This window comes from Pseudomonas hunanensis, assembly GCF_013393325.1.
Classification (GTDB): domain Bacteria; phylum Pseudomonadota; class Gammaproteobacteria; order Pseudomonadales; family Pseudomonadaceae; genus Aquipseudomonas; species Aquipseudomonas putida_P.
In genome coordinates, this window is sequence record NZ_QJRC01000076.1 from 56444 (window position 1) to 114114 (window position 57671).

Sequence of the window (57671 nt, forward strand, 5' to 3'; positions counted from 1 at the left end):
GCCGGTGCTGGTGTCTGCGCCACGCTACGACGGCACATTGCAGGTGCGTTACTTCATGCCGCACAACTGTCACCGTGCGTTGGCCATCACCGGGGCGGTAGGGCTGGCGACTGCCTGCGTCAGCCTCGGTACGGTAATTGGCGACCTGCTTGGCGAGGGCGCCCGGCAGTTGACCGACGTGCGCCTGGAGCACCCGAGCGGCGGTATCGATGTGGCGCTGTCGCGCAGTGCTGCCGACGGCAAGACAACCCAGGTTTCGGTGGTACGAACCGCTCGGCGGCTCTTCTCAGGCTTTGTCTACGCCCCTACCTTGCGCAGGCTGGCAGGGTAGTCAAAGGCGGCATGCCGCCTGCTTCATACATGCACCAAGCGCATCCGCACAATTTCAACAATGGTGATGCCCCATGAAACTCGCCAAATCGCTGTATTTCCAGATCCTTTGCGCCGTCCTGCTGGGCGTATTGGTCGGCCACTTCTGGGCGCAACAGGCCGTTGCGCTCAAGCCCTTGGGCGACGCCTTCATCAAGCTGATCAAGATGATGATCGCCCCGGTGGTGTTCTGCACCATTGTCACCGGCATCGCCGGGATGACCGACAAGCGCTCGCTGGGGCGCCTGATGAGCAAGACGTTGCTGTTGTTCCTGGGCCTGACGGTGGTGAGCCTGGTGATTGGCCTGGCGGCGGTTTACCTGTTCAAGCCGGGTGTGGGCATGAACATCGACCCCGCCACCCTCAGCACCGAAGGCCTCAGCCAGTACACCGCGTCGGCAGCCAAGCTGGGCGTGGTCGACTTCTTCATGCACATCATTCCCGATACCTTCATTGGCGCCTTCAACAAGGGTGAAGTGTTGCCGGTGCTGTTCATTGCCGTGCTCAGCGGCTTCGCCCTGTCGTCGATGGGGGACAAGGGCAAGCCAGTGCTGGATGTGCTGGAGTCTGCCTCGACCATGGTGTTCCGCATTTTTGGCTACCTGATGCGCTTTGCGCCGGTGGGTGCCTTTGGTGCGCTGGCTTTTACCGTCGGGCAGTACGGCATCACCTCGCTCGGTGCCCTGGCCAAGCTGGTGGGTACGCTGTACATCGCCTGTGCGTTCTTCGTACTGGTCGTACTGGGTGGCATCTGCCGTGCCCATGGTTTCAGCCTGTGGAAACTGCTGCGCTATTTTCGCGAGGAGTTCCTGGTGGTGCTGGGTACTTCGTCCACCGAGCCGGTGCTGCCGCGCATGCTGGAAAAGCTCGAAAAGCTGGGCTGCAAGAAAGGTGTGGTAGGCCTGGTGTTGCCAACCGGTTACTCGTTCAACCTCGACGGCACAGCCATCTACCTGTCGCTGGCGGCCATCTTCATCGCCCAGGCCTGCAACATCGACATCACCCTGGGACAGACGCTGACCATGCTGGCGATCATGTTGCTGTCGTCCAAAGGCGCCGCCGGGGTGACAGGCAGTGGTTTCGTCGCCCTGGCCTCGACCCTGACTGTGATTCACGACATCCCTCTGGCCGGCCTGGCGCTGCTGATCGGCGTCGACCGCTTCATGTCTGAAGCCCGCGCCCTGACCAGCCTTGCCAGCAATGCAGTTGCCACCGTGGTGATCTCGCTGTCCGAGAATGCCTGTGAGCGGGATACGCTGCTGCGCACACTCAACGGTGAACAACCGGTACAGCCGGATTGCGCTACACCTGGCCAGGCCACTTGGCCCGCCGAGCCGCACCGCCAGGGCTGAACGCCCTTCGTACTACTGAACATTGACTTAAAATTCCACTCAGCGTCGCAGCGATGCCGAGTGGGGTTGGAGGCTGCCTGCCCGGCGGGCGGCCACGCACAATAAAAACAAGAGAGAAAGACCATGCTCGCACTCCTGGGCCTGATCATGGTGGTGACCTTCACCTACCTGATCATGAGCAAGCGCCTGTCGCCTATCGTTGCGCTGACCGTTGTCCCGATCGTGTTCGCCGTCATCGGCGGCTTTGCCCCCGAACTGGGCAAGATGATGCTCGAAGGCCTGAAAATGGTTGCGCCATCGGCAGCGCTGCTGCTGTTTGCCATCCTGTTCTTTGGCCTGATGATCGATGCCGGCCTGTTCGACCCGCTGATCCGCAAGATCCTCAAGCGGGTAAATGGCGACCCGGTCAAGATCGCCATCGGCACTGCACTGCTGTCACTTCTGGTGGCACTGGACGGCGATGGCACGACCACCTACATGATCACCTGTGCCGCCATGCTGCCGCTCTACAAGCGTATCGGCATGAACCCGATGATTCTGGCCACGGTGTCGATGCTGTCGCTAAGCATCATGAGCGGCCTGAGCCCGTGGGGCGGGCCGGCCACGCGGGCCATTGCCGCGCTTGGGCTGGACGCCAGCGAGTACTTCATCCCGATGCTGCCGACCATGATTGGCGGTGCGGCCTGGGTGGTGTTCACGGCCTTCCTGCTGGGGCGCACCGAACGCCGCCGCATCGGCAACATCGCCCTGGAGTCCGGTGGCGGCAACTGCTACATCAAGGAAATCCTCGGCGACAACCCGTACAAGCGCCCGCGCCTGGCCTATGTGAACCTGTTGCTGGTCATCGCCGTCATGACTGCGCTGGTAATGGGGCTGATGCATGCCGCCATCCTGTTCATGATCGGCTTCGTCGCCGCGTTGATGATCAACTACCCACAGCTGGAACTGCAGAAGGCGCGCATTCTGGCGCACTCGGGTAACGCCATGACGGTGGTGCTGCTGGTGTTCGCCGCGGGTATCTTTGCCGGGATCTTCTCGGGTACCAAGATGGTCGACGCCCTGGCGCAAACCCTGGTGGACTGGATTCCCGAAGAATGGAGCCACTGGTTCCCGTTGGTGGTGGCGCTGACCAGCATGCCACTGACCTTCGTGCTGTCCAACGACGCCTATTACTTTGGCGTGGTGCCGATCCTGGCCAACGCCGCAGCGGCTTACGGCATCGACCCGCTGGAAATTGCCCGCGCCTCGGTGCTCGGCCAGCCGGTGCACCTGATGAGCCCGCTGGTGGCGTCGACGTTGCTGCTGGTCGGCATGGTCGACCGCGACATCGGTGACTTCCAGAAGGCGACCTTCAAGTGGGCCGTGCTCACCTCGCTGGTGATCACTGCACTGGCTTTGCTCACAGGGGCCTTGTCCTTCTTCGTCTGAGCGTTACGGGCGCTGCCCGGCGCCCGGCACCTTGTGCATCCTGAAAACAACAACAAGAGTACCGATCATGTCCCGTGCTGTGTTCCGTGGGGCCACGTGTGGCCTGCTCTGCGGCTGGCTGCCTGTTGCCGGCGCTGCCGGTTTCGTCGATGACAGCAAGCTCAAGCTTCAACTACGCAACGTCTACTTCAACGAGAATTTCCGCGACGAACACGGCATGAGTGCACGTGCTGCCGCTAGCGCCAAAAGCGAACGGGTGGAGTGGGCACAGGGTTTTCTGCTGGACTACCAATCCGGATTCACGCCCGGCGCATTGGGCGTGGGGCTGGACGCCCTCGGGCTGGTGGGTGTCAGGCTGGACTCTGGTCGTGGGCGCAGCGGCACCGGGCTGCTGCCGGTTCATGACGACGGCCGTGCGGCGGACGAATTTGCCAGCGCCGGGGTAACGGCCAAGGCCCGCGTCGGGCAGACTGTGGTCAAGCACGGTACCTTGCTGCCGAAAACGCCGGTGCTGGTCTACAACGACGCGCGGCTGTTGCCGCAGACGTACGAGGGTACCCAGCTGACCAGTACGGATATCGACGGGCTGACACTGACAGCGGGCCACCTGGACCGCTTCAAACAGCGTGATTCATCGGACAGCACCGGCCTGTACCTGGATGGGTACGCGGGCGGCAGGTCCGGTGACTTCAACTTCGCCGGCGCCGATTATGCCGTCAGCAAACAACTGCGCCTGAGCTACTTCCATGGCCAGCTCGAGCACTTCTACCGGCAGGACTTCGCCGGCCTGGTACACGAACTGCCGCTGGCGGGTGGTGTGTTGAGCACTGACCTGCGCTATTTCAAGAGCCGCGACAGCGGTGCCGCCCAGGGCGGCGCAATCGACAACGACATGTTCAGCGGGCAGATGGCCTATGCCCATTCGGGCCATACCCTCGGTGCCGGCTACCAGGTGCTCGGCGGTGAGGCAGGGTTGCCTTACATCAGCGGTGCGACGGTGTATTCGTTCAGCAACGTCGGCATCGGCAAGTTCATCGAGGAAGAAGAAAAGACCTGGATGGCAAGCTACGCCTACAACTTTGCGGCAGCAGGCGTGCCGGGCCTGACCTTCATGGCGCGATACCTGAGTGGCGATAATGGCTGCTCGGGTGCCGAGGGCATCAAGGAGTGGGAACGTGACGCCGAGCTTGCCTACGTGGTGCAGGGCGGGCCGCTGAAAGGTTTGGGTGTGAAGCTGCGCAACTATATCTATCGTTCGGATTTTGCCCGCGGGCGCGACAGCAATCGCTTGTACCTTACCTACGATATCGCCATCTGGTGAGGGTGCAGGCCGGACCACATGTCCGGCCCTGAACCGGCTGCTGCGCCCTGGGTCAACGGCGCAGTAGGCGAGAAATCACCAGTGTGACAGCGGCGGTGATTGCCAGCGCGGCGATAGGTTTTTCCTTGACGAACGAAGACACCGTGTCCAGGGCATCCCCATAGGTCTTGGTCACCTGGCCTGCAGCCTGACGCGCATCGCCTTCGGCTTCCAGCGAGGGGTCTTCGACCAGCCGGCCGACAGCGCTCTGCGCCTTGCCTGCAAGGTTCTCTGCAACACCTTCGATCTGTTCGCGTTTCATGATGGCTTAGTTCCTTCCTGTGAGCGGCTAGGGTTAACAGCACAGGCTTAGGGCGTTGGCAGGCCGCAATGGTTCCAAGCGATTGCTTATTACCGTCAGGCCACGCGGTCCCTGTAGGAGCGGCCTTGTGTCGCGATCGGGCCGCAAAGCGGCCCCAGGATCTCAGCAACGACGCACACATTGCCGGGGCTGCCCTGCAGCCCGATCGCGACACAAGGCCGCTCCTACAAGGGATCGCACCTGGCTTGAGAGGGCGAGGCTAGCGGGCCTTCTTCTCAAGAATTCGCGCCCCGCTACCTTCCTTGGCCAGCACATCCTCGGGGTTACGCAGCGGGCAGTCCTCCAGTGACAGGCAACCGCAACCAATGCAGTTGTCCAGGCTGTCGCGCAACGCCTCCAGCGTGCGGATGCGGGCATTGAGGTCTTCGCGCCAGGCCGTGGACATCTCGCCCCACTGCGCCGCCGTAAGCTTGCTGTTGGGCGCATAACGGCTGAATGCCTGCTTGATGTCCTCCAGCGGAATACCGGTGCGCTGTGCCACTTTGATAATCGCCAGTGTACGCAGCACCAGTGAGGGGTAGCGGCGCTGGTTGCCCGCCGTACGGACGCTGGCGATCAGCCCCTTGGTTTCGTAGAAATGCAGCGCAGACACCGCCACGCCACTGCGTTTGGCCACTTCACCCACTGTGAGCATTCGCGTGTTGTCCACCGCCATGCGTGTTGACCTCAAGTTAAGTTGAGCTCTTATAGTCCTGCCCGATCTTCCCCGCAACCGCTTTCCTCATGATCGGAGCTCTGCATGAACAAACGGACGTTATTGGCCTGGGCCGGCGCTGTAGCCGGCGTGCTGGCCGCTGCCTATGCGTTGGTGGGTAGCGGCTCGGCGCCACCCGCTGCGGCGGCGTGGCCGGCGACCAAGGTGGCCTTGGCCACGGCCGAGCAGGTGCAGTTGGCGCGGCAGAACTTTGCTTCGGGGGAGCTGGAGGCGGTCAACCAGGTGCAGGTGGCGGCTGAGACGGCGGGGCGTATTACCCGCATCGCCTTCGAGTCGGGGCAGACGGTAACGGCCGGGCAGTTGCTGGTGCAGCTCAACGACGCGCCGGAGCAGGCCCAGCGGGTGCAGTTGCGGGCAAAATTGCGTAACGCTGAAGTGGTGCTGCAGCGCAGCCGCAAGCTGCGGGCGATGAATGCCGTGTCGCAAGAGCTGCTGGACAACGCCGCCACTGCCGTGGACGTGGCCAGTGGTGAGCTGCAGCATGTCGAGGCGTTGATCGCGCAGAAGGCCATTCGCGCACCGTTTGCCGGCAAGCTGGGCATTCGCCGGGTACATCAGGGCCAATACCTGGGCGCCGGCGAGGCGATTGTCAGCCTGGCTGACATCAACCAGTTGCATGTGAATTTTGCCTTGGGCGAGCAGGCTGCCCCCGAAGTGCACGTCGGGCAAGTGCTGGCACTGACGGTGGACGCAGTGCGCGGGCAAGGCTTCCAGGCCCGGGTGGTGGCGGTCGATCCGGTGGTCAGCAAGGCGCGCCTGGTGCAGGTGCAGGCAGCCTTGCCGAACCCGGACGGGCAGTTGCAGCCGGGCATGTACGCTGGCGTGCGCCTGGATGCCGCGCAGCCGTCGACCGTGCTGGCCGTGCCGGAAACCGCGATCACCTACACCGCTTATGGCCAGACGGTATTCGTTGCGACCCAGGACCCGGCGCATGGCACTCGGGTCAGCCGGGTGCGGGTAACCACCGGTGAGCGCTGGCAAGGGCGGGTGGAGGTCACGTCCGGCCTGGCGCCCGGTGACCGGGTGGTGGTTTCCGGCCAGTTGAAGCTCAGTGACGGCATGCCGGTCGAGCCCGTGGCGCAGGACAGCCTGCAGGCCAGCCAGGGAGGGCGGCAGTCGTGAAGTTTACCGATGTCTTCGTGCGCCGGCCGGTGCTGGCGCTGGTGGTCAGCAGCCTGATCATCCTGATGGGGCTGTTTGCCATGGGCAAATTGCCGATCCGCCAGTACCCCTTGCTGGAAAGCTCGACCATTACCATCAGTACCGAGTACCCCGGCGCCTCCGCCGAGCTGATGCAGGGTTTTGTGACCCAGCCGATTACCCAGGCGGTGTCGTCGGTCGAGGGCATCGACTACCTGTCGTCGTCCTCGCAGCAGGGGCGCAGCCTGATCACGTTGCGCATGGTGCTCAACCGCGACTCGACCCAGGCGCTGGCCGAGACCATGGCCAAGGTCAACCAGGTGCGCTATCGCCTGCCGGAAAAGGCCTACGACCCGGTGGTAGAGCTTTCGGCTGGCGACTCCACGGCGGTAGCCTACGTGGGCTTTGCCAGCGACAGCCTGTCGATACCGGAGCTGAGCGATTACCTGTCGCGGGTGGTGGAACCGCAGTTTTCTGGCATCGACGGCGTGGCCAAGGTGCAGTCGTTTGGCGGGCAGCGCCTGGCCATGCGCCTGTGGCTGGACAGTGAACAGATGGCTGGGCGCGGGGTGACAGCAGCGGACGTGGCGCAGGCGGTGCGGGCCAACAACTACCAGGCGACGCCGGGCCAGGTGCGCGGACAATACGTGCTGGCCGACATCCAGGTGGACACCGACCTGACCCGGGTCGAGGACTTCCGTGAGCTGATCATTCGCAACGATGGCACCGATTTGGTACGCCTGCGCGATGTCGGCACCGTCGAGCTGAATGCGGCGGCCACCCAGACCAGCGCCACCATGGATGGCAGGCCTGCCGTGCACCTGGGGCTGTTCCCCACGCCGACCGGCAACCCACTGGTGATCGTCGAGGGTATTCGCCAACTGTTGCCGCAGATTCAGCAGACCCTGCCACCCGGTGTGCATGTGGCGCTGGCCTACGAGACCGCACGTTTCATCGACGCTTCGATCCATGAAGTGCTGCGCACCTTGGTGGAGGCGATGCTGATCGTCGTGCTGGTGATCTGGCTGTGCCTGGGTTCGCTGCGCAGCGTGCTGATTGCGGTGGTTGCCATCCCGCTGTCGATGCTCGGTGCCGCGGGCCTGATGTTGCTGTTCGGCTTCAGCCTAAACCTGCTGACGTTGCTGGCGATGGTGTTGGCCATCGGCTTGGTGGTGGACGATGCCATCGTGGTGGTGGAGAACGTGCACCGGCATATCGAAGAGGGCAGGTCACCGGTCGCTGCGGCATTGATCGGGGCACGGGAAATCGCCGGGCCGGTGATCGCCATGACCCTGACCCTGGCGGCGGTGTATGCGCCGATCGGGCTGATGGGCGGGCTGACCGGCACGCTGTTCCGCGAATTTGCCCTGACCTTGGCGGGAGCGGTGATCGTTTCGGGCATCGTGGCGCTGACGTTGTCGCCGGTAATGAGCTCGTTGCTATTGCAACCCGGACAGCAGCATGGCGCGATGGCCAACATGGCCGATCGGTTGTTCGCTGGGTTGACTGGCGCCTATGGACGGGTGCTGGCCTACACCCTGACACATCGCTGGATCAGTGGCGGCGTGGCGCTGCTGGTGTGCCTGAGCCTGCCCTGGCTGTACCTGCTGCCCGAGCGTGAGCTGGCCCCGGCCGAGGACCAGGCGGCGGTGCTGACCGCCATCAAGTCGCCGCAGCATGCCAGCTTGGAATATGTGGAGCACTTTGCGCTGAAACTGGACGAGGTGATGAAGTCCATCGGCGAAACCACCGACACCTGGATCATCAACGGCACCGACGGCCCGGCCGCCAGTTTTGGTGGCATCAACCTCAGCGCCTGGCAGGTGCGCGAGCGTTCTGCCGCGCAGGTGCAGGCACAGTTGCAGCAGGCAGTGGCGGATATCGAAGGCAGCAGCATCTTCGCCTTCCAGGTCGCTTCGCTGCCGGGTTCCAGTGGCGGCCTGCCGGTGCAGATGGTGCTGCGCAGTGCCCAGGATTACCCCGAGCTGTACCAGACCATGGAGGTGCTCAAGCAGCGCGCCCGCGACAGCGGGCTGTTTGCCGTGGTGGACAGCGACCTCGACTACAACAACCCAGTGGTCAAGGTGCGCGTCGACCGCGCCAAGGCGGCTAGCCTGGGCATCAGCATGCAGGCCATTGGCGAGTCGCTGGGGGTGCTGGTGGGCGAGCAGTACCTCAACCGTTTCGCCCTGTTCGGGCGGTCCTATGACGTGATCCCGCAGAGTATTCAGGACCAGCGCCTGACGCCTGCGGCGCTCAACCGTCAATACGTGCGCGCCGAAAACGGCAGCCTGGTGCCGTTGGCTACGGTGGTGCACCTGGATATCGAGGTGGCGCCCAACCGCCTATTGCAGTTCGATCAGCAGAACGCCAGTACCCTGCAGGCGATCCCGGCGCCAGGAGTGTCGATGGGCAACGCCGTGGCATTTCTCGAACAGCTCACCACCGAACTGCCGCCGGGCTTCAGCCACGATTGGCAATCGGAGTCGCGCCAGTATGTGCAGGAGGGTTTTGCCTTGATGTGGGCGTTTCTCGCTGCCTTGGTGGTGATCTACCTGGTGCTGGCAGCGCAGTACGAAAGCCTGGTCGACCCGTTGATCATTCTGGTGACCGTGCCGCTGTCGATCTGCGGCGCACTGCTGCCGCTGGCGCTGGGCTGGGCCACGTTGAACATCTACACGCAGATTGGCCTGGTGACGCTGATCGGCCTGATCAGCAAGCACGGCATCCTGATGGTGGAGTTCGCCAACGAGATCCAGGTGCGCGACAACCTTGATCGTGCTGCCGCCATTGTCCGAGCTGCGCAGATACGCTTGCGGCCGGTGTTGATGACCACGGCGGCGATGACCTTTGGCGTGCTGCCACTGCTGTTCGCCAGTGGTGCCGGGGCCAATAGCCGCTTCGGGCTGGGGGTGGTGATTGTGTGCGGGATGCTGGTGGGGACGTTGTTTACCTTGTTCGTGTTGCCGACGATCTATGGGTGGTTGGCGCGAGATCATCGGGTGACCACGGGGCGGGCGCAGCAGTTGCTGGAGGCTGAACGCGTTCTGGGTATGTGAAGCGCAGCAGCCCCGATTGCGCGATCAGGATGGCGAACGGTCGCGACGCATCTGGGTGACCAGGGTAAAGCGGTCATCCGGGTGCACGGTCTCGGAAACCGCCATCAGGTCACCGTTTTCCTCGCGGTAATGGCGGGTGATCTTCAGCCCAGGCGAACCCGCCTCGGCCCTTAGCACCCGGGCCATTTCAGCGGTCAGCAACACCGCCCGCACCTGCTGGTCGACCACGGCGATCGGCCGGCCATAGTGCTGCTCGATCAGCCCGGCAATCAGCTGGTCGGGGTGTTCGCGCGCCAGCTCGATAACCTCGGCATGGTCGCGCTGTGCATACACATCGGTCCAGCACAGCGGTGCGGCATTGTGCAGGCGGTCGACGCGAATACTCGACACGCAGAAGTAATGCTCCCCCGGCACCAACCCCAGCCGCGTGGCCTCGCTCAGGTCGGCGACGAAGTGGCGCACGTTCTGGATTTCCCGCTGCTGGGTTTCGGCCAGGTGTGCAAGGTCGGCCACGCTGGCCAGCGATTGCGAATAGCCGCCGCGCGGGCTGCTGGCCTCGACCCGAGTGCCCACGCGCTTGCGCCGCGACACCAGCCCCTGGTTGAGCAGCTGGTCGATCGCTGCGCGCACCGTATGACGGCTCACCTCGTAAAGGTCGCACAGCTCGAACTCGGTCGGCAGCAGGCTGCCTACCGGGTAGCGGCCACTGGCAATGCCTTCCATCAAGTCCTTTGCCACGGTGGAATAGCGCGTCGGGTTCATACCTTTGCTCGGTCTCGCAAACTTCATCGCTTGATAGTGTATCAGCGACAGAATTTCGAACGCTTCACCGGCCCTCTGCAGGTTGGTCGCCCAGTGTCGGTCATGGATCGGCGGGCAAGCTCATGTGCAGCAAAGGAAACGGGCGGCCTTCACCGTCCAGCGGCGAGCGGCCGGTCTGGACAAAGCCATAGTGCTGGTAAAACCCTGTTGCCTGCGGGTTCTGCTCGTTGACATCGACACTCATCGTGCTGCGCGACTGGCGGCCGAAATCCAGCAGTGCGCGGCCAATGCCCTGGCCGTGGCGCGCGGGGTCGACGAAGAGCATTTCCACGTGGTTTTCATTGAAGCCGATGAAGCCCAGGGGCTGGTCATCGGTGTCTACTGCAACCCACAGCTCGACGGCCGGAAAATACAGGTCACGCAGCTGTGGCAACAGCGCGTCGATGTCGCAGGGTTGTAGAAAGTGGTGCGTCGCGCGTACGGCGCGCAGCCAGATGTCGAGCAACTGCGGGTAGTCTGCAGCGATGCCTTGGCGAATGATCATGCGGTCATCCTGAGTGAATTGATGGCGGATGGGCGCGCCAACAGGTGGCGGCCATGCGGGGTCGGCATCATGAATGACCGCTTCGCGAGTTAACGCCTGGGCGGTGCACGGCAGGGGAGGCCGGAAGGGAAGAGTGCGGAAGATTACCCGGATTGCGCAGTGTGGGGCAATGGCGGTGCGCTGCAGGTTTTGACTCGACTAGGCTGCTTGTCGATGCTGGAATTGAACCCGCACAACACGAACGGGCCGGGGGCGCCAATGAACCGCAACGAACTGCGCAAAGCCGATATCAACCTGATGGTGGTGTTCGAAGCCCTGATGCAGGAGCGCAACCTCACCCGTGCCGCGGAAAAGCTGTTCGTCGCCCAACCCACGGTCAGCGCCGCGCTGGCCAGGTTGCGTGCGATGTTCAACGACCCGTTGCTGGTCCGTGTGGGTAACCGCATGGAGCCCTCGGCCAGGGCCGAAGAGGTGATCAAGTACCTCACCCCGGCCCTGGATGCGATGTCCGTCGCCCTCAGCCTGACCCACGATTTCGACCCCTTGACCAGCAAGATGACCTTCCGCATCGGTTTGTCCGATGACGTCGAGTCCGGGCTGTTGCCGCCGCTGTTGCGGGCGTTGCGGGTCGAGGCGCCGAATGTGGTGGTGGTCGTGCAGCATGTGGATTACTGGCGCATCCCCGACTTGCTGGCAGCGGGCGATGTAACGGTCGGCATCAGCCAGACCAAGGGGCTGCCTGCCAATGCCAAGCGCAAGGTACTGCGCACGATGCAGGGCAGGGTAGTGCGCGCCGACAAGTCGGCCAAGCCACTGACACTGGATGAGTTCTGCGCCCGCCCGCACGTTCAGGTTTCGCCCACCGCCAACACCCAGGGTGTGGTAGACGATTGGCTTAAAGAGATTGGCCGCGAACGCAAGGTGGTGTTGTCGGTGCCGCAGTTCAGTTCGCTGCCGGCGATTCTGGCTGGCACCGACCTGCTGGCCTGTTGCCCGGACTATGCCGCACAGGGCATGGAGCGTTGGGGCAACCTGCAGGCTGAGCAGTTGCCGTTCGAAACCACGGCGCTGGAGCTGGCGATGGTCTGGTTGAGCACTACCGACAGCGACCCCGCCGAGCGCTGGCTGCGCAGCCGCCTGGAGCACTACATGGGCGGCGTGCGCTCGTTGGACGGTGGCCAGGTTTAGAACGCCCCCTGCAAGGTCACCATGAAGTTACGCGGCTCACCATAGAAGTTACCCCAGCCCGGCGCACCGATGGTGGCGTAGTACTTCTTGTCGAACAGGTTGTTGCCGTTGAGGGCGACGGTCCAGTTCTGGTCCAGGCGATACTGCACGCGGCCGTTCCACACGGTGTAGCCCGCCTGCTCGACGCGGGTGTTGCGGGTGGTGCGGAAGTTCTCGCTCTGGCTGTTCAGACCGGCACCGAGGGTCCAGCGTTCCAGGGCACCGCCCAGCTGGTAGTCACCCCACACTTTGAACATGTGCCGTGGAATGAAGCTGGAGGTGAACGTCAGCTCGGTGGGGTCGCTGTCTTCGATGGTCTTCAGGTATTTGGTCTGGGTGTAGGTGTAGCCCGCCAACAGTTGCAGGCGCTCGATCGGCGAGCCGCTGATCTCGGCTTCGAAACCCTGCGCGCGCACCTTGCCGCTGTCGGTGTAGCAATACCCGTCGCCTGACGGGCAGGTCTCGATGTAGTCGCTTTCCGCGCGGTGGTTCTCGACGGTGCGGAACAGGTTGAACGAGGTATTCAGCGCGCCGCCAAGCAGCTCGCCCTTGATGCCAATCTCGTAGTTGGCACCGGTCTTGGGCTGAAGTGGCTGCCGCTCGGCGTTCACCTTGTCGCTCTGCGGCTGGAAGATGTCGGCGTAGCTGGCGTAGGCGGTCCACTGGTCGTTCAGGTCGTAAAGCACGGCGGCGAACGGCGTGACCTGGCCGTTTTCCTCACTGCGGTTGTTCACCCAGTAATCGTAGAACTCGGTGTAGGAGTCGCTCTTGTTGCGGTACCAGCTGACCCGCGCGCCCAGTACCAGGGTAAGCGGCTCTGCCAGCTTCAAGCGCAGGTTGGCGTAGGTGCCGTATTGGGTGGTGGTGGAATCGGTTGGTACGCTGCCACCACGGGTCGGGTTGACCAGGTAATCGTCCTTGGACGGGCGAGGGAAGTTCGGGGAGGGGTTGAACGGGTTCTGCTTGCCGTCCAGTAGAATCAGCGCGAAGTAATCATGGGTTTTCTGCCGGCTGGCGTTGGCGCCGATGATCAGCTCGTGCTGCAGGCCGAACGCCTCGAACTTGCCATCGATATAGCTATCGAAGCCGTAGTCGTCCTGGTCGTAGTCGAAACGACCGGCGCGGACGGCCATGCTGGCAGTGTTGGCGCCGACCGGCACCGTGCCTTCGGAGTAGGCGTATTCGATGTCCTGGTCGTTGTGGGTGTAGACCGAGGCGAAGTTCAGTGTCCAGTCATCGTTGAAGCGGTGCTTGAAGTCGGCAAAGCCGGTAATACGCTGGCTTTGCAGGTCGTTCCAACTGGCCCCCAGGCAGGTGGAACGCGACAGCTTCAGGTCACTGCCATCGGCGTAGCGTGGCACGCCGGCATAGCACGGTGTGGCATCGACGTCCTCGTAGGCCAGGCCGAAGCCCAGGGTGGTGTCGGCGCTGACGTCCCAGTCGATGGCGCCATACAGTATCTGGTCCTGGCGCTTGGCCGTGTCATAGAAATACTGGCGGTCCTGCAGGGCTGCCACCGCGCGGCCCCGCACGCTGCCCGACTCGTTCAGCGGGCCGCCTACGTCGACTTGGCCGCGATAGTTGTCCCAGCTGCCGGCGGACAGGGTGACAGTGGTCGCGGCCTTGTCCTGGCCGCGCTTGCGCACGAAGTTGACGCCACCAGCGGAGGAGCCGGAGCCCTTCATCATCCCGGCCGCGCCTTTGAGGATTTCGACGCGGTCGTAGAACGCCATGTCGCTGGAAAAGCTGTTGGCCTGCACGTAGTTGCCACCCACGTCCAGCGGCACGCCGTCGTACTGGTACTGGCCGTCCAGGTTGAAACCACGGGAGTAGAAGTATTTGCCGCCCATGGGCGAGTCATACACGGTGATGCCAGGGGTCTTGTCCAGTACCTGTTCGAGGGTGTTCAGGTTCTGGTCGTCAAGCATCTTGCGGGTCATCACGGTGACCGCCTGCGGGGTTTCTTTCAGCGTATGGACGCCCTTGCCGATGGTCACTGCGCGGGCGGTGTATGACTGGGTGCCCTCGCTGGTCGCATCCAGCCGATTGGAGTCGATGTTCAGCGGCCCCAGCTCCATGGCCGTGCCGTAGTCTGCCGACACCAGCACATAACCGCCATTGCCCTGGCGCTGCGCCTGCAAGCCGCTATTGCTCAGTAACCGCACCAGCCCTTCCTCGACGCTGTAGCTGCCTTCCAGGCCTGCGCTGCTCAGGTTGCGGGTCTGCTCGGTGTCGAACGAAATGGTCACACCTGCCTGCACGCCAAACTGGGTGATGGCATTGCCCAAAGGGCCAGCGGGGACATGGTAGGCGGTCTGGCTTTGAGCCATGGCCTGGGCAGGCATCAGCAGCAGGCACGGCGCGCTGGCAAGGGACATGCCGAACAGCACCAGGCGCACGGCCTGGGTCAGTTTGGTTGCAGGGGTGGGGTACAGATGAGGCATTGCGTGATCCTTCCGAGTCATGGCAGAAAGTCGCTGTCGTCGCGGCTTGTGTCAGGGACGGACGAGAATCGAAATCAGCAAGGTTCGCGCGTAGGTTTTTCAGCGCCTGCTCAGGCAGGCTCCACGCTCACCCAATAGCGGCTGAGGTAGTGCACCCTCACAGGGAGGGTTTTCGGCAGGTTGGCCAAAGCGATATCGGTATCATCGATGCGAAAGGCTCCGGAGATACTCATGGCCCGGATTGCGGAGGCGCAGCGCAGCACGCCTGGCCGATAGCGCCCCAGTTCTTCGATGAAGTCGCCCAGGCGCCAGTCGTTAACGCTCAGCATGCCCTGCAGCCAGGCCGTGGAATCGGCGGGCAGAGCCTGGGCGGTGGCGAAGTCATCCTGGTCAAAACTCACTTGTTGGCCCGCTTGCAGTTGCAGCAGCCGATCAAGGTGGCGCTGTGGACGTACCTCGACGCTGCCCTGAAGCACGCCCACGCGGGTCTGGCGCGCAAGTTTGCGGATGCTGAACTCGGTACTGCGGGCAAGCACGCTGCCGTCATCGGTGTGCACGATGAATGGGCGCTGCTGAAGGTCGCTGACCGGGCGGACCAGAATTTCCCCTTGATACAGCTGAATCGCCCGCACTTTCGCGTCATAGCGCACGTCCAGCGCGGTGCCCACGTTCAGCTCCAACTGCGAGCCGTCCACCAATTGCAGGGTGCTTCGTTCGCGGCTGCCGGTACGTTGTTGGGCCAGCAGGGAGCGATAGGGCACCTGCTCGGCGGCCAGCCAGCCACCTGCGCCCATCGCCAGCAACAGGCTCAGCACCTTCAGCACTTCGCGCCGCTGCGCCTGTGCCGCGCCGAGGCTGGACAGCGCCGCCTGTGGTGGCAGCATGGCCCACTGTTGCTGCAGCTTTTCTACCCGAGCCCAGGCGGCAGCGTGTTGTGGGCTGGCCTGCAACCACTGCCGCCAGGCCTGGGTGCGGGCCTCGCTGTTGGCGCCGTCGTTGAGCTGTACATACCAGGTGGCAGCGGCTTCGAGTGTCTTGAGATCCATCGGCTCAGCCTTCGACTGCCAGCAGGCAGCGGGTCATGGCCTTGATCAGGTGATTCTTCACGGTGGTCACCGACACGCCGAAGCGCTCGGCCGCAGCACCGTAGGTCAGGCCTTCCAGTTGCACCGCCAGGAAGATGGCGCGGGTCTTGGTGCCGAGTTCGTCGAGCAGGCTGTCCACGGTTACCAGCATTTCGATGATGGACAAGCGCACCTCTGGCGAAACCTCCACCGGTTCCGGGCGCAAGGCCAGGGCCTGCAGATAGGCTTGTTCGATGGTGCGGCGGCGGACCTTGTCGATCAGCAGCGCACGGGCGATGGCGCTGAGGTAGCTGCGCGGCTCGCGGATCGGCAATTGATTGCGCGCGGTCATCACCCGCAAAAAGGTATCGTGCGCCAGGTCGGAGGCATCGGCGGCGTTGCCCAGGCGGGCGCGTAGCCAGCCCTTCAGCCAGCCGTTGTTTTCGCTGTAGAGCTGATGCAGGGCCTGATGATCGAGCGTCGACATGGCGTCAAATTCGCAATATGAATAGGAATTGATCGCATTGTCGCGATGAGCCAGGGCGATTGCAAGGGGGCATTTGGGGCCGCAGGGCGGCCCCCAATGATGCGGCGGTTAAAAGCCCGCTTCCAAGTCCAGGAGGTCCTGCACGGTCTGGCGCCGACGGATCATGCGCAGTGCCCCGTCCTCGATCAGAAACTCCGGCAGCAGCGGCCGGCTGTTGTAGTTCGACGACATCGACGCGCCATAGGCACCGGCGTCGTGGATCACCAGCAGGTCGCCCACCTGTGCCTGGGGCAGCTCCTGCGGGGTCAGTTCCTGGTCATCCTGGGTGAACACGTCACCCGACTCGCACAGCGGCCCGGCCACCACGGTCGGTTGCCGTGGACGGTCCACCGGCTGGCCGTTGGCATCGAGCAGGGTCATGCCGTGGTAGGCGCCGTACATCGCCGGGCGCATCAGGTCGTTGAAGCCGGCGTCGATCATGACGAAGGTATTGCGGCCCACTTGCTTGACGGCACGCACTTCGGCCACGAGGTAGCCCGACTCGGCCACCAGGAAGCGCCCCGGCTCGATTTCCATGCGCACCGGGTGGCCGAGCATCGCTTCGATTTCCTTGCGCGCCACTGCCCAGGTCTGGGCATAGCGTTGCAGGTCGACTGGCTTGTCGGTTTTGCGGTACGGGGTGGACAGCCCGCCACCAATGGAGAAGGCTTCGATGTCCACGCCCAGGCGGCCGATCAGCTCGATCATCGAGCGAGCCACCTGCTCCAGGTGCTGGTAGTCCACTCCCGAGCCAATGTGCATGTGCACGCCCACCAGGTGCAGGCCGTGCGCCTTGATGCACGCCAGCGCCTCGTCCAGCTCTTCGTGCCAGATGCCATGCTTGCTGTTTTCACCGCCGGTGTTGGTCTTGCGGCTGTGGCCATGGCCGAAGCCTGGGTTGATACGGATCCAGACGCGGTGGCCGGGCGAGCGTTCCCCGAGTTGGCGCAGCATGTCGATGGAGCCGGCGTTGACTTCGATTTTCGAGGCCACCACGCGTTCCAGGGTGGGGCGGTCCAGTGCGTCACAGGTCAGCACCACGCCGGCAGGGTCACCGCCCACGCTGGCACCTGCGGCGAAGGCCCGTTCCATTTCGCCCAGCGACACGGCGTCCAGCACCAGGCCATGGGCGCGCATCAGGCGCAGCACATGCAGGTTGGGGTTGGCTTTCTGGGCGAAGCGCACGGTGTCGAACACCTTCAACTGCTCGACACGTTCGGCGATGGTACCGGTGTCGTACGCCCACAGCGGCGAGCCGTGCTGGCGGACGGCTTCGGCCAGGAGGGTGAAGGGTGCGGTCATGGTGGCGCTACTCCTATAAGAAAGGCCACGAGCATGAGGCAAAGCAGGAATTCAGAAAAATAGCTATTTTTCTGATGGTCATTCATATTTGATATGCCCATTGTCGACCCACCGAGTGCTGCCGTGAAACTGTCCGTCCGCCATATCGAAGTGTTCCGCGCCATCATGGCCGCAGGCAGTGTCACCGGCGCGGCGCGGCTGCTGTTCACCTCGCAGCCCACTGTTAGTCGCGAGCTGGCGCGCCTGGAGCAGGTGACCGGGCTGAATCTGTTCGAGCGCGAAGGTGGGCGTTTGGTGGCAACGGCCCAGGCATTGCTGTTGATCGAAGAGGTCGAGCGTGCCTATGTCGGGCTGGAACGCATCGATCGCTTTGCCCAGGCCATCCGCAATTTCGAGCAGGGGCGGCTGGCCATCACCTGCCTGCCGCTGTTTTCACAGACCTTGTTGCCCAAGGCCTGTCAGCGCTTTCACCAGCAGCACCGGGGCGTGAGCGTGAGCATCCTGGCGCAGGAGTCGCCCTTGCTGGAGGAGTCGCTGGTTGCCCAGCAGCACGACCTTGGCCTGACCGAGGTCGAGCAGATACCGCGCGGCGCTTATGGTGAATTGCTGTTCAGCGCCAACATGGTGTGCGTGTTACCCGAGCATCACCCGTTACAGGCCAAGGCCGAGCTGGAACTGAGCGATTTTCACGAGGTCGATTTCATCAACCTGGCCAGCCTGGACACCTACCGCCAGCGCCTGGACCAGCACTTTCGTGCAGCGGGGGTTAACCGCCGCACCATCATCGAGACCACCAGCGCCGCGTCGGTGTGCGCCATGGTCAGGCAAGGCCTGGGGGTGGCGATCATCAATCCGCTGAGCGGGCTGGAGGCGGCCCAGGGCGGGCTGCCGATCCGCAGGTTACGGGTGTCGGTGCCGTACCAGGTGATGCTGATACGCCCGGACCACCGGCCGGCCTCGGCGGCGGTGGAGCCGTTTTGCGAGGCGTTGCGGGAGCAGGCGCAGGCGATGCAGGCGGCGTTGCGGTAGGTTCGGGCTCAGAGCTCGCAGACGAAGGTCCCGGTCCCGGCCAGGATGTTCTCCAGGGTTTGCTTCACTTCATCCATGTCGCTCAGTGCGCTGGTCAGGTTGATTTCCAGCACCTCGTCCCCCTTCAATGCATCCCGGTCGCCGGCCGCCACTTCGATCAGCAGGCGCTTGGCGCTCAGGGTGACTTTCAGCCCATCCAGCGTCGACGGCTCGTCATCCAGGGTCAGGTCGACGGTGTCTTCGTCCGGGTAGCGGGTAAGCAGAAACATCTGACCCTTGTCGCTGTGGCAGCACAGGGTCGCCATGTTGTCTTCCTCGTCATCGCAAGGGGTGGCGAACAGCAGCGCGGTGTTGATTTGCATGAGCAGGCTCGGATCAAAGGAAACGGAAGGGAATTCTGACAGTCTTGCGTACAGGCATAAACGTAAAGTTACCGCCCCTTGACCGAAATTGTCGCAGCGCTGCAAGCGTTGATGACCGATCAGTCGTTAAGCTTCGGCGAGCCCTGGGCGTGCCTGCGCACGTTCAACGCCTGGTTTTACCGTCCGCCTTGCCACGGGTTGGCTATCGTTGATCCGTACACGGCGCACGCAGCGACGCTTCAACTATTACAAAGCCCAAGCGGAGTACCACAGATGGCGTTCTTCACCGCAGCCAGCAAAGCCGACTTCCAGCATCAACTGCAAGCGGCCCTGGCGCAGCACATCAGCGAACAGTCCCTGCCACAAGTGACGCTGTTCGCCGAGCAGTTCTTCGGCATCATCTCTCTGGACGAACTCACCCAGCGCAGGCTTTCCGACCTGGCCGGCTGCACCCTGTCAGCCTGGCGCATCATCGAGCGTTTCGACCCCGAGTACCCGCAAGTGCGCGTGTACAACCCTGATTACGAACGCAACGGCTGGCAATCGACCCATACCGTGGTCGAGGTGCTGCACCACGACCTGCCGTTCCTGGTCGACTCGGTGCGCACCGAGCTCAACCGCCGCGGCTACAGTATCCACACCCTGCAGACCACCGTGCTCAGCGTGCGCCGTGGTGCCAAGGGCGAGCTGCTTGAACTGCTGCCCAAGGGCACCCAGGGCGAGGGCGTGCGCCACGAGTCGCTGATGTACCTGGAGATCGACCGCTGCGCCAACGCCGCCGAGCTGACGGTGCTGACCCGAGAAATCGAGCAGGTGCTGGCCGAAGTACGGGTGGCAGTGGCCGACTTCGAACCGATGAAGGCCAAGCTGCGTGAAGTGGTGGCGCAGGTGGAGCAGACTGCCTTTGGCCCAGCGCAACACGAAAAGGGCGAAGTCAAAGCCTTCCTCGAATGGCTGCTGGATAACCACTTCACCTTCCTGGGCTATGAAGAGTTCACCGTCAAGGGCGACGCCGATGGCGGCCAGATGGTGTACGACGAGCAGTCGTTCCTTGGCCTGCCGCGCCGCCTGCGTGTGGGCCTGACGACAGAAGAGCTGCGCATCGAAGACTACGCCGTGGCCTACCTCAACGAGCCGCTGCTGCTGTCGTTCGCCAAGGCTGCACTGCCCAGCCGCGTACACCGCCCGGCCTACCCTGACTACGTGTCGATCCGCCAGCTGGATGCCGATGGCAAGGTGGTCAAGGAACACCGCTTCATGGGCCTGTACACCTCGTCGGTGTATGGCGAAAGCGTGCATGCCATTCCGTACATCCGCGTGAAGGTGGCCGAAGTCGAGCGCCGCTCGGGCTTCGATCCCAAGGCCCATCTGGGCAAGGAACTGGCGCAGGTGCTGGAAGTGCTGCCGCGCGACGACCTGTTCCAGACACCAATCGATGAGCTGTTCAGCACGGTCATGGCGATCGTGCAGATCCAGGAGCGCAACAAGATCCGCGTGTTCCTGCGCAAGGACCCGTACGGCCGCTTCTGCTACTGCCTGGCTTACGTACCAAGGGAAATCTATTCCACCGAAGTGCGGCAGAAGATCCAGCAGGTGCTGATGGAGCGCCTGAAGGCCAGCGACTGTGAGTTCTGGACCTTCTTCTCCGAATCGGTACTGGCCCGTGTGCAACTGATTCTACGGGTCGACCCAAAGAACCGCATCGACATCGACCCGCAGCAGCTCGAGCGTGAAGTGGTCCAGGCGTGCCGCTCGTGGCATGACGACTACTCGGCGCTGGTGGTGGAGAACTTCGGCGAAGCCCAGGGCACCAACATCCTCGCCGACTTCCCCAAAGGCTTCCCGGCCGGTTACCGCGAGCGCTTCGCCGCGCACTCGGCCGTGGTCGACCTGCAGCATGTGCTGAACCTGTCTGAAAGCAAGCCACTGGCGATGAGCTTCTACCAGCCGCTGACCCAAGTGGGTGAGCGCATCCTGCACTGCAAGCTGTACCACGCCGACACCCCGCTGGCGCTGTCCGATGTGCTGCCGATCCTGGAAAACCTTGGCCTGCGCGTGCTTGGCGAGTTCCCCTACCGCCTGCGCCATGCCAATGGCCGCGAGTACTGGATCCACGACTTCGCCTTCACCTACAGCGAAGACCTGAGCCTGGATATCCAGCAGCTCAACGACACCCTGCAGGATGCCTTCATCCATATCGTGCGCGGTGACGCCGAAAACGACGCCTTCAACCGCCTGGTGCTGACTGCCGGCCTGCCGTGGCGCGACGTGGCGCTGCTGCGCGCGTACGCCCGTTACCTGAAGCAGATCCGCCTGGGCTTCGACCTGGGTTACATCGCCAGCACCCTGAACAACCACACCGACATCGCCCGCGAGCTGACCCGGTTGTTCAAGACCCGCTTCTACCTGGCGCGCAAGCTCACCCAGGACGACCTGGACGACAAGCAGCAGCGCCTGGAACAGGCCATCCTGACCGCGCTGGATGATGTCCAGGTGCTCAACGAAGACCGCATCCTGCGGCGCTACCTGGACCTGATCAAGGCCACCCTGCGCACCAACTTCTACCAGCCGGATGCCAACGGCCAGAACAAGTCGTACTTCAGCTTCAAGTTCAACCCCAAACTGATCCCCGAACTGCCCAAACCGGTGCCCAAGTTCGAGATTTTCGTCTATTCACCGCGCGTAGAGGGCGTGCACCTGCGCTTTGGCAACGTTGCCCGCGGGGGCCTGCGCTGGTCCGACCGCGAAGAGGACTTCCGCACCGAAGTGCTGGGCCTGGTCAAAGCCCAGCAGGTGAAGAACTCGGTGATCGTGCCGGTTGGCGCCAAGGGCGGCTTCCTGCCGCGTCGTCTGCCGCTGGGCGGCGGCCGTGACGAGATCGCCGCCGAAGGCGTGGCGTGCTACCGCATCTTCATTTCCGGCCTGCTCGACATCACCGACAACCTCAAGGACGGTGGCGTGGTGCCGCCGGCCAACGTGGTGCGTCACGACGATGACGACCCGTACCTGGTGGTGGCGGCCGACAAGGGCACCGCGACCTTCTCCGACATCGCCAACGGCATCGCCATCGACTACGGCTTCTGGCTGGGTGATGCCTTTGCCTCGGGCGGCTCGGCCGGTTACGACCACAAGAAGATGGGCATCACCGCACGTGGCGCCTGGGTGGGCGTGCAGCGCCACTTCCGCGAGCGCGGCATCAACGTGCAGGAAGACCCGATCACCGTCATCGGCGTGGGCGACATGGCCGGCGATGTGTTCGGCAACGGCCTGCTGATGTCCGACAAGTTGCAGCTGGTGGCGGCGTTCAACCACCTGCATATCTTCATCGACCCGAATCCTGAGCCGGCATCGAGCTTCGCTGAGCGCAAGCGCCTGTTCGACCTGCCGCGTTCGGCCTGGAGCGATTACGACACCAGCATCATGTCCGAAGGCGGCGGGATCTTCCCGCGCAGTGCCAAAAGCATCGCCATCAGCCCGCAGATGAAAGAGCGCTTCGCCATCGAAGCCGACCGCCTGACCCCGACCGAGCTGCTGAACGCGCTGCTGAAGGCGCCGGTGGACCTGCTGTGGAACGGCGGTATCGGTACCTATGTGAAGGCCAGCAGCGAAAGCCACGCCGATGTCGGTGACAAGGCCAACGATGCGCTGCGGGTCAATGGCAACGAATTGCGCTGCAAGGTGGTGGGCGAGGGCGGCAACCTGGGCATGACCCAGCTTGGCCGGGTCGAATTCGGCCTGAACGGCGGCGCCACCAATACCGACTTCATCGACAACGCCGGCGGCGTGGACTGCTCCGACCACGAGGTCAACATCAAGATCCTGCTCAACGAAGTGGTGCAGGGTGGCGACATGACCGAGAAGCAGCGCAACCAGCTGCTGGGTAGCATGACCGATGAAGTGGCCGGCCTGGTGCTGGGCAACAACTACAAGCAGACCCAGGCGCTGTCGCTGGCGGCCCGCCGTGCCCGCGAGCGGATTGCCGAATACAAGCGCCTGATGGCCGACCTGGAATCGCGTGGCAAGCTGGACCGCGCCATCGAGTTCCTGCCGTCCGAAGAACAGCTGGCCGAGCGCCTGGCCGCCGGCCAGGGCCTGACCCGCGCCGAGCTGTCGGTGCTGATCTCGTACAGCAAGATCGACCTCAAGGAGCAACTGCTCAAGTCGCTGGTGCCGGACGACGACTACCTGACCCGCGACATGGAAACCGCCTTCCCACCGTCGTTGGTCAGCAAGTTCGCCGAGGCCATGCGCCGCCATCGCCTGAAGCGCGAAATCGTCAGCACCCAGATCGCCAACGACCTGGTCAACAACATGGGCATCACCTTCGTCCAGCGCCTGAAGGAGTCGACCGGGATGAGCCCGGCCAACGTTGCAGGGGCCTATGTGATCGTGCGCGATATCTTCCACCTGCCGCACTGGTTCCGCCAGATCGAGGCACTGGACTACCAGGTGCCGGCAGAAATCCAGCTCACCCTGATGGACGAGCTGATGCGCCTGGGGCGTCGTGCCACGCGCTGGTTCTTGCGTAGTCGCCGCAACGAACAGGACGCCGGGCGCGACACCGCGCACTTCGGGCCGAAGATCGCGCAACTGGGGCTCAAGCTGGACGAGCTGCTCGAAGGCCCGACCCGCGAGCGCTGGATGGTGCGCTATCAGGGCTTCGTCGAGGCCGGTGTGCCGGAGTTGCTGGCGCGCATGGTGGCCGGTACCAGCCACCTGTACACCCTGCTGCCGATCATCGAAGCGGCCGACGTCACCGGCCATGATCCGGCGCAGGTGGCCAAGGCGTTCTTCGCCGTGGGCAGCTCGCTGGACCTGACCTGGTACCTGCAGGAAATCAGCAACCTGCCGGTGGAAAACAACTGGCAGGCGCTGGCCCGCGAGGCGTTCCGCGACGACATCGACCTTCAGCAGCGGGCGATCACCATCTCGGTACTGCAGATGGCCGATGCCCCGCAAGACATGGACGCCCGTGTGGCACTGTGGGCCGAGCAGCATCGGGTGATGGTGGAGCGCTGGCGCGCCATGCTCGACGACCTGCGCAATGCCACTGGCACCGACTATGCGATGTACGCGGTGGCCAACCGCGAGCTGGTCGACCTGGCCATGAGCGGGCAGGCGGCGGTGGTGCCGTCCTGAACACCAGGCTGAAATGAAAAAGCCCCGGCAGTGATGCCGGGGCTTTCTTGTTTTCCTGGGCTGGCCCTTTCGCGGGTAAACCCGCGAAGAGGCCGGTGCAGGCTTACTTGAACCTGCGCTCCACCCCTTTCTCGACCAGGATCTTCGCCGAAATCTCTTCCACCGAAAAATGCGTGGAATTGATGTTGGGAATGTTCTCCCTGCGGAACAGGCTCTCCACCTCGCGCACTTCGAATTCGCACTGGGCAAAGCTGGAATAGCGGCTGTTGGGCTTGCGCTCGTGGCGGATGGCGGTGAGGCGGTCGGGGTCGATGGTCAGGCCGAACAGCTTGTTGTGGTGCTTTTTCAGCACCGCCGGCAACTGCAGGCGTTCCATGTCGTCCTCGGTCAGCGGGTAGTTGGCGGCGCGGATGCCGAACTGCATGGCCATGTACAGGCAGGTAGGGGTTTTGCCGCAGCGCGACACGCCAACCAGGATAAGGTCGGCCTTGTCGTAGTAGTGGGTGCGCGCACCGTCGTCGTTATCCAAGGCGAAATTCACCGCCTCGATGCGTTCCATGTAGTTTGAGTTGCCGCCGATTGAGTGCGATTTGCCCACGGAATACGACGAATGGGCGGTCAATTCTTGCTCAAGTGGGGATAAAAACGAAGAAAAGATGTCGATCATGAAGCCATTCGACGTTGCCAGAATCTCGCGAATGTCCTGGTTGACGATGGTGTCGAAGATGATCGGGCGTACCCCGTCACGCTCGGCCGCCGCGTTGATTTGCTGGACCATGGTCCGCGCTTTGTCTGGCGAATCGATGTAGGGACGGGTGAATTTGTTGAACGGAATGCTCTCGAATTGCGCGAGCAGACTCTGGCCCAGGGTTTCGGCAGTGATACCGGTGCCGTCGGAGATGAAGAACGCGGTTCGTTTCATTTGCGATCTGGGCCTTAAGCTGATGAAGATTCTTGGATATGATAAATTCGGTTTGCCGAATGCGGCTGTCGACATTCTGCCACATTTGCAGAGCCTATTTTCCAGGTACAGGCCACAAACGCCCGGCCAAGTCACAGAAGACAGGCGGGCGCCTTTTGAGCTTTTCCAACACAGTTAGTGGAGAGATCACCTTGGTAGAGTACGTAGTTTCCCTCGATAAGCTCGGCGTCCATGATGTGGAGCATGTGGGGGGCAAGAACGCATCCCTGGGCGAGATGATCAGCAACCTTGCCGGTGCTGGTGTATCGGTGCCGGGCGGCTTTGCCACTACGGCGCAGGCGTACCGCGATTTTCTCGAACAGAGTGGTCTGAACGACAGGATTCACGCCGCGCTCGACGCACTGGACGTGGATGACATCAACGCCCTGACCAAAACCGGCGCGCAGATTCGCCAGTGGGTCATGGAAGCCGAATTCCCGGCACGCCTGGATTCGGAAATCCGTACGGCCTTCGCCGAAATGGCCGCCGGCAACGACAACATGGCCGTTGCCGTGCGCTCCTCGGCCACTGCCGAAGACCTGCCGGACGCCTCGTTTGCCGGCCAGCAGGAAACTTTCCTGAACATCCGCGGCGTCGATAACGTGATCCGCGCGGCCAAGGAAGTGTTCGCTTCGCTGTTCAATGACCGCGCCATCGCCTACCGCGTGCATCAGGGCTTCGACCACAAACTGGTCGCCCTGTCTGCCGGCGTGCAGCGCATGGTCCGCTCCGAAACCGGCACCGCTGGCGTCATGTTCACCCTCGACACCGAATCGGGCTTCCGCGACGTGGTGTTCATCACCGGCGCCTATGGCCTGGGCGAAACCGTGGTGCAGGGTGCAGTCAACCCTGACGAATTCTACGTACACAAGAACACCCTGCAGGCCGGCCGCCCGGCCATCCTGCGCCGCAACCTGGGCAGCAAGGCGATCAAGATGGTCTATGGCGAAGAAGCCAAGGCCGGCCGTTCGGTCAAGACCGTCGAAGTCGACCGTGCCGAACGCGCACGTTTCTGCCTGAGCGATGACGAGGTCAGCGAGCTGGCCAAGCAGGCCATGATCATCGAGCAGCACTACCAGCGCCCGATGGACATCGAGTGGGCCAAGGACGGTGACGACGGCAAGCTGTACATCGTCCAGGCCCGCCCTGAAACGGTGAAGAGCCGCTCCAGCGCCAACGTCATGGAACGCTACCTGCTGAAAGAAAAAGGCACCGTGCTGGTCGAAGGCCGTGCCATTGGTCAGCGTATCGGCGCCGGCAAGGTTCGTGTGATCAACGACGTATCGGAAATGGACAAGGTCCAGCCGGGCGACGTGCTGGTCTCCGACATGACCGACCCGGACTGGGAGCCGGTGATGAAGCGCGCCAGCGCCATCGTCACCAACCGCGGTGGCCGTACCTGCCACGCGGCGATCATCGCCCGTGAGCTGGGTATTCCGGCGGTAGTCGGTTGCGGCAACGCCACCCAGGTACTCAAAGACGGCCAGGGCGTGACGGTATCCTGCGCCGAAGGTGACACCGGCTTCATCTTCGAAGGTGAGCTGGGCTTCGACATCAAGCAGAACTCGGTCGATGCCATGCCCGAGCTGCCGTTCAAGATCATGATGAACGTCGGCAACCCGGACCGCGCATTCGACTTCGCCCAGCTGCCCAACGCCGGTGTCGGCCTGGCGCGCCTGGAATTCATCATCAACCGCATGATCGGTGTGCACCCCAAGGCGCTGCTGAACTATGCGGGCCTGCCTGCCGACCTGAAAGACAGCGTCGACAAGCGCATCGCCGGCTACAACGACCCGGTTGGCTTCTACGTCGAGAAGCTGGTCGAGGGCATCAGCACCCTGGCGGCGGCCTTCTACCCGAAAAAGGTCATCGTGCGCCTGTCGGACTTCAAGTCCAACGAGTACGCCAACCTGATCGGCGGCAAGCTGTACGAGCCGGAAGAAGAAAACCCGATGCTGGGCTTCCGCGGTGCTTCGCGCTACATCAGCGAATCGTTCCGTGACTGCTTCGAACTCGAGTGCCGTGCGCTGAAGCGTGTGCGCAACGAAATGGGCCTGACCAACGTCGAAATCATGGTGCCGTTCGTGCGCACCCTGGGCGAAGCCAGCCAGGTTGTCGACCTGCTCGCCGAGAACGGCCTGGCCCGCGGCGACAACGGCTTGCGCGTGATCATGATGTGCGAGCTGCCGTCCAACGCCATCCTCGCCGAAGAGTTCCTGGAATACTTCGACGGCTTCTCGATCGGCTCCAACGACCTGACCCAGCTGACCCTGGGCCTGGACCGCGACTCGGGCATCATTGCCCACCTGTTCGACGAGCGTAACCCTGCGGTCAAGAAGCTGCTGGCCAACGCCATTGCCGCGTGCAACAAGGCCGGCAAGTACATCGGCATCTGCGGTCAGGGCCCATCGGACCACCCGGACCTGGCCAAGTGGCTGATGGAGCAGGGCATTGAAAGCGTGTCGCTGAACCCGGACTCGGTACTCGAAACCTGGTTCTTCCTGGCCGAAGGCCAGGGCGCGGCCTGATGCGGTAAAACGCGGGGGGGCGTCTGGCGTCCTCCCGCCTGGTTTTTTCCAGGGCGAGCTCCAGCAATGGACCCCGCCCTTTTTTGTGCACCAAGCAACCTTATGCAAAGCAGCAGCATTCTTTTCCCCGTGGCCCTGCTCAGTGCCGAGCGCCGCGGCGACCTCAGCGAAGACGTGTACCGGATCAAGGCCGGCAACGGCCCGGACCCCAGCGTCGAACTGGCCGTCACCCGGCTGGGGCTAGCCGACCAAGGCCAGGCTCAGGGCGTGCCGGTCATTCTCCTGCATGGCAGTTTTTCCAATCGGCGTTTCTGGTATTCGCCCAAAGGGGTTGGTCTGGGCGCCTACCTTGCGCGCGCCGGTTTCGATGTGTGGATCCCGGAAATGCGTGGCCACGGCCTGTCGCCGCGTAACCAGGCCTGGAAGCACAACAGTGTTGCTGCGTATGCCCGTGAAGACCTGCCACTGATCAACGCATTCGTGCGCGAACAGTCGGGCCAGGCACCGCATTGGGTGGGCCATTCTCTTGGCGGCACCACGCTGGCGGCCGCCTTGGGCGGTGGTTTCCTGGCTGCCGAGCAGGTGGCCAGCGTGGCACTGTTCGGTACACAGATCAGCCGCGTCTATTGGCCGCTGAAAGTGCCACCGCTGGCCTGGGGCGCGAAACTGCTGCTCAAGCGCTGGGGGCAGATATCGGGGCCGCGCTTCAAGCGTGGGCCGGAAGACGAGCCCATAGGCCTGGCTCTGGAGAGCATGCGCTGGCACGGTCTGTTCGGGCGTTTTGGCGACAAGAAGCACGATTGGTGGGCGGGGCTCGCAGAGGTGGATGTGCCGTTGCTGGCGGTGGCCGGTGCGGGCGACTTCCAGGACCCGGTATGGGCCTGTCGCAAGCTGTTCGAGCAGTTGGGTGGTGAGCGCAAGCAGTTCCTGCGGCTGGGGCGTGAGGAAGGCTTCGATGCCTTCGGGCATGTCGACATGCTGGTAAGCAAGGCCGCGCAGGTGCAGGTATGGCCGCTGGTGGAACGCTGGTTGCGCGACCCGCTGTTGCCGGTGCATGAGTCCACCTTGGCAGTGGAGCCGGTGCCCGCCAGCTGACTCTGCTCTGCCTGTACCGGCCTTTTCGCGGACGCGCCCGCGAAGAGGCCGGTACAGGATGAATACAAATGACTGCCCGGTCCCGGATGACTGCGACAGCCTCCACGGTGTAGCCTTGGCCGATACCCGCTTTCGTTGTGACTGACAGGAGCTTCCCATGCAGCATTACGTAACGCCCGACTTGTGTGACGCCTACCCGGACCTGGTGCAAGTGCTGGAGCCGATGTTCAGCAATTTTGGCGGCCGCGATTCGTTCGGTGGCCAGATCGTCACCATCAAATGCTTCGAGGACAACTCGCTGGTCAAGGAACAGGTCGAACTTGACGGCAAGGGCAAGGTGCTGGTGGTCGATGGTGGTGGTTCGCTGCGCCGTGCACTGCTCGGCGACATGCTGGCCGAAAAGGCCGCCAAGAATGGTTGGGAAGGCCTGGTGATCTACGGTTGCGTGCGTGACGTCGACGTGTTGATCCAGACCGATGTCGGCGTGCAGGCCCTGGCCAGCCACCCAATGAAAACCGACAAGCGCGGTATCGGCGACCTCAACGTGGTGGTGACCTTCGCCGGGGTAACATTCCGCCCGGGCGAATACGTATATGCCGACAACAATGGTGTTCTGGTATCGCCAAGCCCGCTGGAAATGCCGGAGTGATGCGCCGCACGCGCTGATGGAGCTTTGATGTTCGAGGAAGACAACGCGCAGTGGGGGCTGGTGCATGCCCTGGTGCTCGATGGCAGAGGCGGCGCGCGCTCGATTGCCCGTACCGAACTGGACGACCTGCAGCTGCAGCCGGAGCAGAGCCTGTGGCTGCACTGGGACCGCAGCCATCCGCAAACCCGCACCTGGCTGTTGCATGACAGCGGCCTGAGCGAGTTTGCCTGCGACCTGCTGTTGGAAGAAAACACCCGGCCACGCCTGCTGCCCATGGCGGACGAACAGCTGTTGCTGTTCCTGCGCGGGGTCAACCTGAACCCCGGCGCAGAGCCCGAAGACATGGTTTCGGTACGTATCTTCGCCGAGGCTCAGCGGGTCATCTCGCTGCGCCTGCGGCCGTTGCGTGCCAGCGACGAAATTCTGCAGCTGCTGGAGCAGGGCAGGGGGCCGAAATCCGCCTCTGAGCTGTTGCTGTTGATGGGTGAACTGCTGACCGAAAAGGTCCAGGGCCTGGTCAGTGACCTGTCCGAGCTGGTCGACCTGGAGGAAGAAAAGGTCGAATCCGACGAACGGTATACTCCAGAGCAAGGCAGCCTGCAGCAAATTCGCCGCCGTGCCGCCGGCTTGCGCCGCTTCCTCGCCCCACAAAGGGAGATCTACGCCCAGTTGTCGCGCAGCAAATGGAGCTGGTTCGCCGATGCCGATGCCGATTACTGGAACGAGCTGAACAACAGCCTGATCCGCTACCTCGAAGAGCTGGAACTGACCCGCGAGCGTGCCGCGCTGGTGCTGGAAAGCGAAGACCGCCGGCGTAGCGAGCGGATGAACCGCACCATGTACCGCTTCGGCATCATCACCTGCATCTTCCTGCCCATGAGCTTCATCACCGGGCTGCTGGGCATCAATGTCGGCGGCATACCCGGGGCGGATAATCCTTTGGGTTTTTTGTTCGCCTGCATCGTTGTGCTAGGGCTGGCGGTGGGGCAGTGGTGGCTGTTCCGGCGGTTGCGATGGGTCTAGGCGTGCATTTTGAAACATTCGTCCCAATCGGATGTGTGACCCATTGCCGGGCTACCTCGTCTCTTGCTGATACTGCGCGAGGTGCCTATGCACGATCCGTTTGAAGAATCCCTGCGCGACCTGCTCAAAGCGTCACCCTCCGGCAATGACCGGGATGACCGGGACGATGCCGCTTGCCTGGGTCGCGTGCTGAAAACCGCCAACCGCCAAGTTGGCGCGGGCGATCTGTTCAGCCTGCTTGGCCGCTGGTGCCAGGCGCTGCTGATTGCCGTGAACAATGGCTCGGCGCATGTCGCGCCGGTGCGTCGACACTCTTCCCGCAACGCTGCCACTGGCAGCAAAGCAGATAAGGCCGATTGAATATGGAACTCGATCTCTGGACCCAGAGCCTGGTCACCGCGATGACCGCCCTTTGGACCAAGGTGGCGAACTTCATCCCTAACCTGTTCGGCGCGCTGGTCGTGGTGCTGCTCGGTTTCGTGGTGGCCAAGCTGCTCGACACGCTGCTGTCCAAGCTGCTGGCCAAGTTTGGCCTGGACCGCCTGATGGCCGGCACTGGCCTCACCAAGATGCTTGGTCGGGTTGGCATCCAAGTGCCGATCTCGACCTTGATCGGCAAGATCGTCTACTGGTTCGTGCTGCTCATCTTCCTTGTCTCGGCCGCTGAGTCGCTGGGCCTGGAACGGGTTTCGGCCACCCTCGACATGCTCGCCCTGTACCTGCCCAAGGTATTCGGCGCCGCCCTGGTGCTGCTGGCTGGCGTGCTGCTGGCACAGGTTGCCAACGGTCTGGTTCGTGGCGCCGCCGAAGGTATCGGCCTAGAGTACTCGGCGGGGCTTGGGCGTATTACCCAGGGCCTGGTGATCATCATCAGCATCTCGGTAGCCATCAGCCAGCTGGAGGTGAAAACCGACCTGCTGAACCACGTCATCGTTATTGGGCTGATTACCGTTGGTCTGGCCGTTGCGCTGGCCATGGGCCTCGGCAGCCGCGAAATCGCCGGGCAGATCCTGGCCGGTATTTATGTGCGCGAGCTGTACCAGGTAGGCCAGCAAGTGCGGATTGGAGAGGTCGAAGGGCATATCGAGGAGATCGGTACGGTGAAGACGACGCTGCTGACCGATGATGGCGAACTGGTGTCACTGTCTAACCGCGAGCTGCTTGAACAGCGTGTCAATAGCCGCTAACCGCACAAAAGCTGTTAATGTATGCCGCCGCGAAATTCGACCCACGGGGTCGGCGCGGCGACATTGACCTGACTGTCGGCCAGATTCGTTTTGAATAAAGTTCATTCGCCGCCCATGCGTTATGACCCCCGCGAGCTCACCGACGAAGAGTTGGTGGCGCGTTCGCATGAGGAGCTGTACCACGTTACCCGCGCCTATGAGGAGCTCATGCGGCGCTACCAGCGGACCCTGTTCAACGTCTGTGCGCGTTATCTGGGGAACGACCGGGACGCGGACGATGTCTGTCAGGAGGTGATGCTCAAAGTGCTGTATGGGCTGAAGAACTTCGAGGGTAAATCCAAGTTCAAGACCTGGCTCTACAGCATCACCTACAACGAGTGCATTACCCAGTACCGCAAGGAGCGCCGTAAACGTCGGTTAATGGATGCCTTGAGCCTGGACCCTGTTGAAGAGGCGTCTGAAGACAAGGCCCCGAAGCCGGAAGAAAAAGGCGGGCTGGACAAGTGGTTGGTGCATGTGAACCCGATTGACCGGGAAATTCTGGTGCTACGTTTTGTCGCAGAACTGGAATTTCAGGAAATTGCCGACATCATGCACATGGGTCTTAGCGCGACGAAAATGCGTTACAAGCGCGCGCTAGACAAGCTTCGTGAGAAATTTGCTGGCCTCGATGAAACTTAGTGGCGTGCAAATATCTCTAACGGATCGGCGAGTTCTGCTAGACTTGCCGTCGAGTTGTCCCCCTTGTTTGTGGTGGGACTGCTTAACTATCACCAGATGGGGATTTAACGGATGAAATTGAAAAACACCTTGGGCTTGGCCATTGGTTCGCTCGTAGCCGCCACCTCGATTGGCGCTATGGCACAAGGTCAAGGCGCCGTCGAGACCGAAGTTTTCTACAAGAAAGAATTCTTCGACAGCCAGCGCGACTTCAAGAACGACGGCAACCTGTTCGGCGGCTCGATCGGTTACTTCCTGACCGACGACGTTGAACTGCGTCTGGGCTACGACGAAGTGCACAACGCTCGTGGCGAAGACGGCAAGAACATCAAGGGCTCGAACACCGCCCTGGACGCCGTTTACCACTTCAACAACCCGTACGACGCTATCCGTCCGTACGTTTCCGCTGGTTTCTCGCACCAGTCGCTGGGCCAGACCGGCCGTGGCGGTCGTGACCACTCCACCTTCGCCAACGTTGGCGCTGGCGCCAAGTGGTACATCACCGACATGTTCTACGCCCGTGCCGGCGTAGAAGCTCAGTACAACATCGACCAGGGCGACACCGAGTGGGCCCCAAGCGTTGGTGTTGGCCTGAACTTCGGCGGTAGCCCGAAGCAAGCCGAAGCCGCTCCAGCTCCAGTTGCTGAAGTTTGCTCCGACTCCGACAACGACGGCGTTTGCGACAACGTCGACAAGTGCCCAGACACCCCGGCCAACGTTACCGTTGACGCCGACGGCTGCCCGGCTGTTGCCGAAGTCGTTCGTGTTGAGCTGGACGTCAAGTTCGACTTCGACAAGTCGGTCGTCAAGCCAAACAGCTACGGCGACATCAAAAACCTGGCTGACTTCATGAAGCAGTACCCACAAACCACCACCGTGGTTGAAGGTCACACTGACTCCGTGGGTCCAGACGCTTACAACCAGAAGCTGTCCGAGCGTCGTGCCAACGCTGTCAAGCAAGTCCTGACCCAGCAGTACGGCGTAGAATCCAGCCGTGTTGACTCGGTTGGCTACGGCGAAACCCGTCCGGTTGCTGACAACGCCACCGAAGAAGGCCGTGCTATCAACCGTCGCGTTGAAGCTCAGGTAGAAGCTCAGTCCAAGTAATTGGCCTGATGTTTCATGAAAAACCCGGCCTCGGCCGGGTTTTTCTTTGCCTGGGTTTTATCCGGGCTCAAAGGCTGCTCCTGTAAGGACAGGCATTCAGCCCGCGATTGCGTCCAGTCGCAGAATCTGCTGCTCCCCAACCACCTCTCCAATCACCAGCACTGCCGGGCTGCGCAAGCCAAACCCGTGCGCATCCTCGACCATTCTCCGCACGTCACTCCTGTGCGCTCGCTGTTGCGGCAATGAAGCATTCTCGATCATCGCCACCGGCATCCCTGGCGCCATGCCGCCATCCAGCAAGCCCTGGCGCACCTGCTCCAGCCGCGCTACCCCCATGTACACCACCAGCGTCGTGCCGCCCTGGGCCAATGCCGCCCAGTTCAGTGCGCTGTCATCCTGGGTATGCGCCGTCACCAGCGTGACGCCCCGGCTGACACCGCGCGAAGTCAGGGAGATCCCGCACTGCGTTGCGCCGGCCAGGCCGGCGGTAATGCCGTTGACCAGCTCTACCTCGATGCCATGCCCGCGTAACCACAGCGCCTCTTCACCGCCACGGCCAAAGATGCAGGGGTCGCCGCCCTTGAGCCTCACCACGCAGCGGCCCTGTCGCGCATGGCGCAGCATCAGGCGCTGGATGAACGCCTGCGGTGTAGAGCGGCAGCCGCCGCGCTTGCCCACGGCAATCACCCGTGCTTGCGGGCAGTGCGCCAGCACCGCTGGGTTGACCAGGTCGTCGATCAGGACCACGGCGGCTTGCTGCAAAGCTCGCACAGCCTTGAGGGTGAGCAGTTCGGGGTCACCAGGGCCGGCACCCACCAACCATATTTTTGCATTCATCGAGGTGTCCTCATCGGCAAGTTGCGTCAGCCCTTGAGCAGGGTAAGCAGCAGTATCAGATTGATCAGCAACGACAGCAGGGCCAGCGTGCGCCACACTTTCACCGGCTCGCGCTCAAGCAGTGGGCGTGGTCGGCTGGGCAGTTCCTGACGGTCGCCGCGTTCGAGCAGCAGCAACCAGTGCTCGGCGGTTTCGAAGCGCTGGGCAGGGTCGACCGCCAGGGCCTGTTGCAGGTTGTGCTGCAACCATTCCGGCAGGTCGGGGCGATAGCGCGAGGCGTTGACCGGCTGGCCGAAGCGCGGGCGTTGAAAGGCTTCTATCTCGCCGTACGGGTAGTGGCCGGTCAGCAGGTGGTACAGCGTCACGCCCACTGCATACAAGTCCTGGCGCGGGCTGGGTGGCAGGCCATCGAACGCTTCCGGGGCAATGTACGAGGGCGTGCCGGGCAGCTCGTGCCGCGGGTCTTCGGACAGGCCCGGGCAATAGGCCAGGCCGAAGTCCAGCAGGCGCAGTTGACCATCGCGGCCCAGGTGCAGGTTGTCGGGCTTGATGTCGCGGTGCAGCAAGTTGCGCCGGTGCAGCACGCCAACTGCCTGTAGCAGTTGCCGAGCGACCTCCAGCCATTGCGCCAAAGGCAGCGGGCCGTGTGCGGCCAGCAGTGCCGACAGGCTTTGGCCGGGGTATTCGCGCATCACGTAATACAGGTGCTGGCGCTGGCTGGCGGCGTGCAGCTCGGGGAAGTGCCGGCCAGCGATGCGGCGCAGGAACCACTCCTCCAGCAACAGGCCTTGCGCTGCCCCCGGTTCCTGTTCGCGCGCAGCGGGCAGGGTTTTGAGCAACCACGGTTGGTTCTGGCTATCGCGCACTTGGTACAGCAGGGACTGGCGGCTGTGTGCATGCAGTTTTTCAACCTGCCAGCCGTCGATCACCTGGCCTTCACGCAGCGGGCCGGGCACTGGCCATTCTTGCAGCTGTGCCAGGGTATCGCCCAGGTTGGCTGGGCCCAGTTGCTCGACGTGCACCAGCAAGGCGCTGGCGTTGTCCTGGCTGCCGTTGAGGTGCGCGCTGGCAACCAGGGTGTCGGCGGCCAGTTGCAGATCAGGCTGCTCGCGCAGCACGGCCTGGATGTGTTGCTCGCCCAGGCTGGCCCAGACCCCGTCGCTGAGCAGCAGAAAGCACTCGCCCGGCTGCAGCTCGCCTTCCAGGTAATCCACCAGCAGGTGCTGGTCCAGGCCCAGCGCGCGTTTGAGTACGTGCTGCATGCCCGGCTGGTCCCATACATGGTCTTCGCTAAGGCACTGCAGGTTCCCATCGTGCCAGCGGTACACCCGGCAGTCGCCAACGTGGGCCAGGGTAAAGCGCCGGCCGCGCAACACCAGCGCGCTAAGGGTGGTCAGCAACGGCTGGCCGCTGCCCTGGGCACGCAACCAGCGGTTTTGCGCCAGCAACAGGCGGTCGAGGGCCTGGGCGACGCTCCAGGTGGCCGGAGTGGCGTAGTAATCCAGGGCCAGCGCCTGCAGGCTGGCTCGCGCTGCCAGGCCGCCGTCGGCGCATTGGCTGACGCCATCGGCCAGGGCGAACAGGTAGCCTTTGCTGGCGGCCAGCTCTGGCGCCGGGGTAACCAGGCGCAGGGCGTCCTGGTTTTCCGCGCGAGGCCCAGTGGCGCTGGCTTGGGCAAAGCTCAATTGCAGGCTCATCTCAGACCCGTGCTGCCGTGACTGCAGCCGAGCCCCAGGTGGTGCGCCAGCGCTGTTTCACGCCATGAAGGCCAAACCACGCCAGCAGGCCCAGGCTGGCGAACAGCCACAAGCCAAGTTGGTAGTCGCCGGTGTGCTGCTTGATAGTGCCAAGCCCGGCCGCCAGCAGGAAACCGCCAATGCCGCCGGCCATGCCGATCAGCCCGGTCATTACACCGATTTCCTGGCGAAAGCGTTGCGGCACCAGCTGGAACACCGCGCCGTTGCCGGCGCCCAGGCCAAGCATGGCGCTGACGAACAGCATCAGTGCGGCTGCGGCAGAGGGCAGGTTGAAACCAACTGCGGCGATGCAGATAGCTGCCACGCTGTACATGCCCAACAGGGTACGGATGCCGCCAAAACGGTCAGCCAGCGCGCCGCCGAGCGGGCGCATCAGGCTGCCGGCGAACACGCAAGCGGCGGTGTAATAGCCGGCGGTGATCGGGCTCAGGCCGTACTGGTCGCTGAAATAGCCGGGCAGGGCGCTGGCCAGGCCGATGAAGCCACCGAAGGTGACGCTGTAGAAGAACATGAACCACCAGCTGTCTCGGTCACCCAGGGCCTTGAGGTAGTCGGCCATGGCTTTCGGTTTGGGCCGTTGTGGGGCGTTACGCGCCAGCAGGGCGAACACCGCCAGCGCCAGTGTCAACGGGATCAGCGCAAAGCCGAACACATTGTTCCAGCCAAAGCCTGCAGCCAGCGCCGGCGCCAGCAGGGCGGCGAACACGGTGCCGGAGTTGCCGGCGCCGGCGATGCCCATGGCCTTGCCCTGGTGCTGTGGCGGGTACCACTGCGAAGCCAGTGGCAGCGACACAGCGAACGAAGCACCCGCGAACCCCAGAAACACCCCCAGCAGCAGCGCTTGTTCATAGCTGTGCACGCCCAGGTGCCAGGCTGCGGCCAGTGCGACGATAACCACCACCTGGCCGATCAGGCCGGCGGTCTTGGGTGACAGGCGGTCCACCAGCACGCCCATGGCAAAGCGCAGGATAGCCCCGGCCAGGATCGGCATGGCCACCATCAGGCCCCGTTGTTGTGCGCTCAGTTGCAGGTCGGCAGCAATCTGCACCGCCAGTGGGCCCAGCAGGTACCACACCATGAAGCTGAGGTCGAAGTACAGGAACGCGGCGAACAGCGTGGGCACATGCCCGGATTTCCAGAAGCTGGTACTCATCGAACACCTCACTCGGCAATGCAACGGAACGAAAAAGACGCCGCCACCCGCTCCACGGGGGTGGAGGGGAGAGCGACGTCTTTGTCGGGATTTAAGTGGGGCAACCGCCGTTGGCTACCGGTGATGTTTGTTCAGCAAGAGATGGGCCAAGTGTTGGCGTGCCTATGGGTTTTCAGTGCCTGTGAGGTCTCAGGCCAGGCGCATTACCCCAGCATCTCGTGCATGGCAATGATCTGTTCGGCCACCTGGATCAGCTTCTGCTGCCGGCTCATGGCCTGTCGGCGCATCAAGGTGTACGCCTGCTCTTCGTTGCAATCCTTCATCTTCATCAGCAAGCCCTTGGCCTGCTCGATACGCTTGCGCTCGGCCAGTTGCTGATCGCGCGCCAGCAGCTGCGCTTTCAGTGCCTGGTCGCTTTCGAACCGGGCCATGGCCACATCCAGGATCGGCTGCAGCCGCGCCGCATGGATGCCCTCTACGATATAGGCGCTCACCCCTGCCTGTATCGCCTGACGCATCACTCCGGGGTCGTGCTCGTCAGTAAACAGCACGATGGGGCGTGGCTGGTCACGGCTGACCAGTACTACCTGCTCCATCACATCGCGGTCGGGTGAGTCGGTGTCGATCAGCACCACGTCCGGGCGCACTGTTTCGACGCAGGCGGGCAGGTCGATGGTCAGGTCTGGGGCTTCGATGACTTCGAAGCCTGCCTCGCTCAATGCTGCCTTGAGGCGGCCGAGTTTGTTCTGGGTGTCGTCGATCAGCAGGATGCGCAACATGCTGGTCTCCCTCACAGGCCGACACGGGCATTGGGCTGGTCGCCCAAGGCGTGCAGGCTGAAACTGCGGGCATAGCCGTAGGGGTCGCTGCCGTCCCAGCGGGTGCCGTCGATCAGCAGGCTGCTGCGCATCGGTAGCTCCAGGCAGGCGATGCCCAGGCTTTGCGCGGCCTCACTGTACAGCCGCAGCTGCTGGACCTGACGGGCCACGCCCAAGTAGTCGGGGTCTTCGCGCAGCAGCCCCCAGCGGCGGAACTGGGTCATGAACCACATGCCGTCGGACAGGTAGGGCCAGTTGGCCCGACCCTGGTCGAACAGGCGCAGGGCGTGGGGGTCTTGCCAATGGTTGCCCAGGCCGTCCTGATAGTGGCCGAGCAGCCGCGGTTCTATGGTGTCCAGTGGGGTATCCAGATAGGCGCTGCCACTGAGCAGTTGCGCGGTGCTGCGGCGGTTTTCCGGGCTTTGCTCGATGAACCGGCTGGCCGCGAGGATCGCCTTGATCAGCGCGCGGGCACTGTTGGGGTATTGCTCGGCAAAGGCGCGCGCGCAGGCCAGGACCTTTTCCGGGTGATCCGGCCAGATCGACTGGCTGGTGGCCAAGGTGAAGCCTTGGCCCTTGGCCACAGCGTCGGCGGCCCACGGTTCACCCGCGCAGAAACCGTCAATGCGCCCGGCCTGGATGTGTGCAGCCATCTGCGCCGGTGGCACCACTACGCTGTCGACGTCGCGCAGTGGGTGGATACCTTGGCTGGCCAGCCAGTAATACAGCCACATGGCATGGGTGCCGGTGGGGAAGGTCTGGGCGAATGTCAGGCGTGCGCCATGCTGGTGCACCAGGCGCGCCAGCGCTTCAGGGTTGGTCACACCCTTGCGCTGCTGGGCCGGCGACAGGTTGATGGCCTGGGCGTTCTGGTTCAGCCCCATGAGCACGGCCATATCGTAGGCGGGCACGCCACCGATGCCCAGGTGTACGGCGTAGACCAGGCCATACAGGCAATGCGCGGCGTCCAGTTCGCCGCTGACCAGCTTGTCGCGTAACCCGGCCCACGAGCCCTGGCGCTTGAGATTGAGAGTAAGGCCGTGCTGCTGGGCGAAGCCCTGGGTGGCGGCGACCACTACCGACGCGCAGTCGGTCAGGGCCATGTAACCGATGTTCAGGCTGGGCTTTTCTGGCGCGTCGCTGCCGTTGACCCAGGCCAGGGGCGTTGCTCGGGGTGCGGTGTTCACAAGGGTCCTCGCCAGTACTGATAAGGCTGTGGGTGGATTGGTGCAACCCATGTGCCAAGCGCTCCCACGATTTGCTGTCCTGCCAGGCCCGTGCTGGCTATAATCGCACCCTCACTCACCCTGAGCCTTGCCCGCCCATGTATACCCTGGCCCGCCAGCTGCTGTTCAAGCTTTCCCCGGAAACTTCCCACGACTTGTCCCTGGACCTGATCGGCGCCGGTGGCCGTCTCGGCCTCAACGGCATGCTGTGCAAGCAACCGGCGGCATTGCCGGTTTCGGTCATGGGCTTGAACTTCGCCAACCCGGTTGGCCTGGCGGCTGGCCTGGACAAGAACGGTGCGGCCATCGACGGTTTCGCCCAACTGGGTTTCGGGTTTGTCGAAATTGGCACTGTCACCCCGCGTCCGCAGCCGGGCAACCCTAAGCCGCGGCTGTTCCGTTTGCCGGAAGCCACGGCCATCATCAACCGCATGGGCTTCAACAACCTGGGCGTTGATCACCTGCTAGAGCGGGTACGTGCCGCGCGCTACAACGGGGTGCTGGGCATCAACATCGGCAAGAACTTCGACACGCCAGTCGAGCGTGCCGTCGATGACTACCTGATCTGCCTCGACAAGGTGTACACGGCTGCCAGCTACATTACGGTCAATGTCAGTTCGCCAAACACTCCGGGCCTGCGCAGCCTGCAGTTTGGCGATTCGCTCAAGCAGTTGCTCGATGCCTTGGCCGAGCGCCGCGAGCAACTGGCCGTCACCCATGGCAAGCGTGTACCACTGGCAATCAAGATTGCCCCGGACATGAGTGATGAAGAAACCGCGCTGGTGGCCGCTGCGCTGATGGCGTCGGGCATGGATGCGGTGATCGCCACCAACACCACGCTGGGCCGTGAAGGTGTCGAAGCGCTGCCGCATGGTGGCGAAGCGGGGGGGCTGTCGGGCGCGCCGGTGCTGGCGAAGAGTACCCACATCGTCAAGGTGCTGGCAGGCGAGTTGGGTGGCAAGTTGCCGATCATTGCCGCCGGTGGCATTACCGAAGGCCGCCATGCCGCCGAAAAAATCGCTGCGGGGGCGAGCCTGGTGCAGATCTACTCGGGCTTCATTTACAAGGGGCCTGCGCTGATCCGCGAGGCGGTGGACGCTATCGCCGCCATGCCACGGGTATAATCGGCAGGCAAAAAAAGGGCCCCATCAAGGGGCCCCTGGGCCTTCGCCCGCCGCCCGGATGGGGCGTGCATGGTAAATCGAATTCAGTGTCCTCGATCAGCCAACGGCGTGATTTTCGTTGAGTCTATGGATGCCAGCGGTGCCAGTCATTCCGTCCCAGTTATCACCGCGACCTTCGCGCCAGCCGTTGATCCAGGCTTGGCGAACAGAAGGAAGATTGAACGGGCAAAGTTCGCGGGATTTGCCGGTGACCCCGTATTGGTAGCCACGTGAATATGCTCTTTCCAACGGATCACGCTTAAGTCTTCTCATAGGGTGTTGCCCTCACTTGTTGACTGTAATGTCCCGTCGGCCTCTCCGAGGCCGGGCAGAGTCTTTCTGCCGGTTTGCGCTCGCTGCCGGCGTGGCGAGCTGAAGGTGCCGCCTCGTTGCGATGCGGCCTAAGACCAGTTCTAACGAATGCGAGTCACGGTGTGAATGATCAATTTGTCATAAGCACGTAACCTTTCTGAGGGTGAAAGGATAAGTAAATAAATGCGACTCAACCTTATTTGGCGTTGAGCCCGCTATGATCGGGGTTTGCCGATCAATGACGTCATTTGGCCAGCGGTGCTCGCGGATGACAGAAATAATTTGAAATGCGACGAAGGGTCACATCTGCCCGGCAATCGCCAGAATTTCTCGTACTGCCTGATGATCTAAGCTGTCTTTGCCACTTGGCCAAGCGTGGCTCGGTCAGGCGGCCCGGCCTTTCGCGGCACGCTTTCGTGCCAAAAAGGGTCACCCGCACGTCTGCTGGAAAGGCGTGCGGGCAAACATCGCGGGGCGATGCGTTGCCTCGTCAGTCAAATAGCCCAAGGCTCTGGAATACTCATGTCGGACCGTTTCGAACTTTATCTCACCTGCCCTAAAGGCCTTGAAGGCCTGCTTGCCGAAGAGGCCAAGGGCCTTGGCCTTGAAGAGGTGCGCGAGCACACCTCGGCCATTCGCGGCGCCGCCGACATGGAAACCGCCTACCGCCTGTGCGTATGGTCTCGCCTGGCCAACCGGGTACTGTTGGTACTCAAGCGCTTCAGCATGAAGAACGCCGATGACCTTTACGATGGCGTCAATGCCGTCGACTGGGCCGACCACCTGGCAGCTGACGGCACGCTGGCGGTTGAATTCAGCGGCCATGGCTCGGGCATCGACAACACCCACTTCGGTGCGCTGAAGGTCAAGGATGCGATCGTCGACAAGCTGCGCAATCGCGAGGGCCTGCGCCCGTCGGTGGAAAAGATCGACCCGGACGTGCGCGTGCACCTGCGCCTGGACCGCGGCGAGGCCATCCTCTCCCTCGACCTGTCCGGCCACAGCCTGCACCAGCGTGGCTACCGCCTGCAGCAGGGCGCCGCGCCATTGAAAGAAAACCTGGCGGCAGCGGTGTTGATCCGTTCCGGCTGGCCGCGCATTGCCGCCGAAGGCGGCGCACTGGCCGACCCAATGTGCGGCGTGGGTACCTTCCTGGTCGAGGCGGCGATGATCGCTGCCGACATCGCCCCCAACCTCAAACGTGAACGCTGGGGCTTCAGTGCCTGGCTCGGCCACGTGCCGGCGTTGTGGCGCAAGGTGCATGACGAAGCGCAGGCCCGCGCGCAGGCTGGCCTCGCCAAGCCACCGCTCTGGATCCGTGGCTACGAGGCCGACCCGCGGCTGATCCAGCCGGGCCGCAACAACGTCGAGCGTGCCGGCCTGGGCGACTGGGTGAAGATCTACCAGGGCGAAGTCAGCACGTTCGAGCCACGCCCGGACCAGAACCAGAAAGGCCTGGTCATCAGTAACCCGCCCTACGGCGAGCGTCTGGGTGACGAGGCCAGCCTGCTGTACCTCTACCAGAACCTCGGCGAGCGCCTGCGCCAGGCTTGCATGGGCTGGGAGGCGGCGGTGTTCACCGGCGCACCGCAGCTGGGCAAGCGCATGGGTATTCGCAGCCACAAGCAATACGCGTTCTGGAACGGCGCCTTGCCGTGCAAGCTGTTGCTGTTCAAGGTCCAGCCTGACCAGTTCGTCACTGGCGAACGCCGTGAGGCGCAGCCTGAAGGCACCGAAGTCCGCCAGCAGGCCCCGCAGGCCAGCGAGCCGGCGCGGCTGTCGGAAGGGGCGCAGATGTTTGCCAATCGCCTGCAGAAAAACCTCAAGCAACTGGGCAAGTGGGCCCGTCGCGAGCAGATCGACTGCTACCGCCTGTACGATGCCGACATGCCCGAATATGCCCTGGCGGTCGACCTGTACCAGGACTGGGTCCATGTGCAGGAGTACGCTGCGCCACGTTCGATCGACCCGGACAAGGCCCAGGCCCGCCTGCTCGATGCGCTGGCGGCTATCCCGCAGGCGCTGGGCATTTCGCCGCAACGTGTGGTGCTCAAACGACGCGAGCGCCAGAGCGGCACGCGCCAGTATGAGCGCCAGGCGACCGAGGGCCGTTTCCAGGAGGTCAACGAAGGTGGCGTCAAGTTGCTGGTCAACCTTACCGACTACCTCGATACAGGGCTGTTCCTCGACCACCGCCCGATGCGCATGCGCATTCAGCGCGAAGCGGCCGGCAAGCGCTTCCTCAACTTGTTCTGCTACACCGCCACGGCCACCGTGCATGCGGCCAAGGGCGGTGCGCGCAGCACCACCAGTGTCGACTTGTCGAAAACCTACCTGGACTGGGCACGGCGCAACCTGGCGCTCAATGGCTACTCCGAGCGCAACCGCCTTGAGCAGAGCGATGTGATGGCCTGGCTGGAAGGCAACCGCGACAGCTACGACCTGATCTTCATCGACCCGCCAACCTTCTCCAACTCCAAACGCATGGAAGGCGTGTTCGACGTGCAGCGTGACCATGTGCAACTGCTGGACCTGGCCATGGCCCGCCTGGCACCGGGCGGCGTGCTGTATTTCTCCAACAACTTCCGCAAGTTCCAGTTGGACGAGCATCTGATGGCACGTTATGCCGTGGAGGAAATCACCGCCCAGACGCTGGACCCGGACTTTGCCCGTAACAACCGGATTCACCGCGCCTGGCGCCTGCAATTGCGTTGAGCCGACGAGGTACATTGCGCGGCTAATGGCCAATAGCTATAACTGAGGGCAGGGCAAGATAATCCGCAGGACGCTGACGTGACGAGATGGGTGTATGTCAAAGTATGGCGTGCGTGCGCGGTTGCTTGGCCTGTGCACAGAGGCGGTGTCCGCCTGGGCGGTGGCACTGGTGGCCTTGGTGGCGGGCGGCCTGTTGACGGCCGCCCTGGCGCTTGCCGCGCAGACGTTCTACAAGCAGCAGTTGCGCCAGCGTTTCGAGTTGCTGGCCAGCGAACGCTCCAGCCGCATTGCCGAGCGCTTCGATGAACAAGAACAACGCCTGGACGGCCTGCGGCGTTTCTTCAGTTTTTCCAACGAAGTTACCCCGCACGAATTTGACGGTTACGCCCGGCCTTTGCTGCAGCGCACCCTGGCCTACGCTTGGGCACCACGCGTCGAAGCCGCGCAGCGCGCCGAGTTCGAGCGCCACGCCAGTGAGCACTCGGGCCCAGGCTATGTGATCCGAGACCAGGACGCACAAGGCCAGTGGCGCCCCGCGCCGCCGCGCGACCATTACTTTCCGGTGCTGTATACCCAATCCGGTGAAATGCCGGGGCTGCCCTATGGGCTGGACCTTGCCGGACAGGGGGCACCCCAGGCAGCACTGGCGCGGGCGCTCGGGCCTGGCAGCATGGCCGTGTCCGAACCCTTGGCCCTGTACGATATCCCTTCGTACGCGCGCGGCCTGCTGATGGTGGCGCCGGTGTTTTCCGATGCCAACCCCCACGGCGCGGCAGCAGGTTATGTGATGGCCTTGCTGAGCATGCGCGAGCTGGTCAGCGACGCTCGACCGGTAGCGGCCGATGACAACCTGGTCGTGCGCATCATCGACCCGTCTGGGTTGCAAGGCCCCGAAGTGATGTTCGATTCGCAGAACCCGGTCGCCTCCCTGGCGCTGGCCAGCAACCAGGTGCTGCACCTGGCCGATCACCATTTCCAGCTGAGCATTTTGCCGAGCCAGGCGTTCGTGCAGGCCAACCGTTCCTCGGCGGTGCTGGCGGTGAGTTTGTTGGGCGGGTTGTTGAGCCTGCTGCTCAGCGTGCTGCTCTATAGCCTGTTCAGCCAGCGTCAGCGCGCCCTGGCCTTGGTCGAGCAGCGAACTGCCGAGTTGCAGGTCAGCGAGCAGTCGTTGCGCGGCACCCACAACCAGCTGCGCAGTGTGCTGGATGCCGCAACCCAGGTGGCGATCATCGCCACCAACCTCAAGGGGATTATCAGCACCTTCAATGCCGGTGCTGAACGCATGCTCGGTTACCCGGCCAGCGAAGCGATCGGGCAGTTGCGCCTTGAGGATTTGGTGCTGCCCGAGGAGCTGAACCTGCGTGCCCATGCGTTGAGCTTGCGCTTTGGTCGCCCGATTGCTGGCGGCCAGGCAATGTTCGCCGAAACGGTGCAGGAGCACGGCGCAGAGCCCGGTGAGTGGACCTTGCTACGTGCCGATGGCAGCCAGCTGTTGGCCAACATGCTGGTTACCGCCATGCTCGACGAGCAGGGTTTGTGGGTTGGCTACCTGGCCATCTGTATTGATGTCACCGAGCGGCGTCGGGTGCATGAGGCGCTGGCGGCGCGTGACCGGTTGCTGGAAAAGCTCAGCGCCGAGGTGCCAGGCGGCATCTACCAATACCGCCTGGATGCCAACGGCCATTCGTGCTTCCCGTATGCCAGCATGGGCCTGTATGACATCTACGAGGTTGATCTGCAGCAGTTGCGCGAGGATGCCACGGTGGTGTTCGAGCGCATCCACCCCGATGACCTGGAGCGTGTGCGCCGTTCGGTGCGCTACTCGGCCGAACACCTGTCACCCTGGCGCGAGGAGTATCGGGTCTGCCTGCCTCGGGCCGGATTGCGCTGGGTGCGTGGTGAGGCGACGCCGGAAGTGGGTGAGCAGGGCTGTACCTTGTGGCATGGCTACCTGACGGACATTTCCGACCTCAAGGGTGTGGAAGAAGAGCTGCGGGCGCTGTCGGTTACCGATTCGCTGACCGGCATCCACAACCGCCGTTACTTTCAGGAGCGGCTCAAGGTCGAACTGGAGCGGGCCCAGCGCGATGGCCTGGCGCTGGCGGTGATCATGCTCGACATCGATCACTTCAAGCGCATCAACGACCGTTTCGGCCATGCGGTCGGCGATCGGGTGTTGCGTAGCCTGTGCCAGCGCATCGGCCAACGTTTGCGGCGTACCGATGTGTTCTGCCGCTTGGGCGGGGAGGAATTCATGGTGCTGTGCCCGGGCAGCGATGCCGAGCAGGCGCGGCTGCTGGCGCTCGAGCTGTGGCAAGGCGTACGCAATATGCCGGTGGAGGGCGTGGGCAGGGTAACCGCGAGTTTTGGGGTGGCGGGATGGCGACCAGAGGAGGGTGCCGATGCCTTGCTGTTGCGTGCCGATGCAGGGGTGTATGCGGCCAAGCAGGCCGGGCGGGACCGGGTGGAAGGGGAGTCGGCCTGATAGCTGTTAGGTGTCAATGCCGGCCCTTTCGCGGCTATAGCCGCGAAAGGGCCGGTACCGACCAACCCATCAGTTGGCCGCTGTGCTGCCAGCCAGCTTCGGCTGGCGATACAGGTCCAGCAACACCTGGTCCAGCACCTGCGAGGCGCCCCACGGTTTTGGGTCGTTGAGGATCGCCGCCACCGCCCAGGTATGGCCGTTGCTGTCGCGGCTGAAACCGGCAATCGCCCGTACGGTGTTCAGCGTACCGGTCTTGATGTGCCCTTCACCGGTCATGGCGGTGCGCTTCAAGCGCTTGCGCATGGTGCCGTCCATGCCCACCAGCGGCATCGAGCTCATGAACTCGGCAGCGTAAGGGCTCTTCCAGGCAGCCTGCAGCATGGCAGCCATTTCCCGGGTACTGACCCGTTCGGCACGCGACAGGCCAGAGCCGTTTTCCATTACCAGGTGCGGCGCGGTAATACCCTTTTTGGCCAGCCATTGGCGCACCACGCGCTGGGCGGCGCGGGCGTCGTCGCCATCGGCATCGGTGCGGAACTGCGCGCCAAGGCTCAGGAACAGCTGCTGGGCCATGGTGTTGTTGCTGTATTTGTTGATGTCGCGGATCACCTCCACCAGGTCTGGCGAGAAGGCGCGGGCCAGCAAGCGAGCGCTTTTGGGAACATTCTCGATGCGGTCGCCACCCTGAATGCTGCCACCCAGTTCGTTCCAGATCGCGCGCACGGCACCGGCGGCGTAAGTCGGGTGGTCGAGCAGCGAAAGGTAAGTCTGCGAGTTGCAGCCGTCACCCAACTGGCCGCTGACCGTCACGCTGATGCCGTCGGCCTGGGGCACCGGGTTGTAGCGCACATCACCGGTGCACTGTTTCGATGCCACGGCCTTGACCTGGTTGTCGATACGGATGCTGGCAATCGGTGGTTCCACTGCGATGGTAACTTTGCCGCCGTCGTTACGGGCGACGAAGCGCAGGGCCTTGAGGTTGACCAGCAGCGAGTCGGGCTTGACCAGGAACGGCTTGTTTTCATCCCCGCCGTCGTCGTTGAACTGCGGCAGGTTGGGCTGCACGAAGTGGCTGCGGTCCAGCACCAGGTCACCGGTGACGGTGCGCACGCCATTGGCGCGCAGGTCACGCATCAGCAACCACAGCTTTTCCATGTTCAGTTTGGGGTCCCCGCCACCTTTGAGGTACAGGTTACCGTTGAGCACCCCGTTGCTCAGGGTGCCGTCCGTATAGAACTCGGTTTTCCACTGAAAGGTCGGGCCCAGCAGCTCGAGGGCGGCGTAAGTGGTGACCAGTTTCATGGTCGAGGCCGGGTTCACCGAAACATCGGCATTGAACACGGTCGGGGTTCCGGGGCCGTCCAGCGGCAGCATCACCAGCGACAGCGCAGTGTCCTGCAGCTTGTTGGCCTTGAGTGCCTGCTGCACTTTGGCAGGCAGGGTGGTATTGACGGCGGCGGCGTGGCTGGGCAAGGCAATTGGCAACAGCAAGCCGGCGAGAAAGAGGGGACGAAGCGTTTTGATCATAGTGAGTAAATACCCTGCGGCGAGGGAAAAGGGCTTTGGGGCTGTAAGAGATGATGGCCCCACGACGTAAAGAATACGCATTATGCCCCAAGCGCAGCGTCGATGCGCCACGTTCGACGGAAAAGCATCGCCAATAAAAAGGCCACCTCGGGGGGTGGCCTTTTCAGCAATCAACCTTTCAGCACGAAGCTGACAAGTCTCACTCAGCCTTGTTGATCGGCTTTTCCGGGTACCAGGCGTCCAGCAGCGGGCTGACTTCGATCTTGGTCAGTTCGCTACGGCCTTTGAGCCAGGCTTCAACGGCAGCACGCTGTTCTTCGCTGACCGAGCCACGTTTGACCGAGCAAACCAGGCCGAAATCGTCACCGCCTACATAATCCAGGCCGTTGGCGTCCATGGCTTCTTCCAGGAACGCGTCGAGGAAAGCATCGATTGCCTGGTCATCCAGATCTTCCTTGAATTCCAGGTTCAGCTCGAAGCCCAATTCCTGAAACTCGTCGACACACAGCTTCTTGCGCAGACGACGGGAGCGGTTTGTGGCCATGAAACAATCCTCTTAGGTAATAACGCCGCGCAGTCTACCAGTTAACACGCTTGGCTGCCTGCCTGAGTATCTGTGCTTGTGGCCAACTCCTTGGTCAGCGCACGTTCCACGCGGCACATATGCCGTGCCAGTGCCTGGCGCCGCAAGCGCACCTGGGCAGTGGGCAAACCAGCGGCTTCAAGCGCTTCGCAGGCCGCCATCAGGTAAGGGGCTTTCAGCATGCGCGCGGCGCTCAGCACCTTGTGGGCGTGCTCGGTGATCGCGCCGCTGTCATGTTGCGGATGCAGCATCATCAAGCTGGCGAGGTCGGCCTGCAGGCTCTGCTGCAAGGCCAGCAGGAAGCGCTGGCGCTCGAGTGGGTCAGGCCCTACCACGGCGGCCAGGCCGTCCAGCTGGTACAGCTTGCGCCGGGGGCGGTGCTGGCGGCGAGGACGAATACCCGCCAGTCGCTGGCTGAGGGTGCTCAGGCTGATGGGCTTGAGCAGGCAGTCGTCCATGCCTGCGCTCAGGCACTTGCGGCGTACTTCCGGCTGTGCGTTGGCGGTGTAGCCAAGGATGGTGCAGCGTGGCCGCTTGCCATGGCGTTCTTCGGTACGCACGGCCGTCGCCAGTTGGTAACCGTTCATGTGCGGCATGTTGCAGTCGAGTACCACGACATCGAATTCGCCCGCTCGCCAGGTGGCCAGGCCCTCGCGGCCATCGCGGGCGCTGCTGTGTTCCAGGCCCAGGTAGGCAAGCTGTTGCGCCATCAGCTGCAGGTTGGCCGGGTGATCATCGATCACCAGCACGTTCAGCCGTGGGTCGGGGACATCGAGGTGCTCGGGCAACGGTGCCGGCAGCACGGCGCCATCGACCCGTAGCAATGGCATCTTCAGCCGCACCTGGGTGCCGACATCTTCCAGGCTCTTGATGGACAGGTTGGCGCCCATCATGTCGCACAGGTTGCGGCAGATGGCCAGGCCCAGCCCGGTACCTGCACGGGCGCCCTGGCTGTGCGGGTTGGCCTGAATGAACGGGTTGAACAGGCGCTGCAGGTCGTCGGCGTGGATGCCGATGCCACTGTCGCGCACTTCAAGCTCCAGCGTTGCTGGCGTGTCAGCGCCCTCGTTCAGCAGGTCGACGCAAATACGCACCTGGCCGTGCTCGGTGAACTTGATGGCGTTGCTCACCAGGTTGGACAGCACCTGCTTGAAGCGCAGGGGGTCAAGCAGAACGTGGCAACGTGCGGCCGGCGCGATCATCACTTCCAGGACCAGGCCTTTTTGCCGCGCCTGGCCATCGAAAATGCGCCCCACCGATTCGATCAAGGCCGCCAGGTCGACCGCCTCCGGGGCCAGGGACAAGTGCCCGGACTCGATCCGTACGATATCCAGAATATCGCCGATCAGGCCCAGCAGGTCCTTGGCCGAATGGTGTGCCAGTTCCAGCGCGCTGCGGTCCACCCGGCCCTGGTCGGCACGCTTGACTGCCAGCTCGAGCATGCCGATGACGGCGTTCATCGGGGTGCGAATTTCGTGGCTGATGGTGGCCAGAAACGTGCTTTTGGCGCGGTTGGCATCGTCCGCCTGCTGCTTGGCCTGGCGCAGATCCATGACCAGTTGGCGGCGATCGCTGATGTCTATCCAGCCGCCGATGATGCCCTGCACTTCACCCAGGGAGTCGCGGTACGGCAAGATCCAGTGGTAGATGGTCAGTTCCCGACCCTTGATCCGTAGTGGACGGTCCTTGATCAGCGGTGAGCCCGCGGCCATGACTTCCAGGTGATCAGCCTGGATCTGCCGAGTCTGCTCGCTATCGGCGAACAGGCTGCAGTCCAGCTGTTTGCCGATAACCTGATCAGAGCTGGCCTGCACGGCTTCGAGGTAGCTGTAGTTACAACTTTTCAGGCACCCCTCGCGGTCACGCACATACATCGGGTGGGGGGTGCCGTTAAGCAGGGCACGCATGAATGCCAGCTGGTCGTTCAGCGCACGCTCGGCATGCTGACGCTGGCGAATCTGCAGGCGCAGGCGAGCGTTCCAGAGCAAGGCCAGCAGCAGAAGCAGGGCCGTGCCCAGCACCACCTGCAGGGCAAGCTGGCTATAGTCCCTGACGTTGTTATCTTCATGTCGGCCAAAGCCGCTCCAGCGGTTGTTGATTACCCCCAGCTCCTCCGGTGAGATGCTCAGCAGGGCCTTGTCGAGGATCGACACCAACGCAGGTGACTGGGCAGTGGTGGCCATCGCGAAATTGGCCGGTTCGCTACCGATCGAGGTGCGGATCACCAGTTCGGGGTTGCTGGCCAAGGCGTGGTTAGCATCTATCAGGGTGGTGATTACCGCATCTACGGCACCGCTGTTGAGTAACGCCATCGAGTAGAACGCGCTTTCGGTCTCGACCCAGCCGACCTGCGGATAGTGCCGCGACAGCATGGCGTCCATGGCGCTGTAGCGGGCGATGGCGATGCGATGACCTTGCAGTTGATCCAGCGAATTGAAGGCCGGATTGTCCTTGCAACTGACCAGCACATAGGTGCTTTCCAGGTAGGGACGGCTTAGTTGGAGGTTGTCCTCGCCCACCTCCGTGGTAGCCAATGCAGCAATCACATCCGCCCGGCCATCCTTCAGGCGAGCGATCATGTCGGCGATGCCGCTGGCGCGCTGTACTTCGAAACGCAAACCAGTGCGCAGGCGAATGAGCTCCAGCAGGTCGGCGGTGATGCCGCGAAAATGCCCCGCGTCGTCGAAATAGGATAGCGGGGCAGCTGTGTCGTCGATGACCACACGCATCACCGGGTGATCCTGCAACCATTGTTCCTCGCTTTCGCTCAACTGCAGGTTGCGGTCGGTCAACAGCAGGTCGCTGCCGGCGCTCCAGCGTTTGAAGATGCTGGCGCGCAGGGCTGGGGGCTGGTTGTCGAGGACGGCGTTCACCAGTTCCAACAGCAGGGTATCCTGCTGGCGCAGGGCAAAGCCGAAGCCGATGGCCTCATGCTTGCTGAAGTTGGCCATGCGCAGACGTGGCAGGTGGCCGCGGTTGAGCAGGTAGTGCGTGGAGATGGTGTCACCGATGAACACGTCGGCCTGGCCGAACGCCACGGCGTTCAATGCCTGGCTGGAAGAACCAAAGGCCAGCAGCTCTGCCTTGGGGTAGGCGCTGAGCACTTCCTGTCTGGGCAGGTAGTGGTAGAGCATGCCCAGGCGCATCCCGGTCAGGTCCAGGTCCAGCGCCCAGTTTTCGTCTTCACGCGTTACCAGTACCGGTTGATCGATGGCATAGGGGTGTGACAGCGCCAGGGCGTCATTGTCCGCCTCGTACCCATTGGCACTGCCCAGCAGGTCGATATCGCCGTTTCTGAGCGCCTCTACCGCAGCCTGTCGGCTGGAGAAGCGCAGCACCCGTACCGGCAACTGCAGGGCCTTGCCGATCAGGCTGGCGTAGTCGGCGGTCAGGCCCTGGTAATCATGGCCGCCACTGGTGATGTCAAACGGCGGATAGTCGGGGGCCGAGGTACCCAGCACCAGTTCCTGACGACCTTCCAGCCATTGCCGTTGTTCGGTCGTGAGCCGGGGCTGAGCCGGGGCGGACGATGTGCGTGCCAGCAACGTAAAGGACGAGGCTTCAAGATGGGCAGCCTGTGTCCCACCGCTGAACAGCAGCAGCGCGAGCAACAGGCGGGCGAGCGCGCAGGTCATGACCACTCTCAGACCAGCGCATTGCGCTTGGCCATCTCGATCAAGTCGACCAGCGTGTTGACCTGTAGCTTGTGCATGAGGCGCTTCTTGTAGGTGCTGACGGTCTTGCTGCTGAGAAACATGCCCTTGGCGATTTCCTTGTTGCTGCGGCCTTGAGCGAAAAGTTGCAGTACCATCAATTCACGGTCATTTACCTGGCGAAAAAGTTGCAAGTCGGTATCGATCACCTGGTTGTGCTTAATGGCCTGGCTGGGGAAATAGTTATAACCGGCCAGTACGGCTTTGATAGCACTGAGCAGTTCACTCAGGTCTTCCTGCTTGCACACGTAACCTGCGGCACCCGAGTGCATGCAGCGTACGGCAAACAATGCCGGGGATTGTGCAGTCAATACCAGCACCTTCAAGGGCAGGGCCATGGACTGAAACCGGGAAAGCACCTCCAGGCCGTCTAGCTTGGGAATGCTGATGTCGAGGATGACCAGGTCGGGGTTGCTCTCGCGGATCATCTGCATGGCGTCTACGCCATTGTCCGACTCGCCGACAATTTTGTAGTTCTGGTTTTCCAGCAGCATACGGACGGCCAGGCGGATGACCGGGTGGTCGTCAACAATAAATATGGAGTGCATGTTCAACTTCCCTGCGGTCGATTGACGGTGACAGGTGGCACCTTATCGCAGTTGGAAGTCGTCTGGCATGGGAGGAAGGGCTGTTAGCGCCATATGGGAAATGGCTTACAAGATAAAACAAAACGGGCTACGAAATAGGCATGCTTAACGCAATGTCAAAGCGCACTTAGTAACTTTTCATTGATATTTATACGTGGTGTTTAGTTTGCAGCCAGCATGCGTAGGAAGTTTCCTGCAACACGCGGAGCAGCGCTGGGCCGAGCCCAGGCTGCACCGACGTGGTTCAGGTCGGGCTGGAGCGCCCGGTCATTTCCCGCGCCATTTCACTGGCGTAGCTGTCGGTCATGCCGGCGATAAAGTCGATCATGCGCAGGAAGGCGCTGTGCAACGAGGCGTGCGGGTCTGGTGCGTTGTTGCCGATCAGGTCCAGCACCCGGCGGCTCTTGAACGATGGCGTGCGCCCTCCGTGCTGTTCGAGTGCCGCACCGCAGAAGGTGTTCAGCAGTATTTCCAGGGTGGTGTAGGCGCCGATTTCGTGCAGGGTCTTACGCTTGTCCTGGAAGATTTTGTTGCGTGCCATGTCCTTGGCCTGCAGCACGCAGCGCTTGGCCGGGCCGTGCATATGCTCGACCAGGTCACCCGGCAGTCGCCCGGCCAGCAACGCCTGCTGCTGTTCGACGAAGGCGTGGGCGGCGGCGTTGGTCAGGTGTTCGATGGCCTTGCCGCGCAGGATTGCCAGCTTGCGTCTGCGGGAGTCGCGCGGGCCGAGCTGGCGGTAGGTTTCCGGCAGGTCTTCGCCGACCAGGTCGAGCAACAGCGCTTCGACTTCGGCGTATTGCAGCAGCTCCATTTCCAGGCCGTCTTCCAGGTCGATCAGCGCGTAACAGATGTCATCGGCAGCTTCCATCAGGTAAACCAGTGGGTGGCGCGCCCAGCGCTGGTGCTCCAGTTGGGGCAGGCCGAGCTTGCGGGCTATCTGCTCGAGCAGGGGTAGTTCGCTCTGGTAGCTGCCGAACTTGTGCTTCTTGTAGCCCAAGGCGTCGGCATGGCGGGCGCTCCAGGGGTACTTGAGGTAGGTGCCGAGGGTGGCATAGGTCAGCCGGGTGCCCCCGTCGAACTGGTGATACTCCAGTTGGGTGAGCACGCGAAAGCCTTGGGCGTTGCCTTCGAAGTTGAGGAAGTCGGCTCGCTCGTCGTCGCTCATGTCGTCCAGCCAGCCACGCCCGGCGGCCTGCTGGAACCAGTGGCGAATGGCGTCTTCGCCGGAGTGGCCGAAGGGCGGGTTGCCGATGTCGTGGGCCAGGCAGGCCGACTGCACGATCATCCCCAGGTCACTGGGGGCGCACCAGTCCGGCAGGCTGTCGCGCAGGGTTTCGCCGACGCGCATGCCCAGCGAGCGACCCACGCAGCTGACTTCCAGTGAATGGGTCAGGCGCGTGTGGATATGGTCGTTGCTGGAAACCGGGTGCACCTGGGTCTTGCGCCCGAGGCGGCGAAAGGCACCAGAGAAGATGATGCGGTCGTGGTCTTTGTGGAAGGGGCTGCGCCCGAGTTCATCGGCGCTGTACAGGGCTTTGCCCAGGCGTTCGCGGGTAAGCAGGGTGTGCCAGTCCAAGGCGCGGTCTCCGGTCGTTCGAAGCCAGCAGCATAGCCTGTAGGGGCAGCACAAGGCAGCTCCTGCAGGCTGCGCGCGTGTTCAGGGGCGGCGGTTGCCTTGCAGGTACAGGCGTACCAGCGGCAGCAGGCTGGTGCCCAACCGTACCAGGCGCGTCAGGTTGCCGCTGCGCACGCCTTTACCCGTGAGGAAGCCCAGCGCTACCACGGCGCCGATGCCCCACAGGGGCGCATGCTTGATTCCCAGGCCATCTTGCAGCGAGCTGCCCATGCCGCGTACGCGGCGCAGCGGCTCAAGCAACTGCCCGGACTCGTGGCGAATTTCCTGGCGGTGCATCTCCATGCGCAGGCGCAACAGCGCCTTGCGCAGTTCTCGCGGGTTACGCGTGTTCGGCAGTTCTGGCAGGCTCATGGCAACAGGCGCTCCCGGTCCTTGGCAAGTTCTTCGAGGGTGGCGCCGAAGGGCGATGACTCGTCGAACACCGCCGCCTTAAGGCGTACACCGCAGTACAGCGCAGCAATGCCATAGAACACGCACAGGCCGATGATCCCGGCCAGTCGATAGCTGTCCCACAGCAGCACCAGCAGCAGCCCGGACAGTGCGGTCAGCAGCAGCAGGGCGAACACCAGGCCCAGCCCGGCGAACAGCAGCAGGCGCAAGGTCCGGCCTTTCTGCTCCTGCAGCTCGATGCCGAACAGCTCGATGTGGCTGTGCAGCAGCCCCAGCGCGGCCGCGCCCAGGCGCCTGCCCGAGGCGCCGGAAGCGTTGGCTTCATTCTCCATGGGAACCCCTTAGCGCCGGTTGGCCAGCAGGCCGATCAACAGGCCGACGCCGGCCGCGATGCCGATCGCCTGCCACGGGTTTTCCTGTACGTACTGCTCGGCGCTGCCCAGCGCCGCCTGGCCGCGATCACGCACCGAGTCCTGGGTCAGTTGCAGGGTTTCGCGGGCCTGGGCCAGACGGTCGTGAATCTGTTCGCGCAATTCGTCGGCCTGGTCTCCGGCCAGGTTGGCGGTGTCCGCCAGCAGCTTCTCGGTGTCGCGCACCAAGGCCTGGAAGTCAGCCATCAATATCTCTTGTGCAGTCTTTGCCGATTTGCTGGCCATGGGTCTCTCCCTGTCGATGAGTGTTGGTAGTTCGAGTAACAGCACGCGTGGAAGGTTCAAGTGGCGGTGCTGGTATGGGCCTTGCTAAGCCTTTGCCACGTTGCGGGGCGCCTCTGGCGGGTTTTGCGCCGTTTCAGGGCGCCATACGCAGCGAATACCGATAAACCTTAACCCAATCCACGACAAACCCAAGAAAAAACCACGCAGGCTTCGCCCGGCTCACCGAAGCAGGGCAGGGGGCTGGCACCGATTCGGTGCAGGGATGCAGGTTCTTGAACTGTCCTGGTGCCTTTTCAGCAGGTCTGCCTATTTCATGGAAAACATGCACAGCGCGATGGACTCCCTGGTCCACGGTTCCAACACCCTGTTCATACTCATGGGCGCCATTCTGGTGCTGGCCATGCATGCCGGCTTCGCGTTCCTCGAAGTGGGCACGGTGCGCCACAAGAACCAGGTCAACGCCTTGTCGAAGATCCTCAGCGACTTTGCCATTTCAGCGCTGGTGTACTTCTTTATAGGCTACTGGATCGCTTATGGGGTCAACTTCCTCCAGCCAGCGGCGACCCTGGCTGCCGACCATGGCTATGCGCTGGTCAAGTGCTTCTTCCTGCTCACCTTCGCGGCGGCGATCCCGGCGATCATCTCGGGTGGTATCGCCGAGCGGGCGCGCTTCGTTCCGCAGCTGTGTGCCACGGCGTTGATCGTGGCGTTCGTCTACCCGTTCTTCGAGGGTGTGGTATGGAACGGTAACCTGGGCGTGCAGGCCTGGCTGCAAGCACGCTTCGGCGCGCCGTTCCATGACTTTGCCGGCTCTGTGGTGGTGCATGCCATGGGCGGCTGGCTGGCGCTGGCGGCGGTGCTGTTGCTGGGTGCGCGCCGTGGGCGCTACCGCGATGGGCGGCTGGTGGCGTTTGCGCCGTCGAGCATTCCTTTCCTGGCACTGGGCTCGTGGATCCTGATCATCGGCTGGTTCGGCTTCAACGTCATGAGCGCCCAGACCTTGCAGGGTGTCAGCGGCCTGGTGGCGATCAACTCGCTGATGGCCATGGTCGGCGGCACACTGTCGGCCCTGCTGGCCGGGCGCAACGACCCGGGCTTCCTGCACAACGGGCCGCTGGCCGGGCTGGTGGCAATTTGCGCCGGCTCCGACCTGATGCACCCGATTGGCGCACTGGCCACGGGCCTGGTGGCGGGTGCGCTGTTCGTCTGGACCTTCACCGCAGCGCAGAACCGCTGGAAGATCGACGACGTACTCGGCGTGTGGCCATTGCACGGCTTGTGCGGTGTGTGGGGTGGCATTGCCTGCGGCATCTTCGGCCAGGTGGCGTTGGGCGGCATGGGGGGTGTCAGCCTGGTCAGCCAACTGCTGGGCAGCCTGATGGGCGTGCTGGTGGCCTTGGTCGGTGGCTTTGCCGTGTACGGGGCAATTCGTGCGCTGCACGGCCTGCGCTTGAGCCATGAGCAGGAGTTCCAGGGCGCGGACTTGTCGTTGCACCGTATTGGCGCCACCAGCCAGGATTGAGCCAGGTCAGGTGCATGACGGGCGCGACAGACCTAGAATAGGTTTCTCTGCATGCCAAACCGGGATCTGCTCCATGCTGCCTGAATGCCAACTGTTCGGCACCCTCGGCTGCCACCTGTGCGAAGTGGCCGAGGCTGTGCTGATGCCTTTCGTCGATCACGGCCTGCTGGTGGAACTGGTCGACATCGCCGAGAGCGAGTCCTTGTTCGAGCGCTATGGCTTGATCATTCCGGTGCTGCGGCGCTGCGACAACAGCGCCGAGTTGCACTGGCCGTTCGATGCCGAACAGGTGGTGGCCTTTCTTGGGCAATGAAGGCCGCAGAGGAGTTGCAACCCTGCTCCATGGTCTGTGAAGCGAGCTGATGATCAGGTTCCGGCGCACTGGCGCCCAGACCTTCTCCATCATCGGAATCGCTCGCCATGTTGATCACTCCCCATTTCACCTTCGATGAAATGACCGTTTCCCAGCTCGCCGCCAGGGACGGATTCGATAACACCCCACCCCCTGAAGCCAGGGCCAACCTGCTGTTGCTGTGCTGTGCGCTGGAACAGGTACGTGCACTGTTCGACGCGCCCATCATTGTCAGCAGCGGCTATCGCAGCGAAAAGGTCAACCGGCTGATCGGCGGTGCCGTGAGCAGCCAGCATGTGCAAGGGCTGGCGGCGGACTTCACGGTGGTCGAGGTCAGCCCGCGTGAGACCGTGCGGCGGATCAGCGAAAGTGGCGTGCCCTTCGATCAACTCATTCTGGAATTCGACAAATGGGTGCATCTGTCAGTGGCGCGAGACACGCCGCGTAGACAGGTGCTGACCATACGCAAAGGGAGCGGCTACCTGGCGGGGCTGCAATGAAGCGCATTGACGGCAGCAAGGGTATGTTCGTATGCTGTATATAAATACAGTATTGAGGTGAAGCCATGCTCAACGTCGAGCAACTCAAGTACAGCGTCAACCGCATGCCCGTGGAGCGGGTGGCCGACGCCGTTCTGGAACTGCGCCTCGAAGGCCTGGTGACCGACGACCGCACGCCGTTCGGCAAGGTCCACTTCAATACCTGCTTCGCCGAGATCGAGGCCTTGTTCCAGCGTGCCGGTTATCACCGGGGGCTGGATGTGGTGGGCTACCAGGGGTTGCTCTATGCCCTCTATGACCCTGGCCGCTGGGAACCTGTGCAGGT

The 57671-nt window shown here is 63.0% G+C and carries 48 protein-coding genes (2 of these 48 running past the window's edge); 24 read left to right on the forward strand and 24 right to left on the reverse strand.

The genetic code is table 11. The features are described from left to right. The 4 genes from DM807_RS08030 to DM807_RS08045 form a co-directional block, all read left to right on the forward strand. Positions 1-331, forward strand: the 3' portion of a protein-coding gene (locus DM807_RS08030; RefSeq protein ID WP_012271245.1) for a 4-oxalomesaconate tautomerase. It extends 749 nt beyond the left edge of the window; only the last 331 of its 1080 coding nucleotides appear in the window; the start codon falls outside the window, past its left edge; it ends in the stop codon at positions 329-331. Between the two features lie 73 nt (positions 332-404). Then, positions 405-1721, forward strand: coding sequence for a dicarboxylate/amino acid:cation symporter (locus DM807_RS08035; protein WP_012271246.1), 1317 nt, complete (start codon positions 405-407; stop codon positions 1719-1721). Between the two features lie 123 nt (positions 1722-1844). After that, positions 1845-3149: a CitMHS family transporter gene (locus tag DM807_RS08040; RefSeq protein WP_179027242.1), complete on the forward strand. Its 1305-nt coding sequence runs from the start codon at positions 1845-1847 to the stop codon at positions 3147-3149. A gap of 67 nt (positions 3150-3216) precedes the next feature. After that, on the forward strand, positions 3217-4470 hold the full coding sequence (locus DM807_RS08045) for an OprD family porin (protein ID WP_179027243.1): 1254 nt from the start codon (positions 3217-3219) through the stop codon (positions 4468-4470). A 52-nt stretch (positions 4471-4522) separates the two neighbouring features. Here DM807_RS08045 and DM807_RS08050 read toward each other — a convergent pair whose 3' ends face one another. Then, a complete protein-coding gene (locus tag DM807_RS08050; RefSeq protein WP_012271249.1) occupies positions 4523-4771 on the reverse strand; it encodes a CsbD family protein in 249 nt (82 codons plus the stop codon). A gap of 259 nt (positions 4772-5030) precedes the next feature. Beyond that, positions 5031-5486: a redox-sensitive transcriptional activator SoxR gene (soxR, locus tag DM807_RS08055; RefSeq protein WP_012271250.1), complete on the reverse strand. Its 456-nt coding sequence runs from the start codon at positions 5484-5486 to the stop codon at positions 5031-5033. A gap of 84 nt (positions 5487-5570) precedes the next feature. Between soxR and DM807_RS08060 the strand changes: the two genes are divergently transcribed. After that, positions 5571-6668 (forward strand): efflux RND transporter periplasmic adaptor subunit, encoded by a 1098-nt coding sequence (locus DM807_RS08060; protein ID WP_179027244.1) that lies wholly within the window; start codon positions 5571-5573, stop codon positions 6666-6668. Next, positions 6665-9745, forward strand: coding sequence for a MexW/MexI family multidrug efflux RND transporter permease subunit (locus tag DM807_RS08065; RefSeq protein ID WP_179027245.1), 3081 nt, complete (start codon positions 6665-6667; stop codon positions 9743-9745). The genes DM807_RS08060 and DM807_RS08065 overlap by 4 nt, the downstream gene beginning before the upstream one ends. A 24-nt stretch (positions 9746-9769) precedes the next feature. Here the strand turns inward: DM807_RS08065 and DM807_RS08070 are convergent, their stop codons facing one another. Together DM807_RS08070 and DM807_RS08075 are read right to left on the reverse strand one after the other, a co-directional pair. Continuing rightward, positions 9770-10507: a GntR family transcriptional regulator gene (locus DM807_RS08070; RefSeq protein WP_179027246.1), complete on the reverse strand. Its 738-nt coding sequence runs from the start codon at positions 10505-10507 to the stop codon at positions 9770-9772. Between the two features lie 100 nt (positions 10508-10607). After that, positions 10608-11051: an acetyltransferase gene (locus DM807_RS08075; RefSeq protein ID WP_060493291.1), complete on the reverse strand. Its 444-nt coding sequence runs from the start codon at positions 11049-11051 to the stop codon at positions 10608-10610. 258 nt (positions 11052-11309) lie between these two features. Here DM807_RS08075 and DM807_RS08080 point away from each other — a divergent pair, with 258 nt between their 5' ends. Continuing rightward, positions 11310-12239 (forward strand): LysR substrate-binding domain-containing protein, encoded by a 930-nt coding sequence (locus DM807_RS08080; RefSeq protein WP_179027247.1) that lies wholly within the window; start codon positions 11310-11312, stop codon positions 12237-12239. Here the strand turns inward: DM807_RS08080 and DM807_RS08085 are convergent. The 4 genes from DM807_RS08085 to lysA all read right to left on the reverse strand — a co-directional run bounded on the left by DM807_RS08085 (position 12236) and on the right by lysA (position 17614). Beyond that, positions 12236-14722 carry a TonB-dependent siderophore receptor gene (locus DM807_RS08085; protein ID WP_179027248.1) on the reverse strand — a complete coding sequence of 829 codons (2487 nt, stop codon included), beginning with the start codon at positions 14720-14722 and terminating at the stop codon, positions 12236-12238. The two genes, DM807_RS08080 and DM807_RS08085, sit on opposite strands and share 4 nt — an antisense overlap. Positions 14723-14832: 110 nt before the next feature. Continuing rightward, positions 14833-15768 (reverse strand): FecR domain-containing protein, encoded by a 936-nt coding sequence (locus tag DM807_RS08090; RefSeq protein WP_012271257.1) that lies wholly within the window; start codon positions 15766-15768, stop codon positions 14833-14835. Positions 15769-15772: 4 nt separating this feature from the next. Continuing rightward, positions 15773-16273 (reverse strand): sigma-70 family RNA polymerase sigma factor, encoded by a 501-nt coding sequence (locus DM807_RS08095; RefSeq protein WP_179027249.1) that lies wholly within the window; start codon positions 16271-16273, stop codon positions 15773-15775. Positions 16274-16381: 108 nt separating this feature from the next. Next, positions 16382-17614 (reverse strand): diaminopimelate decarboxylase, encoded by a 1233-nt coding sequence (gene lysA / locus DM807_RS08100; RefSeq protein WP_060515655.1) that lies wholly within the window; start codon positions 17612-17614, stop codon positions 16382-16384. Between the two features lie 123 nt (positions 17615-17737). Here lysA and DM807_RS08105 point away from each other — a divergent pair, with 123 nt between their 5' ends. Further along, on the forward strand, positions 17738-18643 hold the full coding sequence (locus DM807_RS08105) for a LysR family transcriptional regulator (RefSeq protein WP_041166660.1): 906 nt from the start codon (positions 17738-17740) through the stop codon (positions 18641-18643). Between the two features lie 8 nt (positions 18644-18651). On the opposite strand, the gene DM807_RS08110 is transcribed toward DM807_RS08105, so the two are convergent. Beyond that, positions 18652-19005, reverse strand: coding sequence for a hypothetical protein (locus DM807_RS08110; protein WP_060493287.1), 354 nt, complete (start codon positions 19003-19005; stop codon positions 18652-18654). 273 nt (positions 19006-19278) lie between these two features. Between DM807_RS08110 and DM807_RS08115 the strand changes: the two genes are divergently transcribed. After that, positions 19279-24144, forward strand: coding sequence for an NAD-glutamate dehydrogenase (locus DM807_RS08115; protein WP_179027250.1), 4866 nt, complete (start codon positions 19279-19281; stop codon positions 24142-24144). 103 nt (positions 24145-24247) lie between these two features. On the opposite strand, the gene ppsR is transcribed toward DM807_RS08115, so the two are convergent. Beyond that, positions 24248-25066 carry a posphoenolpyruvate synthetase regulatory kinase/phosphorylase PpsR gene (ppsR, locus tag DM807_RS08120; RefSeq protein WP_012271263.1) on the reverse strand — a complete coding sequence of 273 codons (819 nt, stop codon included), beginning with the start codon at positions 25064-25066 and terminating at the stop codon, positions 24248-24250. 191 nt (positions 25067-25257) lie between these two features. Here ppsR and ppsA point away from each other — a divergent pair, with 191 nt between their 5' ends. The 8 genes from ppsA (at position 25258) to DM807_RS08160 (ending at position 33414) form a co-directional block, all read left to right on the forward strand. Continuing rightward, on the forward strand, positions 25258-27633 hold the full coding sequence (ppsA, locus tag DM807_RS08125) for a phosphoenolpyruvate synthase (RefSeq protein ID WP_012271264.1): 2376 nt from the start codon (positions 25258-25260) through the stop codon (positions 27631-27633). Positions 27634-27735: 102 nt separating this feature from the next. Beyond that, positions 27736-28728 (forward strand): alpha/beta fold hydrolase, encoded by a 993-nt coding sequence (locus DM807_RS08130; protein WP_223296400.1) that lies wholly within the window; start codon positions 27736-27738, stop codon positions 28726-28728. A 157-nt stretch (positions 28729-28885) separates the two neighbouring features. Beyond that, positions 28886-29377, forward strand: a complete 492-nt coding sequence (gene rraA / locus DM807_RS08135) for a ribonuclease E activity regulator RraA (RefSeq protein WP_060515644.1) — start codon at positions 28886-28888, stop codon at positions 29375-29377. Between the two features lie 27 nt (positions 29378-29404). Beyond that, positions 29405-30400 carry a zinc transporter ZntB gene (locus tag DM807_RS08140; protein WP_012271267.1) on the forward strand — a complete coding sequence of 332 codons (996 nt, stop codon included), beginning with the start codon at positions 29405-29407 and terminating at the stop codon, positions 30398-30400. An 87-nt stretch (positions 30401-30487) separates the two neighbouring features. Further along, positions 30488-30760, forward strand: a complete 273-nt coding sequence (locus DM807_RS08145; RefSeq protein WP_012271268.1) for a hypothetical protein — start codon at positions 30488-30490, stop codon at positions 30758-30760. Positions 30761-30762: 2 nt separating this feature from the next. Beyond that, entirely contained in the window at positions 30763-31587 is an 825-nt protein-coding gene (locus DM807_RS08150) for a mechanosensitive ion channel family protein (protein ID WP_004376138.1), read from the forward strand. Between the two features lie 114 nt (positions 31588-31701). Continuing rightward, positions 31702-32268, forward strand: a complete 567-nt coding sequence (sigX, locus tag DM807_RS08155; protein WP_003248665.1) for an RNA polymerase sigma factor SigX — start codon at positions 31702-31704, stop codon at positions 32266-32268. A 111-nt stretch (positions 32269-32379) separates the two neighbouring features. Then, positions 32380-33414 (forward strand): OmpA family protein, encoded by a 1035-nt coding sequence (locus DM807_RS08160; protein ID WP_012271270.1) that lies wholly within the window; start codon positions 32380-32382, stop codon positions 33412-33414. Between the two features lie 96 nt (positions 33415-33510). Here the strand turns inward: DM807_RS08160 and cobA are convergent, their stop codons facing one another. From cobA to DM807_RS08185, 5 genes are all read right to left on the reverse strand, one after another. Further along, on the reverse strand, positions 33511-34251 hold the full coding sequence (gene cobA / locus DM807_RS08165) for a uroporphyrinogen-III C-methyltransferase (RefSeq protein WP_060493285.1): 741 nt from the start codon (positions 34249-34251) through the stop codon (positions 33511-33513). 26 nt (positions 34252-34277) lie between these two features. Beyond that, complete coding sequence (locus tag DM807_RS08170) at positions 34278-35948, reverse strand: bifunctional protein-serine/threonine kinase/phosphatase (RefSeq protein ID WP_060493284.1); 1671 nt, start codon at positions 35946-35948, stop codon at positions 34278-34280. A gap of 1 nt (position 35949) precedes the next feature. Beyond that, positions 35950-37161 (reverse strand): nitrate/nitrite transporter, encoded by a 1212-nt coding sequence (locus DM807_RS08175; protein WP_179027251.1) that lies wholly within the window; start codon positions 37159-37161, stop codon positions 35950-35952. Between the two features lie 203 nt (positions 37162-37364). Next, on the reverse strand, positions 37365-37940 hold the full coding sequence (locus DM807_RS08180) for an ANTAR domain-containing response regulator (protein WP_012271274.1): 576 nt from the start codon (positions 37938-37940) through the stop codon (positions 37365-37367). Positions 37941-37951: 11 nt separating this feature from the next. Continuing rightward, entirely contained in the window at positions 37952-39166 is a 1215-nt protein-coding gene (locus DM807_RS08185) for an ABC transporter substrate-binding protein (protein WP_179027252.1), read from the reverse strand. Between the two features lie 137 nt (positions 39167-39303). On the opposite strand from DM807_RS08185, the gene DM807_RS08190 reads away from it, so the two are divergent. After that, entirely contained in the window at positions 39304-40329 is a 1026-nt protein-coding gene (locus DM807_RS08190; protein WP_012271276.1) for a quinone-dependent dihydroorotate dehydrogenase, read from the forward strand. A gap of 96 nt (positions 40330-40425) precedes the next feature. On the opposite strand, the gene rmf is transcribed toward DM807_RS08190, so the two are convergent. Beyond that, positions 40426-40641 carry a ribosome modulation factor gene (gene rmf / locus DM807_RS08195; protein WP_003248687.1) on the reverse strand — a complete coding sequence of 72 codons (216 nt, stop codon included), beginning with the start codon at positions 40639-40641 and terminating at the stop codon, positions 40426-40428. A 561-nt stretch (positions 40642-41202) separates the two neighbouring features. On the opposite strand from rmf, the gene rlmKL reads away from it, so the two are divergent. Continuing rightward, positions 41203-43395, forward strand: a complete 2193-nt coding sequence (gene rlmKL / locus DM807_RS08200; protein ID WP_012271277.1) for a bifunctional 23S rRNA (guanine(2069)-N(7))-methyltransferase RlmK/23S rRNA (guanine(2445)-N(2))-methyltransferase RlmL — start codon at positions 41203-41205, stop codon at positions 43393-43395. Positions 43396-43489: 94 nt separating this feature from the next. Beyond that, a complete protein-coding gene (locus DM807_RS08205; protein ID WP_179027253.1) occupies positions 43490-45880 on the forward strand; it encodes a sensor domain-containing diguanylate cyclase in 2391 nt (796 codons plus the stop codon). 69 nt (positions 45881-45949) lie between these two features. Here DM807_RS08205 and dacB read toward each other — a convergent pair whose 3' ends face one another. The 8 genes from dacB to DM807_RS08245 all read right to left on the reverse strand — a co-directional run bounded on the left by dacB (position 45950) and on the right by DM807_RS08245 (position 54972). Beyond that, entirely contained in the window at positions 45950-47407 is a 1458-nt protein-coding gene (dacB, locus tag DM807_RS08210; RefSeq protein WP_012271279.1) for a D-alanyl-D-alanine carboxypeptidase/D-alanyl-D-alanine endopeptidase, read from the reverse strand. Positions 47408-47606: 199 nt separating this feature from the next. After that, complete coding sequence (locus tag DM807_RS08215; protein ID WP_003248695.1) at positions 47607-47951, reverse strand: YggL family protein; 345 nt, start codon at positions 47949-47951, stop codon at positions 47607-47609. Between the two features lie 41 nt (positions 47952-47992). Beyond that, the gene (locus DM807_RS08220; protein WP_069943376.1) at positions 47993-51625 is read right to left on the reverse strand and encodes a transporter substrate-binding domain-containing protein; all 3633 of its coding nucleotides are present in this window, start codon (positions 51623-51625) and stop codon (positions 47993-47995) included. Positions 51626-51633: 8 nt separating this feature from the next. Beyond that, entirely contained in the window at positions 51634-52251 is a 618-nt protein-coding gene (locus DM807_RS08225) for a response regulator transcription factor (RefSeq protein ID WP_012271309.1), read from the reverse strand. A gap of 283 nt (positions 52252-52534) precedes the next feature. After that, the gene (locus DM807_RS08230) at positions 52535-53866 is read right to left on the reverse strand and encodes a deoxyguanosinetriphosphate triphosphohydrolase (protein WP_041166433.1); all 1332 of its coding nucleotides are present in this window, start codon (positions 53864-53866) and stop codon (positions 52535-52537) included. Between the two features lie 81 nt (positions 53867-53947). Further along, entirely contained in the window at positions 53948-54277 is a 330-nt protein-coding gene (locus DM807_RS08235) for a hypothetical protein (protein WP_012271311.1), read from the reverse strand. Then, positions 54274-54648, reverse strand: coding sequence for a phage holin family protein (locus DM807_RS08240; RefSeq protein WP_012271312.1), 375 nt, complete (start codon positions 54646-54648; stop codon positions 54274-54276). The genes DM807_RS08235 and DM807_RS08240 overlap by 4 nt, the downstream gene beginning before the upstream one ends. A 9-nt stretch (positions 54649-54657) precedes the next feature. After that, positions 54658-54972, reverse strand: a complete 315-nt coding sequence (locus tag DM807_RS08245) for an ElaB/YgaM/YqjD family protein (RefSeq protein ID WP_012271313.1) — start codon at positions 54970-54972, stop codon at positions 54658-54660. A gap of 313 nt (positions 54973-55285) precedes the next feature. On the opposite strand from DM807_RS08245, the gene DM807_RS08250 reads away from it, so the two are divergent. The 4 genes from DM807_RS08250 to DM807_RS08265 all read left to right on the forward strand — a co-directional run. After that, complete coding sequence (locus DM807_RS08250) at positions 55286-56494, forward strand: ammonium transporter (protein ID WP_012271314.1); 1209 nt, start codon at positions 55286-55288, stop codon at positions 56492-56494. A 73-nt stretch (positions 56495-56567) separates the two neighbouring features. Next, positions 56568-56807, forward strand: coding sequence for a glutaredoxin family protein (locus DM807_RS08255; protein ID WP_012271315.1), 240 nt, complete (start codon positions 56568-56570; stop codon positions 56805-56807). A 107-nt stretch (positions 56808-56914) separates the two neighbouring features. Continuing rightward, on the forward strand, positions 56915-57346 hold the full coding sequence (locus tag DM807_RS08260; RefSeq protein WP_012271316.1) for a D-Ala-D-Ala carboxypeptidase family metallohydrolase: 432 nt from the start codon (positions 56915-56917) through the stop codon (positions 57344-57346). Positions 57347-57411: 65 nt separating this feature from the next. Continuing rightward, on the forward strand, positions 57412-57671 hold the 5' portion of the coding sequence (locus tag DM807_RS08265; protein ID WP_012271317.1) for a hypothetical protein. Its footprint extends 49 nt past the window's final position; only the first 260 of its 309 coding nucleotides appear in the window; it begins with the start codon at positions 57412-57414; its stop codon lies off the right edge, out of view.

Coding starts and splice junctions, on each gene's coding strand:
- DM807_RS08035 (WP_012271246.1), top strand. CDS start 405: ATGAAACTCGCCAAATCGCTGTATTTCCAGATCCTTTGCGCCGTCCTG.
- DM807_RS08040 (WP_179027242.1), top strand. CDS start 1,845: ATGCTCGCACTCCTGGGCCTGATCATGGTGGTGACCTTCACCTACCTG.
- DM807_RS08045 (WP_179027243.1), top strand. CDS start 3,217: ATGTCCCGTGCTGTGTTCCGTGGGGCCACGTGTGGCCTGCTCTGCGGC.
- DM807_RS08050 (WP_012271249.1), bottom strand. CDS start 4,771: ATGAAACGCGAACAGATCGAAGGTGTTGCAGAGAACCTTGCAGGCAAG.
- soxR (WP_012271250.1), bottom strand. CDS start 5,486: ATGGCGGTGGACAACACGCGAATGCTCACAGTGGGTGAAGTGGCCAAA.
- DM807_RS08060 (WP_179027244.1), top strand. CDS start 5,571: ATGAACAAACGGACGTTATTGGCCTGGGCCGGCGCTGTAGCCGGCGTG.
- DM807_RS08070 (WP_179027246.1), bottom strand. CDS start 10,507: ATGAACCCGACGCGCTATTCCACCGTGGCAAAGGACTTGATGGAAGGC.
- DM807_RS08075 (WP_060493291.1), bottom strand. CDS start 11,051: ATGATCATTCGCCAAGGCATCGCTGCAGACTACCCGCAGTTGCTCGAC.
- DM807_RS08080 (WP_179027247.1), top strand. CDS start 11,310: ATGAACCGCAACGAACTGCGCAAAGCCGATATCAACCTGATGGTGGTG.
- DM807_RS08085 (WP_179027248.1), bottom strand. CDS start 14,722: ATGCCTCATCTGTACCCCACCCCTGCAACCAAACTGACCCAGGCCGTG.
- DM807_RS08090 (WP_012271257.1), bottom strand. CDS start 15,768: ATGGATCTCAAGACACTCGAAGCCGCTGCCACCTGGTATGTACAGCTC.
- DM807_RS08095 (WP_179027249.1), bottom strand. CDS start 16,273: ATGTCGACGCTCGATCATCAGGCCCTGCATCAGCTCTACAGCGAAAAC.
- lysA (WP_060515655.1), bottom strand. CDS start 17,614: ATGACCGCACCCTTCACCCTCCTGGCCGAAGCCGTCCGCCAGCACGGC.
- DM807_RS08110 (WP_060493287.1), bottom strand. CDS start 19,005: ATGCAAATCAACACCGCGCTGCTGTTCGCCACCCCTTGCGATGACGAG.
- DM807_RS08115 (WP_179027250.1), top strand. CDS start 19,279: ATGGCGTTCTTCACCGCAGCCAGCAAAGCCGACTTCCAGCATCAACTG.
- ppsR (WP_012271263.1), bottom strand. CDS start 25,066: ATGAAACGAACCGCGTTCTTCATCTCCGACGGCACCGGTATCACTGCC.
- DM807_RS08130 (WP_223296400.1), top strand. CDS start 27,736: ATGCAAAGCAGCAGCATTCTTTTCCCCGTGGCCCTGCTCAGTGCCGAG.
- rraA (WP_060515644.1), top strand. CDS start 28,886: ATGCAGCATTACGTAACGCCCGACTTGTGTGACGCCTACCCGGACCTG.
- DM807_RS08140 (WP_012271267.1), top strand. CDS start 29,405: ATGTTCGAGGAAGACAACGCGCAGTGGGGGCTGGTGCATGCCCTGGTG.
- DM807_RS08145 (WP_012271268.1), top strand. CDS start 30,488: ATGCACGATCCGTTTGAAGAATCCCTGCGCGACCTGCTCAAAGCGTCA.
- DM807_RS08150 (WP_004376138.1), top strand. CDS start 30,763: ATGGAACTCGATCTCTGGACCCAGAGCCTGGTCACCGCGATGACCGCC.
- sigX (WP_003248665.1), top strand. CDS start 31,702: ATGCGTTATGACCCCCGCGAGCTCACCGACGAAGAGTTGGTGGCGCGT.
- DM807_RS08160 (WP_012271270.1), top strand. CDS start 32,380: ATGAAATTGAAAAACACCTTGGGCTTGGCCATTGGTTCGCTCGTAGCC.
- cobA (WP_060493285.1), bottom strand. CDS start 34,251: ATGAATGCAAAAATATGGTTGGTGGGTGCCGGCCCTGGTGACCCCGAA.
- DM807_RS08170 (WP_060493284.1), bottom strand. CDS start 35,948: ATGAGCCTGCAATTGAGCTTTGCCCAAGCCAGCGCCACTGGGCCTCGC.
- DM807_RS08175 (WP_179027251.1), bottom strand. CDS start 37,161: ATGAGTACCAGCTTCTGGAAATCCGGGCATGTGCCCACGCTGTTCGCC.
- DM807_RS08180 (WP_012271274.1), bottom strand. CDS start 37,940: ATGTTGCGCATCCTGCTGATCGACGACACCCAGAACAAACTCGGCCGC.
- DM807_RS08190 (WP_012271276.1), top strand. CDS start 39,304: ATGTATACCCTGGCCCGCCAGCTGCTGTTCAAGCTTTCCCCGGAAACT.
- rmf (WP_003248687.1), bottom strand. CDS start 40,641: ATGAGAAGACTTAAGCGTGATCCGTTGGAAAGAGCATATTCACGTGGC.
- rlmKL (WP_012271277.1), top strand. CDS start 41,203: ATGTCGGACCGTTTCGAACTTTATCTCACCTGCCCTAAAGGCCTTGAA.
- DM807_RS08205 (WP_179027253.1), top strand. CDS start 43,490: ATGTCAAAGTATGGCGTGCGTGCGCGGTTGCTTGGCCTGTGCACAGAG.
- dacB (WP_012271279.1), bottom strand. CDS start 47,407: ATGATCAAAACGCTTCGTCCCCTCTTTCTCGCCGGCTTGCTGTTGCCA.
- DM807_RS08215 (WP_003248695.1), bottom strand. CDS start 47,951: ATGGCCACAAACCGCTCCCGTCGTCTGCGCAAGAAGCTGTGTGTCGAC.
- DM807_RS08220 (WP_069943376.1), bottom strand. CDS start 51,625: ATGACCTGCGCGCTCGCCCGCCTGTTGCTCGCGCTGCTGCTGTTCAGC.
- DM807_RS08225 (WP_012271309.1), bottom strand. CDS start 52,251: ATGCACTCCATATTTATTGTTGACGACCACCCGGTCATCCGCCTGGCC.
- DM807_RS08235 (WP_012271311.1), bottom strand. CDS start 54,277: ATGAGCCTGCCAGAACTGCCGAACACGCGTAACCCGCGAGAACTGCGC.
- DM807_RS08240 (WP_012271312.1), bottom strand. CDS start 54,648: ATGGAGAATGAAGCCAACGCTTCCGGCGCCTCGGGCAGGCGCCTGGGC.
- DM807_RS08245 (WP_012271313.1), bottom strand. CDS start 54,972: ATGGCCAGCAAATCGGCAAAGACTGCACAAGAGATATTGATGGCTGAC.
- DM807_RS08250 (WP_012271314.1), top strand. CDS start 55,286: ATGGAAAACATGCACAGCGCGATGGACTCCCTGGTCCACGGTTCCAAC.
- DM807_RS08255 (WP_012271315.1), top strand. CDS start 56,568: ATGCTGCCTGAATGCCAACTGTTCGGCACCCTCGGCTGCCACCTGTGC.
- DM807_RS08260 (WP_012271316.1), top strand. CDS start 56,915: ATGTTGATCACTCCCCATTTCACCTTCGATGAAATGACCGTTTCCCAG.